Here is a 57,671-nt window from a genome sequence, read left to right as displayed (position 1 = left end):
AGGCTGAGGAAGGCGTCCTGGAACGGCTCGACGCCGATGTTGGCGCTGCCGTCCAGCGTGCGGCCGCCGCCATCGGAGTAGCCGCCGCCATTGACGGTGGCGGTGCCGCCATGGTTATTCGACTTGAGGATGATGTTGATCACGCCGGCAATCGCGTCGGAACCATACTGCGCGGCCGCGCCATCCTGCAGCACCTCGATATGGTCGATGGCGGATACCGGAATGTAGTTCAGGTCAGCCGCCGCGCCACCCTGGTAAGGGCCACCCAGAACGGCCAGGTTGGCGGTGCCGTGGCGGCGCTTGCCGTTGATGAGCACCAGCGTGTTGTTCGGGCTCAGACCGCGCAGGCGCGCCGACAGCGTCAGGTTGGCGGCGTCGCCGCCGAAGGCCTGCGCCGTGAAGGACGGCAGATTTTGCGCCAGCGCCTGGATCAGGTCCGGCTGGCCGGTGCGCGCCAGCGAGGCCGAATCGAGCACCTGAATCGGCGAGGCGCTGTTTTCAACCTTGATGCCGCTGGAGCGCGTCCCCGTCACGATCACCGCGCCGACGTTGGGCGTGGCCGCATCGGCCGGTGCGGCAACAGTATCGTCTTCAACCGCGTAGACGCTCAATGCCAGGGTGGACAACACGGCTGCGACGCCGATCTTCAGTGTGGCCTTATGCATATTTTAATTCCCCATTTTTGAATAAAAGCGAAAGTAAGACCCGAAACAAAACAGCTAATTTCTATTTTTTGGCGGCGACTACCTCGATCTCCACCAGCCAACCGGGATTGCTCAGGCCCGCCACCTGCACCACGGCGCGCGCCGGCAGGTTGAGCTGAGGGGATGGCTGGGCACTGGCGCCGAAATATTGGGTATAGGCTTCCATGAAGCCCTTGGTATCAGCCTTGCCGCCCTTGGCCGGATCGCCGACCAGGAACACCTGCATCTTCACCACGTCCGACATCTCCAGCTTCATCCCCTGCAGGATTTCCTTGATCTTCTTCAGCACCGACTCCGACTGCGCCTTGGTGTCGCCGAAGGCTTCCAGCGAATCGGCCGGCGCATCCTTGTTGACCACCGCCGGCACCTGGCCGCTGATGAAGTGGATGGTGGCGGTCGGCGGAATCGTCACCGCCAGCGCAATCGGGAAATCGGAATTGGGAATCTTGTGGCGCACGATGTCGGCCTTCGGCGCGGCGGCGTGCGCGCTGCCGAAAGCGGCGCAGATCAACAGGGAGGCGATGGTCTTTTTCATGAATGGCTCTTTCAGTGTTTGTTGGACATGGCGGAATTGCCAAACGGGTCGACGCCCAGCGTGGTGCGCAGCGACGCGACCTGCTCTGCGCTCAGGCCATCGGCCTTGTTGCCCCAGCTGGAGCGCACGAAGGTCAGCACGGTGGCGATGTCGGCGTCGCTCAATGAGTCGCTGAAGTCCGGCATGCCGCCGCGCCCTTTCAGCAGCACCGAGGCGACCTCGTTGCCCGGCCCTTGCGCGAACTTGCTGCCGGCCAGCGCCGGGAAGGCGCCGGGTATGCCCTTGCCGGTGGCCTGATGGCAGGCGGCGCAGTTCTTCAGGAACAGCGCCTTGCCGTCGCTGACGCTCGCTGCGTCCTGCGCCCGCGACGGCGACGATGCCGCCGCCACAATCGTCGCGATGATCGCCAGCGCGGCCTTGATCAGGGTCTCCTTCATGCGCTGGCCCTTTCGTGGATCTGGGCGATCTGCTGCCATGCCGATTCGATGGCGCCGGCCTGCCAGCCGGTCAGATAGCTCAGGTGCTCGCCGGCCAGCAGGATGCGGCCCTCGCCCGCCACCAGCGTCGGATAGGCGGCGGCGCGGGTCTTGTCGGTCCACTCGGCCCAGCCGCCCAGGTTGTACTGCACGCGGTGCCACGCCACCGAGAACGAGGTCTCGAAGTTCTCCGTGTATTGCGGGAAGATCTTCTGGCCGGCCGCCAGCGCAAACTCGGCGCGCTCCTTCGGCGACAGCGCGCTGGTTTCAATTGCGGCCGTCTGGTACTGGTAATAACCGAGCAGCACGCCCTTCTTCTTCTGGAAGCCGTACGACGGCACCGAAATCTGGTTGATGCCTTTGACGTCGGTCATGATGTGGCCACCGTAGATATGGTCGTCCTCTTCCCAGAAGCGGCGCTTCATCTGCAGGCCGATCTTGCCCACCGGCGCGTACGCCACGGTGGCGACGGCCTTCTTGAATTTGTCCGAAAAATCGGTATCGATCTGGCGCAGCACCGATAACGGGATGGCGCACAGGCAGTAGTCAGCGCTGATGGAGCTGACCTTGTTGGTGCCGGTGTCCTTGTAGGTCACCGTCACACCCTTGTCGTTCTGACGAATGGTTTGCACTTCCGACTTGTAGCGGATGTTTTTGCCGACACGTTTTTCAAACGCCTTGGCGATAGCGTCCATGCCGCCGACCGGCTGGAACATGGTGTTCTGCATCGGGAAATCCTGCACCGCGCTGTAGACGTTGCCCAGCTTGGACGCCAGCAGGTCCTTGAAACCCAGCGGATCGGACAGCGTGCCCGGACCGGGATTCAGGCCGGCGCCCGGATTGACCGCAAAGCCGCGGCCGCTGCGGCCCTTGTACTGCAGGTCGTTGGCGGTCAGCGCGCCTTCGTGCTGCAGGTAATCCAGCAGCAGGCGCTGGTCGTCGGGACTCAGTTCCTGATCCAGCTGATGGTTCTTGACCGACTTGGCCAGCAGCTCCGATACGTGGCCGCGCATATCGGCCTTGACTTCCTTCAGGCGCACGCGCTTGCCGGCGAACGGCCCGGCGTTTTCGGAATAGACATAGGCGTGGTCGTTTTCGTTGACCATCACTTCCAGCGGCACCTCGAACAGCCTGGTGTAGTGCAGCGTGGATTGATGGTGCAGCGGAATGCGCCATGGTCCGTGATTGATATAATGGCCGTCGTCAAACGCGCAAGTCTGTTTTTCGCCACCCAATTCGGTCAGGCTGAAACCCTTGCGCGCGGTCTGGCAACGACCGCCGGCGAAGGCGCGCGCCTCCAGGATCTGCACCTTGTAGCCCAGCTTCTCCAGTTCAAAAGCCGCCGTCATGCCGGCCAGTCCGGCGCCGAGAATCAGCACCTTCTTGCCCTTGCCGCTGCCACTCAGGGCCGGCGGCGCGGAGGCGGTGGACGCAATCCCCATGCCCCAGGCGTCCATGGTGGTCAACAGCAGTCCCGTGCCGCCGACAGCGGCGGCGCGATACAGGAAATCCCTCCTCGTAAATGAGCTAAACGATTTAAATTGTTTTACCGTTTTACTGTCCATCTGCTTCCTCACCGGTCTACTGAAAAAACCCTTGGGCGACTTGCTAACCCATAGTTCCTATCTAGCAAACGGCGTGCCACCACGTAGTCAAAAAATAAACATCTTTCGGCTAACAGGTTTTATTGCAGATAACTGGATAAACGATATAAAACAATGTTCAGACTTTATTCACGGCAAAAAAAATGCACTGCACCGTTACGATGCAGTGCACGATGGCTGTGGCGCAGATCAGCCGACCAGGCTGACGTATCCCTGCGTAGTGCTACGTAGCGCAGCTGCGGGCATGGCGGTCTGGGTGCGCGGCAACAGTGCAATTTCCGCCGTCGACAGATGCTGGTGCGCGCTGCCGGCATCGGCCAGGTGGCAGGCGTGGAACTGCATCGGCGCGGCTGCATCCAGCAAATAAACCATGTCCATATTGGCCGGATCGTACGCCACCCGCACCTGCCACGCTCCGCGCTGGCGCGCGCGCTCGAACCAGCGCTCGGTGACGGCGCGCGTGCAGGTGTACACGCTGTCATGCAGCGTGATGCCGTCCGCCGTCACCGTGGCTTGCGCCACCGGCATCAGGCTGCAGCGGATCAGATGCTCGGGGTAGATCTTCAAGCCGCCGCCGCGATGCTCCACGCCCCAGTCCCACAAACGGCGCGGCGTGGCGCCATCCGCGTGCGCCAGTTGCTGACGGTTGTTGTAGTACAGGATGCAATCGATGACGATGCGGGTGAACTGGTCCAGATCCAGCACGCCATCCAGCCGGCATGGTGCGCCGTGCAGGTTCGGCGCCAGCAGACGGAACCGCTTTTCCAGCACGCCGCGCCAGTCGTCCACGCCATGGTCGGCCGCCACGCAGCGCAGGTTGAAGTTGTTGAGCAGCGTGTCGCCGTTCCAGCCCAGCGTCAGCGCGGCGTTGGCGAACAGTGTTTCCGGCAGATGGCGACATGGCCACTGCGCGGCCTCGATGCGGCGGCCATGCTGCTGTGCATAGCGCTGCTTGTCGGCGCCGCAGTGGGCCAGCGCCAGCATGGCATGCGGCCACTGCACCTCGCCCATGCCGATGTAAATACCGCACACCATGCGGCTGAAGGCGTCCGTCACCACATACACCAGCGGCCGGCCGATGACCTGCTGGCGGTCGGCGCGCGACACCAGCTGTACCTCGGCGCGTACTGCGTCCAAGTAAAAGCCGGCGCCGGGACGGCCCTGCAGCGGCGCCGCCAGCGGCGGCGGCATGGCCTGCTCCTGCGCGCCGGCCGCCAGGTCGGACGGCTGGCGGCGCGCCACTTCCGGCGGCCGGTCGTCGTCGTGATCGAGCCAGTAATTGAACTGGCCGAAGGTCGGCACCTCCTGCTGCATCATTGCCGTGGCCTGCACCCGGCCCGAGTCGGCGTCGATGCGGCGTTCGATGAAGAAGTCGGCCAGCATCTGCTGGTAGGCGCCCAGCCGCGAGAACTTGGCGTTGGCGGCCGCATAGCGGGCCGTGGCGACGCGGAAGGTGCGGCGGATGTCCTCGTCCGCATTCAGGCCCGGACCGGCGTCTGCGCCGTTTTTACGCGGCCTGCCGCGCTTGACGCCGGCCGACGACTGCCGCACCTTGCCGCGGCCGCCGGAATTGCCGTAGTCGGGCAGCAGCGCATTGGGGGTCTGCCCGCGCTGCCAGTAGCGCCGCAGGTAACGGTAAATGGTGGGATGCGACACCTGGTGCTGCGCGGTGGCCTGGGCAATCAGCTGGCCGCGCTGGCGCGCTTCGTAGATGGCCGGCTCCTGCGCCACCAGCGCCTCGATGATCTCCCAGGCGCGGGCACGCAGTTGCAGGTGTTTGGGTGGCAGCAGCTCCTGGCTGACCACCATCAGGTAAGGGTCGGCCGGCAGCACGCTGACGTGGCCGGCCCGGAGGTCGGCGTGCAGCGCCGATAGCTGGATCATCTCCACGTCCGCCGAATGCGCCGCCACGTCGAATACGTAGACGTGGCTTTGCTCGGGAGAGATCCACAGGATGCGGACGGTGCGCGGCGACGGATGCGTATAGTGCAGCAAGTCGTTCCGCAGCAGCATTAGCGCTCCCGGAACGAAGAGCTGAACGGCCGGCTATCGACGTATATCGAATGCAGCCCTCCCGCAGTCGAATTCCGCATCGCCTGCGGCTTGATCGCGTCTACAAAGGTAGTCCACAGCTTCCTGAATGAAGTCATTTGCCACGCTCCCACGCTTAACGTCTCCAGGTTGAAGGCGCTGATGTTGCCGCCGCTTATCACGATTGTGCTATCACATATGCAATAAGTGGGCCAGCTGGGCTTGCTCTATGAGAGTGACGTAATCGCGATGGCGATAGGGATTCGGCAGGCTTGGTTTTGGTGCAATGCAGCACCAGCGTGGGGAATGAAAACGGGGCCTTGCGGCCCCGTGGTGATTAATACTTCTTCTTGGCTTTGGCGCCCGGCGCCGGCTTCTTCGGCGGCGTGTGCTTGACCGATTCCGGCGGCATGCGGTCGACCTGGCTGATCTTCAGCTGCGCACCGCCGACCCAGACCTTGCCCAGGCTGCGGAACATGTCTTCCGGCATGCCATCAGGCAATTCCAGCATGCTGTGGTCCTCAAAGATCTCGATGCGGCCGATGTACTTGGCTTCCAGGCCGGTCTCGTTGGCGATGGCGCCGACGATGTTGGCTGGCGTGATCTCGTTATTGCGGCCTACTTCCACGCGGAAAGCGCTCATCGGCACCGTCTGCTTGCCTGGCTTTTCCTTTTTCTTCTTGGCTGGCGCGTCCTCCACCAGCTCGTCGGCCGTCACGCGCGCGGCTTTTTCCAGCGGCGAACCGGTCGATGCCGGCGCCGGAGCAGCCACCGGCTTGGCGGCGCGCGACTTGGCCGGGGCCGGTGCAGCGGCTGGCGCCGGCGCGCCCTGGCCGTCGACGCTGATGCGCAGCGCCTGGCCGGCCACGCGGATACCACCCATCATTTCCAGCGATTCGCGGCTCAGCGTATCCGGCATATCCAGCACCGTGTAGTCGTCGAAGATCTCGATGCGGCCGATGTTCTTCGAATCGATGCCGCCTTCGTTGGCGATGGCGCCGACGATATTGCCCGGCTTGACGCCGTGCTGGTAGCCCACTTCAATACGGTAGGTGCGCATGCCCGGCTCGGAGTCGCGCGCAATGCGTTCCTTTTTCGGGAAACGCTCGCTGCGGTCGCCACGCTCGGCACGGTCGCCGAAACGGTCGCCGCGCTCAGGGCGGTCGAACGAGGCCGACGCCGGACGGGCCGGACGCTCTTCCCACTCGGTCTTCTGCTTCTTGTCCAGCAGCAGCGGCACATCGCCGCGCGCCAGCTTGGCCAGCGCGGCGGCGATTTCCACCGCCGGAATGTTGTACTCCTGCTCGTAGTCCTCGATCAGCGACTGGAACAGCTCCAGGCCGCCTTCAGCCAGCGTCTCGGTGATCTGCTGTTTGAACTTGGCGATACGCACATCGTTCACCGCCTGGATGGTCGGCAGTTCCAGCTGGTCGATCGGCTGACGGGTCGAGCGCTCGATCATCTTCAGCAAGCCTTTTTCGCGCGGCGTGATGAACAGGATCGCCTCGCCGCTACGGCCGGCGCGGCCGGTACGGCCGATACGGTGGGTGTAGCTTTCCGGATCGTGCGGCACGTCATAGTTGACCACGTGCGAAATGCGCTCCACGTCCAGGCCGCGGGCGGCGACGTCGGTCGCCACCAGGATATCGATTTTGCCGTCCTTGAGCATCTGCACGGTGCGCTCACGCTGCGCCTGCTGGATATCGCCGTTGATGGCGGCGGCCGAGAAACCGCGTGCCTGCAGCTTCTGCGCCAGTTCCTCGGTGCCCAGCTTGGTGCGCGAGAAAATAATCATGCCGTCGAAATTCTCGGCTTCCAGGATGCGGGTCAGCGCGTCCAGCTTGTGCATGCCGGACACCAGCCAGTAGCGCTGGCGGATGTTCTCGTTGGTGCCGGTCTTGGCGGCAACGGTCACTTCCTTCGGCTCATGCAGATAGGTATTGGCGATGCGGCGGATAGCCGACGGCATGGTGGCCGAGAACAGCGCGGTCTGGCGCGACTCCGGCGTCTCTTGCAGGATGCGCTCGACGTCGTCGATAAAGCCCATGCGCAGCATCTCGTCGGCTTCGTCCAGCACCAGCGTTTTCAGCTTGGACAGGTCGAGCGAACCCTTGTCCAGGTGATCGATCACACGGCCCGGTGTGCCAACCACCACGTGCACGCCGCGGCGCAGCGCCGACAGCTGTGGGCCGTAGCTCTGGCCGCCGTAGATCGGCAGCACGTGGAAGCCGGGAATATGCTTGGCGTAGGTCTGGAACGCCTCGGCGACCTGGATCGCCAGTTCGCGGGTTGGCGCCAGCACCAGCGCTTGCGGCGTGGTCTGTTTGATATCGATGCGCGCCAGGATCGGCAGCGCAAAAGCGGCGGTCTTGCCGGTGCCGGTCTGGGCCTGGCCCAGCACGTCGCGGTTGTCCAGCAACAGTGGGATGGTCGCGGCCTGGATCGGCGACGGCGACTCGTAACCGACGTCGTTCAACGCCTGCAGCAGCGGCGCGCCGAGGTTGAGTTCCGAGAAAAGGGTAATTGGGGATACTGGAGATGCAGACATGGCGTCACTCAAAAAATTGTTCGAATCGCCTAATTGCGAAAGAAATTGACGCGTAGTTTACTCTGTCTGGAGAGTACTCGCGGTTTTTTACATGAAATCGGCCTGAAAAGCCGTCTTTTCGCGCATTCCGGGCGTGCCGCCACGCTGTGGTGAGAATTCACGGATTTTCCCGACATGCGAACTGCTATCCTGATGCTAATTAACCAATAGCGGAGCAGAATTGTTTATCAGAATATTGGCCGGGATCGCCGCGCTAGTGACGGCCATCGTCGTTGGCGGAGTATCCGGTCTCACGTTTTATGTCTGGCCGACCGGTCTGCATGACCAGGAACTGGCCATCACACCCGAAGTCATACAGCATTTGCGCAGTTTGAAGTCAGAGCACAAATTCGGCCCCGATCCGGCCGCCTTCTATCCCGGGGCGATGCATGAAAGCGAACGGCTCATGGCCCAGGCGTCCGTAGACTCGACCATTGAGTCGCTGATTGCGGAACTGCCCGCGCGACCACAACGCTCCACCGTGCTGCGGACAATCAAGCACACCCTGGCCCGTCCCGGTACGTCCGAGTCCGAGGAGCGCGATCAGATTCTGTCGTACCTCACCAAAGTGATGGCTGTGTGCGGAGTAGACAGCTCCGATGAGCTATTCAACGTCTGGCGTTATGGCTTCCCCTATGGTTGGCTCATGTAAACAAGGTGAAATGATGGAAAAGCAGATGGCTGCTGAACTCATGCAAGAGGTGCTGAAGCTAACCGCGCAGCTGAACGTAATCATCCATAAGATTCATAAAGTCACTCCGGAATCCGACCGCCAGAGCCTGGACCGGCATATTTTGAGGCACTACCCTGAGTTGGATCCGCATCGGTGATGCGGACTCATTTCGGCCACTAGCTGACAGTCGCGCGCGAAAGAAAATATGACTGCTTTTTATAATTCGGATGTATCAGTAGCCCCAAGGGTATGGTCCAAAGATGAACGCAATTTTCAGGTCGCGTTTGTGGTTTTCTCTGGCCTCACCGTCCTGGCCGGCACTGTAGCGATCATCGGAACAGGCGGAGTAGCGAGCTTATGGCTACGTAATCCGGTGATGTGGTGCGTAACGGTCGCGCTATGCGCTGGAGTTCGTAAGCTCCGAATGCCGCCACCTTGGGTGGCGGCAACGATGATCGTCGCGCTTGCACTTAGCATATTGGTGGGGCCCAATCAGGCAGGCGTGCATCGCTGGCTCGCCGTTGGTTCTGTGCAACTGAATGTCGCTGCGCTCGTCATGCCCTCTGCAATCTTGCTTGCGGATCGCGGAATTCGAGTGAAGGGGCAGCCGGGATATGCGGTTGCCGTGCTGGGGATGGCCGCCACTCTAGCGTGGCAACCGGATATATCCCAGTTGATAGCCTTGATCGCTGCGGCCGTAATGTGGGCCGTTGCGCAGCGCAGTTTCATGTCACTGCGTTGGATCGTCCCAGTGGCATTAGTTACCTTGCTGATTTGCGCCGGCAGGCCAGATCCGCTCGATTCAGTGCCTCACGTCGAGGGTATTTTTCATTTGGCTGCAGAAGTTTCACCAATTCTCGCCTTCTGCGGCGGGGCTTGTTTATTACTCACATCCCTAAGCCCCTTGGTTCTTGCGAATGACGTGAACAAGCGTCCGGCAGCTGCGGGATTGGCGGCGTATTTTTTGGTGTCAGGGTTCGCCTATTTGTATGGCGCGTTTCCGGTGCCACTGGCAGGTTATGGCATCAGCTTAATTCTCGGCTGGCTAATCGGGGCTACAGCTCTGGTAATGAAGTAAGAGGTAGTGCCCGTAGATCGCTTCCGGCCAAAACCGGTCGCTCAAGTAATCACCCATTAAAACCTCACACCGATGATGCACCGCCCAGCTGATGCCGAAGTTGTTCTCCGTCTTGCGTCTACCAGATAGCAACCAAGATAAAGTTTTCACTGACAGGCAGTTCACTCCGGATGTTGCATTAGTTCTATAGTGTGGCCGTCAGGTCCTCGGGTGTAGACCATGATTGTTCCGCTAGGCGCAGTTTGCGGTTCGCCGGTTGCCGTCCATCCATAAGGGGCCATGCGATTTAGCATTGCGCGCAGATCGGCCACGGCAAACGTCAAATGAGCCGAACCGACGTCGCATGGACGTTGTTTCAAAACCACGCGGTCTTCCGGCGAATCGTACTCGATCAGCTCAACTCTATATCCATCGGGTCCCTCCAGGAGAGCGTTTCTTAAATAAGCCCCCGACACACCGACCACTTGTTCCATTGCGTACCCACCGCCAAGCTCTTTGCGGTACACGAGTTGAAAGCCGAGAACATCAGTCCAGAAATCAAGTACGCCATCGATCGACGCAACTGTTAGCCCAGTGTGCTCGGTGCGCAATACGGTGGAGGTTTGGTCGTTCATAGGTGCATCCTGTTAACAGTCGAGGCCGCAGATTTATGCGAGAGTTAAGAATACGTTCTGGACCTCCCCCATCACTTTAACAGATGACCGTTATGGGCTGATCAGTCCAGAGTGACAATCTGTGATTTTTGCATGTGGGCAAGCTGCTATCCTGTACGCCGTCGGCCGTGTTCGGCCAGCAGCAGACGGTGAGCTACTTAGGTTTTTAGACACGCGAAATGGACAGAATTCCTCGTGAGTGGTTGAAGCTCATTTATTACCGACCTCGACTAATACTTAACGGATTGCGACGCATCCAGCGTAGCGGCTTGTTAAATGATCTTCCATATAGGGTTGCAGCGCTTCGTACTCACAAACTGAAGCCATATTTGGAAGGCCGTCAAGCAGCTCTTTTTTGCCACGGCATTAGTACAAGGATCGGTCGCGAAGTGTCGTTCACTCTCTTCGAGTCGGCTGACTACGACATTGTCGCTAAATTTGAAGAGGGCGGCGTCACTAGAATGGTGCCTGTTCAATTAAAAGAACTGCCTCCTTCAACGGTCAACCCAACGATTGAGATACAAGACATATTGGACAAGCTTGGAGAAAAGCTTCCTGATTCTAAAAATCTCGTAATGGCTATTCACATCAATAGAGCGGTACAGGGATTGCGACCAGCGGAGTTGCGAATTCCGACAGGGCTTGGTGAAATCTGGCTGTATGGCGCAAAAGATGATACGCAGCAAGGTTGGTTTTTAATCGGAGATATGCTGAAGGATGCCAACCTTGTTAGCGAATTTCAGTATCCTTCAAATGTGATCTATTCGGCGGTTTGGCAGCAGAACATATTAGGAAATCGTAAAGGAAACATTACTTTATCTTTGGGATCACTTTCTATGTTCAATTGGAAACCATAAGTGACCGCAAATCTGAATGTCTGCAATGGGGCCAGGCTGTGTGAAAACTCCAAAACCCAAAAATTTCAAGGGTGGGGTGACCATTCCTCCCATCGAGAAAACCGCATAGCGAGCGTTTTAAGAAGCCGTTTTTTGTGGCTGCGAATTTTTCTGCGTTTTCACACAGCCTCGGGCGCAAGCTGTCGGTCACCGGGCTTAGTACTAATCTCTTTATTCTAGCGGGCGCTAGTCGTTGAGTCCTAACTCCGTCATCCTTCCGTAGTTCATCCCTTTTTTGCTGGAATATTTTCAACGCTATGCAAGATCGATTTCGCGCCGATGTACTGAAAAACTACAACAATCGCACTATCCTCGATCGCTGGGATGACCTGGCACTTGCTGATGGCTGGCTGGTTGCCGGTTGCTTGTTCCAGACGGTATGGAACCTTCAGACCAACCGTACGCCGGAGGTCGACATCAAGGACTACGACCTGTTTTATTTCGATGGTGACGCCCTCAGCCAGGATGCAGAGCAGAAAGTACAGGCGCGCGTGGACGAAATCCTCGCCGACCTGGGCGTGTCCGTTGAGGTGTCGAACCAGGCCCGCGTCCACACTTGGTATGAGTCGTACTTCGGCCATCCGTACCCGGCGTTGCGTAACACCCACGACGGCATAGACCGCTTCCTCATGCCAGCCACCTGCGTCGGCATTAGCCCGGAATCGGTCTATGCACCAAACGGTTTTGACATGCTGTATGAAGGAGTGCTCACCGCAAACCCGTTGACGCCATACAGCGATCTCTTCGAGACCAAGGCCGCGTCATATCGCAGCCGCTGGCCGTGGCTTCGTGTCGCTGAGCAGTCTGTATAAGGGTGTAGGCGATGGAGGCGTACAACTTGCTGCTGTCGCGATTATGGCCAGTGTCGGTGATCGAGAAACGGCCGTACCGCTACGCTTGTTTGGTTGGCGTGCCCGTCGGCTTAGTGAGTGCTATTATCGGCGCCAGTTTTGCCGGTCTGCTCTGGACAACTCTTCCGAGAGAAATCCTGGGGCCATCCGCTGCAGCAGATATGTCAAAGACCGGACAGTGGAACATGTTGCTGATGGGTGTCTTCTTGATGCCGTTTTGGGAGACGCTTATGGCCCAGCTATTACCATTAGAACTCGGGAAAATGGCACGCTTTAACGATGCTGCCTGCGTGGCGCTGGGAGCGGTTGTCTTCGGTGCCGGCCACTATCTCAACGGCGGCCTTGGTCATGGGATATGCTCAACAATCTCCGGCGCCCTCTTCTCTACGGGCTACATGGCCATGCGCGCATGCGGTTACTTGCCAGCGGTCTGGACGTCATATGTCGCTCACGCGATAAACAATTTTTTGCTGTTGTTCGTGGTTCCCTTTGTCATATCGAGTTCAGATCAATGAATATTATTCTCTTGCTGTCTTCAATTGCCCTGTGCATGGCCTCATCGCTTTGTAGCGCCGAGATTCCTACCTACAACGCTCAGCAACCGCAAAGGGATGGGGTCTTTCTTGTTGGCATGGAGTGCCATCACCGTAATCTCACACTTGAGATTGGCGTGTTCTTTCCTATCAATCCGCCGACTAAGCGCATGGATTTGTGGAATATTGCCGATCTGGTGAAGTTCAACCCAACGACGTATAACCTGGAAAAAGTGGAGACGGTAGAAAGACGATGCAACGTCGGGGCCAATCACTACAAGATTCAATTCCAAGGCATTCCAGGGGCAAGCAACGCGATGTGGATGTGTGGCGCAGCCACGGGCGTTCACGCCAGCGTCTGGCGCAACGATAAGCTGGTCTTTGATGAAGACCTGAACAAATGCAGCCGCGACGACTACATTCAGCAAGTACGTTTCAAAGACGGCGTTGATATACCGGAAGTAAACAGACACAGCTAAATTGAATCGATCAGAACCGCAACATTGGTCGAGTAGGTCGTGCCGTCAAATGCGAAACTGGCGCTGCTACGGAAAACATGACAACGGTAATGACAACGGCGATTCAAAAACATCAGGCACGAATGCAGCGGGTACTCGATTACATCGATGAGCATCTCCATGACGATCTGAATCTGGATTTGCTGTGCAGTGTTGCGGCCTACTCCAAATATCATTTCCACCGGCAGTTCACGGCGACCTTCGGGTTGTCCGTCCATCGCTATATTCTGCTTGCCCGCATGAAGCGCGCTTCATATAGGCTGGCGTATCGAGGTACGCAAAGCATCACGGATATCGCGATGGATGCCGGGTATGACGCGCCGGATGCCTTCGCCCGCTCTTTCCGGCAGCGGTTTAGACAATCGCCGTCGGCGTTCCGGAAGTCTCCCGATTGGGAACCGTGGCATTCCGCGTTTACACCTCTCGACGATGCAAGGAACAAACTCATGCAAAAGACTTTTACCACTGCTGACGTAACGATACGCGATGTCCCTCCCACGCCAGTCGCGATGCTGGAACATCGAGGTCATCCGGCAACACTCGGCGCCACCATCCAGCGTTTCATCGCGTGGCGCCGCGCATTTAATTTGCATCCCAAAACTAGCCCGACTTTCAATGTCTGGCGCTCCGAGCGGCGCCCCGAATCGCCGGCTGACTACAGCGTTGACCTTTGTGTCGGCGTGCCTCCGCTGTTCGAGGTCAGCGGCGGGGAGATGAAAGCAAGTCAGATTCCAGGCGGGCGGTGCGCAGTGCTGCGCGTCGTCGGCAATACCGACAATCTGGAGCATGCCGCGCTTTACCTTTATCGCGATTGGCTTCCCGCCAGCGGTGAAGAGGCGGGCGACTTTCCGCTTTACTGCCAACGGCTGAGCTTATTCCCGGAGGTGCCAGAACACGAAGCGGTTGCTGAGCTGTTCCTGCCACTGAAATAGCATCGTCGGACTGGCCTCGCCTTAGCGCGTCACGGCGACGTCAAGATTATCTGACGTACCGATCACCGGCTCGCACACCACCGGGAAGTTGAGCGAGTTGGCGATGAAGCACTGCTCGTGTGCGTCGTGATGCAGGCGAGCTGCCAGTTCAACATCGCCGCCGGCGCGGATGGTGACGCGCGGGCGCAGCACGATGCGGGTGAAGTGGCCTTGAGCGCCTTCCAGCATCGTACCTTCGGCGTGGTCTTCGTACGCCATCACGACAATCCCGGCCTCAGCGCACAGGTGTAGATACCACAGCTTGTGGCACGCCGACGTCGACGCCACCAGCAGATCCTCCGGATTCCAGCGCTTGCGGTCGCCTCGAAACGCCGGGTCGGCCGAACCGGCAATCGCGGGCTTGTCGCCAGCGCTGATGGTGTGGTCGCGCCCGTAAGCCTGGTAGCTCGACGTGCCGCTGCCCTGGTTGCCGGTCCATTCCACGGTCACGTGATAGGTATGTTGGCGTGTTGTCATTTCGACTGGTTCCTCATGTTGGCGGAGCTTCGATTATAGTAAGTGTTTTGCTTACCGGAGTTTCCCCCATGCGCATCCTGCTCACCGCTGCCCTGCTTGCCGGCTCGGCGTCCGCCGCTACTTACGGCCCGCAACTGGAAGGGTTTAACTACCCGCATCCGGTGCAGAAATACAGTTTCACGTCGCAGGGCGTCAAGCTGGAGATGGCGTATATGGATGTGGCGCCGACCGCTGCCGCCAACGGCAAGACCGCCGTCCTCCTGCACGGAAAAAATTTCTGCGGCGCGACCTGGGACCAGACCATCACCGAACTGACCAAGGCCGGCTATCGCGTGGTGGCACCGGACCAGGTCGGCTTTTGCGCGTCGAGCAAGCCGGAACATTATCAGTACACCTTCCAGCAACTGGCGGCCAACACCGATGCGCTGCTGAAGAATATCGGCATCAAGCAGGCGATCTTCATCGGCCACTCCACCGGCGGCATGCTGGCCACGCGCTATGCGCTGATGTATCCGGATGCGGTGGCGCGCCTGGTGCTGGTCAATCCGATCGGGCTGGAAGACTGGAAGGCGCTGGGCGTGCCCGGTCCGAGCGTCGATCAGTGGTATGCGCGTGAGCAGAAGCTGTCGGCCGACAGCGTGCGCGCCTACGAGCGCGCCACCTACTACGGCGGCACCTGGAAGCCGGAATACGAAAAATGGGTGGACATGCTGGCCGGCCTGAATGCGGGTCCGGGCCACAAGCTGGTGGCGTGGAATTCGGCGCTGATCTACGACATGATTTTCACGCAGCCGGTGGTGTACGAATTCCCGCTGCTGAAGGTGCCGACCACGCTGCTGATCGGTGACGCCGACACCACCGCCATCGCCAAGGACGTGGCGCCGCCGGAAGTAAAAGCGAAAATTGGCCACTACAACGTAGTGGGCAAGGAGACGGTGAAGAAGATTCCAGGCGCCCGGCTGGTGGAGTTCAAGGGCATGGGACACGCGCCACAGATGGAAGACCCGGTGGCCTTCCATCGCACGCTGTTGGACGAACTGAATCGCTAAACGCAGAAAAGACGGAGTTGGAATCCGTCTTCTCTCTTGCACCGCCCAGGCCCGATGGGTCCGGGGCGGTACGTCAAGCGCGAGGCTTAATTACTTGCTGGCGGCTGGCGCCGAAGCTGCCGGTGCCGAAGCTTCTGCCGAAGCAGCAGCTTTTTCTTTCTTGTGATGCTTGGCTTTCTTGGCGACTGGCGCCGAAGCGGCAGGAGCCGAGGCAGCCGGGGTCGAAGCTGCGGCGGTGGCCGAAGCGGCTGGCGCTGGCGTTTGAGCGAAAGCAGCGGAAGCGAACAGGCCGGCGATCAGGGTAGCGATTACTTTTTTCATGATTCAGTCCTCTTTAATTTATACGGTTTATATCGTTAATTAATTACTTGCTTGCTGCTGGTGCGGCTGCTGCAGCTGCTGGTGCTTCAGCCGTTTTGGATTCTTTAGCCTTGTGATGCACTTTTTTCTTGGCGACTGGCTTGACGTCGGTTTTTTCCACTTGCTTGGCTTCTGGAGCGGCGGCAGGAGTGGCAGGAGTGGCAGGAGCTTGTGCGAATGCTGCGGTTGCGAACAGGCCGGCGATCAGAGTAGCGATAACTTTGGACATGATTGATTTCCTTTTCGGAGTTTTCGGCATCAGGACAATTCCTGTGTCGCATGAGCAGAAAACGCGACGCAAGATCACCCAGTTGACGACCATTACAATTGCTTACAATCATGGTTTTACGTCGTCCTTCAACGCCGCCAGCGCCATCTTCTCCACCAGCCCCGGCGCGATCAATTTCAGCCACCGTCCCAGCTTGCCTTTGGCCGACATCACCACCTCGCGCTGACGCGATTGCATGCCGGCGATGATCAGCGCCGCGCACTCCTCCACCGACATGGCCTTGTCTTCTTTCAGGCTGCTGCTGCCCAGCTGACCGCCGGCTGCATTAAAGCCGCGGTGCCGGATCTGCGTCGCCACCACGCCGGGATAGGCAGTCGTTACGCTGACGCCGGCCGGCTTCAACTCCGCGCGCAGCGCCTCGAAGAAACCGCCCATGGCAAACTTGGTGGCGCTGTAGGCCGTGCGTCCCGGCACGCCGATCAGCCCCGCCAGCGACGACACCGCAACGATGCGTCCGCGCGACTGCGTCAGGTACGGCAGCGCCGCATGCGTGCACCACACGCTACCCCACAAATTAATCCGCATCAGTTCTTCATACCAGGCCAGGTCGGGCACCTCGGCAAACAGCGCGTGCGCCGAGCGGCCGGCGTTGTTGATCAACGCATCGATGCCGCCGAAGCGCGCCACGGTGGCGCCGATCAAGGCCACGCACTGCGCCTGCGCCGACACGTCGGTCGGCACCACCAGCGTCTGCGCGCCGGACTTCGCACACTGCGCCGCCACCTGCTCCAGTGCGGCGGCGTTGCGGGCCGCCAGCACCAGCGCCACGCCGGCGCCCTGCTTGCGCGCCAGTTGCCGGGCGATTTCCGCGCCGATGCCGTCCGAGGCGCCGGTGATGATGATGGTCTCCATAGGTCTCCTTGTTGTGATGGGATATACAGTAAGATTAACGCTTTCCGCATCAGACTATGGAGTAAACATGCGTCGTTCCCTGATCGCCCTGGCCGCCGGCCTGGCCCTGCAAGCCCACGCCCAGCAACCGGTTGTCGCCGAAGCGCCGCTGCGCGCGCACCTGTCCTTCCTGGCCGACGATTTGTTTGAAGGGCGCGGCACCGGCCAGCGCGGTGGCGATCTCGCCGTGCGCTATCTGGAGACGCAGGCCGCCGTCATCGGCCTCAAGCCGCTGGCCGACGGCACCTACCGTCAGTCCGTAAAAATGGAGGGCACCAAGCTGCTGCCGTCCAGCTTTGTGCGCTTCACCGCCGACAGTGGCAAGATCCTGACGCCGGCCAACGGCAGCGACATCGTCTACGGCACCTTCGGCGGCAAGGAAGAAGTCACCATCGATGCGCCGCTGGTGTTCGTCGGCTACGGCGCGGTCGCTCCGGAAGAAAAGTGGGACGACTACAAGGGCATCGACATGAAGGGCAAGATCCTGGTCATGATGGTCAACGATCCGCAGCCGACCGCCGAGGAACCCAACCGCTTCGCCGGCAAGGCTTACACCTACTACGGCCGCTGGCTGTACAAGTTTGAGGAAGCGGTGCGCCAGGGCGCGGCCGGCGCGCTGCTGATCCACACCACGCCGTCCGCCTCCTACGCGTGGAGCGTGCCGGCCACCAGCTTCAGTCACGAGCGTTTCCACCTGGCCGGCAGCGGCAACCCGATCGAAGGCTGGGTACAGGAAGACACGGCGCGCGCGCTGTTCGCCGCCGGCGGCTTTGACCTCGACAAGCTGCGCGCCGACGCCGAGCGCCGCGACTTCCGCCCGGTCGATCTTAAAATCAAGCTGCACGCGGATTTGAAGAGCAAGATCCGCCAGATCGAACAATTCAACGTGGTCGGCATCGTGCCCGGCGCCGACCCCAAGCTGAAATCGGAAGCGGTGGTCTACTCGGCCCACTGGGATCACCTGGGCATCGACGAAGCCGCCAAGGGCGACCATATCTGGAACGGCGCCATCGACAACGCCTCCGGCGTGGCCGCGCTGCTGGCCATGGCGCAGGAAGCCGTCAAGCATCCAGCCAAGCGCACCCAGGTGTTCCTGTGGCCGGCGGCCGAGGAAACCGGCCTGCTGGGCAGCGCCGCCTACGTCAGGCATCCGGCCTGGCCGCTGGACAAGACCACGGCCGACCTCAACCTCGACAGCATGAACTTCGTCGGCAAGACGCGTGACATCGGCGTCGCCGGCGCCGAGCGCAGCAGCCTGTACGAAGCGGCAGGCGTGGTGGCCAGGAAAATGGGGCTGACGCTGGCGCCGGCCATTCCGGACCTGTCGGGCGCCTACTTCCGCGCCGACCATTTCAATTTTGCCAAGGCCGGCATCCCGGCCTTCAACGTCGGTTCGGCGGTGTTCTCGGGTGACGGCTACTTCGACTTCGTCAAGGACCAGGACAAATCGCGCGCGCGCCTGGTGGCGTTCAAACAGGATTACCACCAGCCGTCGGATGAATACCACGCCGACTGGGATCTGTCCGGCATGGTGCAGCAGGCGCAGTTCACGCTGAACCTGGGCTACGAAGTGGCCAATACGCCCAAAATGCAAACCTGGAAGGCCGGGGACGCCTTCGCCAAGGTTAAACGTTAAAAAACTGCCACACGGAAACTCCTCGTGTCCGCCTATAATTCAGGCAGGATGGACAACCGGGGATATTCGTGTGGCTTAATGTTTTGATCATGTTGCGGCGCGGCCGCTGGGGTATGGCCGCTGCGGCCTTGCTGCTGGCCGGCGTCGCCTCGGCCGCCAACGTCAACTTCAACGGCAGCAACACCGTGCCGATCTGCCCGCTCACCGGCACCGTCTACAAATGCGCCGCGCTGCCGCTGGGCACGAATGATACGGCCGTCATCAGCAGCGGCTATACCGTGATCATCAGCGGCGACGTCTCGCTGGCCTACGCCCAAGGCCTGAGCATGAGCGGCAGCGCCGTGCTGCAATCGACCGGCAATATCGACCTCTCCGCCTCCAATGGCCTCAACGTCACGGGCGGCACGCTGGCCGCCGCCGGCAACTTCAAGCTGGGCGCCAGTGCGCAGAGCATCACCGCCAATGTCACCGCCGCCACGCTGACCACCGCCGGCGCCTCGACCTACATCGGCGGCACGGTCACCACCAGCGGCGACATCAACCTCGGCTCCAACACCACCATTACCGGGGCGGTCATCACCACCGGCACCGGTTCGCTGACCACCGGCTCCAGCACCACGCTGGGACCGGTGACGGTCAAGGGCAGCATCAACCTCAGCTCCAGCAACACCATCAACGGCGCGGTCAGCGCCACCAGCATCACCACCAATTCCAGCGTCACCATCAACGGCTCGCTCACACTGCCTAAAAACAGCAGCGGCGTGGCCGATCTCGGCTCGGGCATCAAGGTCAACGGCAGCATCAGCGCCTATACGGTGCAGACTAACTCGCCGGCCACGCTGAACGGCGACGTCAACGCCAGCAATTCGTTCACGCTCGGTTCGGGCAGTTCGGTCACAGGCAACATCACCTCGCCGGTGGTGACGCTGAATGCCTCCAACATCACGGTCAAGGGCGACATCACGGCCACCACCTCGCTCGACATGGGCAGCGGCACCGCCATCACCGGCAAGGTCGAGACCGGCGGGCTGACCATGCGCGCCTCCAACGCCGTCATCAACGGCAATACCACCGTCACCGGCGATGTCGACATGGGTTCGGGCACCACCATCAACGGCGACCTGTCGGCGCGCAACGTGGTCACCCGCTCCAGCAATGCCATCATCAACGGCAACGCGGCGGTCAATGCGATCTATATCGACTGGGGCAACAGTGTCAGCAAGACCATCACCTGCACCGGCCCCGGCGCCAAGGGTTGCAGCTGCGTGACCAAGGCAGATTCCAATTACCAGCCGACCTGCGGCGCCCCCGCTCCCAGCGGCCCCGACCATATCCAGATCACCCACGACGGCAAAGGCCTGACCTGCGAACCGGCCACGGTGAAATTGCGCGCCTGCGCCAACAGCGACTGCTCGATCGCCTACACCGGCAGCACCACCATCACGCTGACGCCGGGCGGCGGCCAGGTCACCATCAACGGCGACACCAATGCCACGGTCAGCCAGACGAGCGCCGGCACCACCACACTGTCGGCCGGCACCGGCACCAAGTGCGTCAACACCAGCGGCGGCAATTCCTGCGACATGACTTTCGCCGCCAGCGGCCTGACCATGAGCGCGCCGGACCACGTGTCGATGACCAGCGCGACGCTGTCGATTCAGATCAAGAAGGCCGGTCCCAACAACGCGTTCTGCGTGCCACTGGCCCAGGGCAGCGCCAAGCTCAATTTCAGCTGCAGCTATTCGGACCCGGTCAGAGGCACACAGCCGTTGACGCTTGGCAGCACGCCAACCGCGACCGCCTGTAACGGCGGCACGACGCCGGTCAACGTCAGCTTTGACGCCAATGGTCTGGCCAGCGTGCCGCTGCAATATCCGGACGTCGGACTGGTGAATGTGGCGGCCGCCTACAGCGCCAACAGCATCGACGTGGCCGGCAGCACCAGCTTTACCGCCGCGCCGGCGAAGTTCCAGATCGTCGCCGCCACCGATCCGGTGGTGACGCTGGGCGGCACCGTCGTCAATGGTTCCGCAGTCGCCTTCGCCCGCGCAGGCGATCCATTCCGCCTCACCGTGACGGCGTTCAACGCCGCCAACAAGGTCACGCCCAACTTCGGCAAAGAGAAGTCGGCGGAGTCGTTCACCATGAGTCCGATCGTGCTGAAGCTGCCGAGCGACGGCCGCAATCCCACCGCTACTATCGGCACCTTCGCGCCGATCGTCGACGGCGTCGGCGCCAGCACGGCCGGCAACAGCGGGCTGTGGATCTACAACGAAACCGGCGTCATCACGCTCAATGCCAAGCTGGCCAACAGCAGCAGCTATTACATGGGCAAGACTGCGCTCAACAGCTTCCGCACGGTCGGCACCGTCGACCTGCGCCTGGCGCCGCATCACTTTGACGTGGTGCTGCCGGCCGGGGCGCCGATGAGCTGCGCCAATGTCGGCGGCTACAGCAATCCCTGTGCGGACGGCAGCAGCGGTCGTCTGGTCTATTCCAAGCAGCCGTTCGCGGTGCAGGTCAAGGCCTACAAGGATGCCAGCAATGGCTCCGAGAACTATCGCCTCAAAACCACCGGCACCGTCGATGCGGAAGACGTGGCGCGTAGCATCACCCTGTCGCCCGCGCAGACGGCGAACGGCGCCGCCAGCAACAGCTTCAAGGTGATCGCGCCTTCCACCTTCCTGTTTGCCACCAATCCGAACACCGGCGTGGGGACCTTGGTTACCTCGCCGTTGCCGGCGCTGGAATTCGATCCCGCCCCACCGGCGCCGGCCGCGCCCTGCCCCACCGCCGCCACCTGCCCGCCGACCACCATCTACCTGCGCGTCACCGACACCGATGGCGCCAGCTCGTCGCGCCCCGGTTCGGCCGAACCGCCGCTTACCGTGGTCAGCGGCCGCCTGGCGCTGGCCAATGCCTTGGGCCTGCCCACCACCAACCTGCCGGTCGAAGCCAAGGCCATGTACTATTCCAGCGCTGCCAGCGCCTGGCTATTCAATCCGGCGTTTCCGTCGACGCAGCAGCCCTTCAGTGTGGCAGTGCAAGCCACCGACGGCGACTTCAAGACCTGCACCGGCACGCTCGATTGCACCGCCTTGCGGCTGGTGAGCACCCCGCTCACGCTCAAGAACGGCAAGGGGTTGCTGATGGTGGCCATGCCCAAGGCCTCCGGCACGGTCAAGCTCAGTCTGAAGGCTTCGCTGCAGGCCCTGTTCCCGTACTTGCCGCTGTACGATCCGCCCGCCAGCCTCACCTTCGGCAATTTCCGCTCCGGCCCGGTGATCTACACCCGCGAGGTGTATAACTGAGCGGCGCTGCAAGGCCGCGCAAAACGGGGTACGATGGCCGTTTTGTGAACCAGACCAAGCAAGGACATCATGGAAACCAATTCCCAGTGGATCGATATTGACACCGCCGACGGCAAGTTCGGCGCCTACCTGTCGCTGCCGCGCGGTGGCAAGGGCCCCGGCATCGTGCTGCTGCAGGAAATCTTCGGCGTCAACCAGCATATCCGCAACGTCGCCGACCAGTACGCCGCCGACGGCTACGTGGTGATCGCGCCGGACCTGTTCTGGCGCCAGGGCGCCCGCATCGAACTGGGCTACGACGAAACCAACTGGAACCGCGCAGTCGAACTGAAGCAGGCGACCGACACCGACACGGCGCTGCTGGACATCGCCGCCACGCTCAAAGTGCTGCGCGGCCTGGACGCTGTCGGCAGCGCCAAAGTGGCCTCGCTCGGGTTCTGCTTCGGCGGCCTGCTGTCCTACCATACCGCCGCCAACGGCCTGGTCGATGCGGCCGTGGCCTACTACGGCGGCGGCATCCAGAACGCGCTGGACCGCGCCCCGGAAATCAAGGTGCCGCTGCTGATGCACTTCGGCGCCGCCGACAGCCACATCCCGCAGGAAGCCGTGAAGAGCATCGCCGAAACCTTCGACAGCAACGAGCAGGTTGAGATCCACGTCTACGAAGGCGCCGAGCACGGCTTCAATTGCAATCACCGGGCGTCCTACCAGCAGCGCGCCAGCGCGCAGGCGCACGGCCACTCGCTGGTGTTCCTGGGCGAACTGCTGTAATCGTTTTAAGCCGCCGCCAGGCCGCTTGCGGCGCCCTTCTTCAGGCGCCGCAATTGCAGCACCACGCCAATCAGGAACAGCAGGAACATCACGCCGGTAACAGTCTTCAGTTCCGGCGCCTCCGCGCTCGACAGCAACGGCGCCCCCAACGGCAGCCGGGTGCTGGTTTCCGTCACCGCCGGTATCATATGGAATAAAAAGGTCAGCGAGTAGCTGACGGTGGACACGGCGGCCGACTTGGCGCCGAACTTGCGCTGGTCCGCCAGCCAGGCCAGGCCCAGCACCAGCAGGGTGAGAATGCCCAGCACATGCGGCTTGCCGAAGCCGCCATGCTGGAAGATGCCGAAGCCGGTCAGGCAGGTGAAGACGGTGGTCCAGATATAGGTCCGTCCCAGCGTGCTGTTGGCTACAATGCCTTTGTAGCGCACGAAGGAAATCAGCGCGGCAAACACCGCCACCAGGCTGATCAGGGTGTGAATGACACCGAGGTAAGTTAAACCGTAGATCATGGTGTGTCCCTTTCAAAGTTGACAACCCTGATCGTACACACAAATGCAGGCGCTCTCTTACCCCAAAAGGGTAATCGACTGGGCAAGAATCAGCGCCACACTCAAGGAAACACCGTCATGGCCCGCCTCAAACTGGATTTTCCAGACCACCTGTTTCTGTTCTCCACCCAGCTGACCGTGCGCGCCACCGACATCAACGGCGCCAACCACCTGGGCAACGATTCGATGATCTCGATGATTTCGGAAGCCCGCGCGCGCTTCCTGTTCGAGTACGGCGTGCAGGAGACCGGACCGGACGGCGTGGGCATCATCGTCACCGACCTGGCCACCACCTACAAGGCCGAGGCGCACGCGCGCGACCTGCTGGTGTTCGATGTCGGCGTGATGGATTTCAACCAGTACGGCGGCGACATCGTGTTCCGCGTCAGCCGGCCGCAGGACAGCAAGCTGGTGGCGCTGGCCAAGTACGGGTTTGTGTTCTTCAATTACCACAGCGGCCAGGTGACGCCGATGCCGCCGGCGTTCCTGTCCAAGTTTCCCAAGGTGAACCGGCTCGACTGAGCCGGCTTACTTCGCCGCCACCTTCGGCACGATCGCCTTGTTGAACCAGTCATCCAGCATCTGCTTCTCGTAACGCAGAGGATCGCTGTCGAAATAGCTGGAACGGCTCTGCTGGTAATTCATGTTGGCGATATTGTCGTCGCCGCTGCGCAGCACCTGGCCGTCCTTCTCCAGCGTATAGCGCAGGTGCATGCGCGGCCAGTCGGCGCCGCCGTTCAGCACACGGATCTCGTCGCCATTGCGGCGCGGGTACATGCGGCCGGCCAGGTCGATGTCCAGCACGTCGATCTTCAGATTTTCGCCGGCCGGCAGCTTCTTCTCCAGCGTGGCGAAATAATCGGTGAACTGCTTGAGCACGCGCTCGCGGTCATATTCGCCGCGCGCCAGATCGGTGTAGTCGTCCGGCTTGGTGTAAGTGACGGTCACTTCCGCCAGCGCGGCGCTCGAGGCCAGCAACGCCACGACAGCGGCCAGCACGGTTCGGGTCATTGGGCGCATTTGCCTCTCCTTGCATAGTTGATGCAGTCAATATAGACCTTTTCCCCGCCGCGCGCCCGCGCTGAATAAGTTTGTTACCAATCGCCGGCCATTCCGCCCCACGTATCGGCATGTATCGCTTTGTATCGCAATGTCACAGTCCTGTCATACCAAATCGTTAAGATTGCCGCCGTCGAAGCCCAGCCACTGCTTCGCATGATGCCAGCCAGGCACATGGATCGGCCTCCAAACTACAACAGGGTATTTACCATGACCGAGCAACTTGATTCCTCCCGCCGCAGCCTTCTCAAATTCCTGTCCGGCGCGCCATTGCTGCCGTTGGCGGGCGGCAGCGCCACCGCCGCCCTGCTGGCCGCCTGCGGTGGCGGCGACACCGCCGCGCCGGCGCCGCAACTGATGTCGGTCAGCTTCTCCGGCATGGCCGCGCCGACCCTGGCCGACGCGCCGAAAATGGCCACCACCACGGTCGCCTCGGCCATGCAGGCGCTGTACTCGGACGGCAAGACCGTACCGTACGGCCTGGCCTACCAGACCTTCTTCATCACCGGCGCGCAAGTGCCGAACGGCAGCGGCGGCACCACCCTGGCCGGCGGCTACTGGGACATCAACAACAAGCCGATCCTGGACAAGACCGATCCGAACTCGCGCCAGTTCTTCTCCGACGCGCCGGACGGCACCTCGCTGCTGAAGCTGGCCTCAACCACCGTCACCGGCATCAAGGGCAACGCCGTGTTCGCCGTGGTGCAGTTTGAATACACCACCCGCAACGTCAAGGGCGACTCGGTGTACGGCATGCTGCCATCGCCGATCGCCGTGCTGACGCTGGACCAGGACAAGGCCACCGGCGCGCTGACGCTGGTGAAATACCACAACGTCGACACCAGCCCGGCCAACGGCCTGTGGATCACCTGCGGCGCCAGCCGGTCGCCATGGAACACCCACCTGTCGAGCGAAGAGTACGAGCCGGATGCGACCACCATCGCCAGCAACACCCAGTTCGCCAACTTCAGCACCAACCTGTATGGCGACGCCACCAAGGCCAACCCCTACCACTACGGCCACCTGCCGGAAATCACCGTCAACCCGGACGGCACCGGCAGCTGCAAGAAGCACTACTGCCTGGGCCGCATCTCGCACGAACTGGTGCAGGTGATGCCGGACGAACGCACCACGCTGATGGGCGACGACGCCACCAACGGCGGCCTGTTCATGTTCGTGGCCGACAAGGCCAGGGACCTGTCGAGCGGCACGCTGTATGTCGCCAAGTGGAACCAGAAAACCACCGACAACGGCGGCTCGGCCACGCTGTCGTGGATCAAGCTGGGCAGCGCCACCTCGGCCGAGATCAAGGCCCTGGCCGACCAGCTGAAGGCCGCCGACATCATGGACGTGAAAACCGCCGATCCGGCGGACGCGTCGTACACCAAGATTCCGTTCAGCGGCAAATTCAACTGGGTCAAGATCGTGCCGGGCATGGAGAAGGCGGCCGCCTTCCTGGAAACCCACCGCTACGCCGCGCTCAAGGGCGGCAGCATGGGCTTCACCAAAATGGAAGGCACCACCGTCAACGCCAAGGACAAGATCGCCTACTCGGCGATTGCCGCGATCGGCTCGGCCATGACCAACGGTTCGGGCGGCATCTCGATCAAGGGCCCCAGCGCCGGCGCCGTCTACGCGCTGAATATGAAGGCCGGCCAGGTGGACAACACCGGCGCCGCCATCAACAGCGAATGGGTGCCGGTCGACATGGCGGCCGTGCCGGCGCTGCTGTCGGAAGACCTGAAAACCGCCGATGCGCTGGGCAACCTGGCTAATCCGGACAAAGTGGCCAACCCGGACAACATCAAGTTCTCCGAGAAGCTGCGCACGCTGTTCATCGGTGAAGACAGCGGCACCCACGTCAACAACTTCCTGTGGGCCTACAACGTCGACACCAAGGCGCTCACGCGCATCCTGTCGACGCCGTCGGGCGCCGAATCGACCGGCTTGCATGCGGTGGACGACATCAACGGCTTCGCCTACATCATGAGCAACTTCCAGCACGCCGGCGACTGGGAATCGGCGCTGCACGGCAAAGTGCAAGCCACGCTCGACCCGCTGATCCGCGCCAACTACCGCGACCGCTACGGCGCGGCAGTCGGCTACCTGACCGGCTTCCCGGGCCTGAGCTTCAGCTGATCCGTCCGGCGCTCGCGGCACCTGCGCAACCCGCACACCGCTGGCGCCAGGGTCTGACCCCGTACGGGGTCAGACCCTTCCGTTTTGGGGGCACCGCAAGCTACCGTGCGGCGCGCGCCGGCCGATGCGGCCGATAATGCGCAGACAGCTCGTCAACGGAGAACGATCATGTTGAAACACGCTTGCGCCGTCATCCTCGCATTCAACATCGCCGGCTGCGGCGGCAGTTCCGGTGCCGGCAGCACAACGACGCCGCTGCCGCCGACCACGCCGACCGCTCCCTCCGGCGGCCCCACCGTGCTGGCCACCGGCCTGCAAATCCCCTGGTCGATCGCCTTTAATGGCAGCACGCCGCTGATCAGCGAACGCGGCACGGCGCGCATCCAGGCGGTGGACGCGAATGGCGCGCTGACCGCCATCGCCACCCTCAGCGGCGTGAGCGGCACCGGCGAAGGCGGCCTGCTCGGCATCGCCGTGCGGGACGGCTACCTGTACGCCTACTTCACCGCCGGCGCCGAGAACCGTATCGCGCGCTATCCGCTGACCGGCTCCGGCGCCGCCACGCGCCTCGGCACGGCGCAACCGCTCCTGAGCGGCATCCCCGCCGGCAGCAACCACAATGGCGGACGCCTCGCCTTCGGCCCCGACGGCATGCTGTACGCCTCCACCGGCGATGCCGGCGCCACCAGCCGCTCACAGGATCTCAACTCACTCGGCGGCAAAATCCTGCGCCTGACGCCGGACGGCCGCGTGCCGGCCGACAACCCTTTTGTTGGCTCCTACGTGTACAGCTACGGCCACCGCAACGTGCAGGGACTGGCATGGGCCAGCGATGGCGCCATGTACGCATCCGAGTTCGGCCAGAACACCTGGGACGAACTGAATCTGATCAAAGCCGGAGGCAACTACGGCTGGCCTACGGTCGAAGGCAAGGCCGGCAACAGCCGGTACACCGATCCGCTCCAGCAATGGCCGACCGCCGAGGCCAGCCCGAGCGGCATCGCCATCAGTGGCGGCAACCTCTACATCGCCAACCTGCGCGGCGAACGGCTACGCAAAGTACCGCTCTCGGCACCCGGCACGTCATCGGAATTCTACGTCCAACAATACGGCCGCCTGCGCGACGTCACCGTCGCCCCCGACGGCAGGCTCTACATGATCACCAACAACACCGACGGCCGCGGCACACCGAAAGGCGGTGACGACCGCCTGCTAAGCGCTCCCATTCTTTAACGCGCAGCCCTTTGGGCGTTGCGCCGGGATGGCAGGCATACGGCCCAGGATCTCCTTATCGATCTTGCGCAAGTCGCGCCTGCGCCATGATGTCGGCACTACCTCCACCGCCCGCTGCGGCGATCGCAGCAGCAACAGCACGGCCACACCATGTATCAGTGCAGCAATACCCAACGGCCAAAGCGGCCGAGCCCGATGCCTCATGTAATGAATTCTTCAATGATATTGCGGCAACTATACACGTTGCGCGCGTCGCCGATTTGCTGGCTGGAGTAGCATGCCCCATAGGCCGCCAGCAAGGAGCAATCATGCCGACCAAAACCATAGACGGATACGAAATCGAATTCACCGCCGAACCACTGCCGGGTACCGACCACTGGGGCGCTTACGTGGCGATCCTGGCGCCGTCCGCCAACCCGATGCACATGGACGAGGTCTACCCCAAACAGCGCGTCATGGCCGACCTGCCCTGCACCTGCGAAGCGGACGCGCAAGCGCACGCGGAACAGGCCGCCGAGACCATCCTCGAGCAGCTGCGCGCCCCGCAGAAATCCGCCGCCGACTAGCATCCCCACCACACTTTGCAAAAATCTTTGTTTTTCGATAGCAATATTGTTAAAAACAAAGTATTGTTGAGTGTGAACTTCAGCGCAAAAAGGCGGTTGCGGTGTCCTTATGTATCGCAGCGTACAGTAACGCCGCCAAGGTGTTGTGCAGAGCAACAGGAATATTTATTGCCTGTTGTTAATGGCTGTGGGTCAGACTACAATCGGGTGTCATTCAGCTGAAACAATTTGCGGAATCTGTTCATATGTCTTTTCTGTCATCTGCCTCGCCCAAGTTAGCACCATGGAAAGTCCTGTTGGTAGACGACGAACCGGACATTCATGACATCACCAAACTGACGCTGAGCCGCTTCCGCCTCGACGGCCGCGCGCTGAGCTTCGTGCACGCCTACAGCGGCGCCGAAGCCAAGGAAGTGCTGGCGCGCGAGTCCGACATCGCGCTGGTGTTCCTCGACGTCGTGATGGAAAAGGAAGACAGCGGCCTGGAAGTGGCGCGCTGGATGCGCCAGGACCTGGACAACCAGTTCACCCGCATCGTGCTGCGCACCGGCCAGCCCGGCCAGGCGCCGGAAGAGCGCGTGATCGTCAACTACGACATCAACGACTACAAAGAAAAAACCGAGCTGGACCGCACCAAGCTGTTCACCACCACCTTCGCCGCGCTGCGCGCCTACCGCGACATCATGAAGGTGGAGGAAGCCCACCGCGCCCAGGTCAATTACCGCGAAGGCCTGGAGCGCGTGATCGCCGCCTCCTCGCACATCTTCCGCCAACGCAATCTGAAAGACTTCGCCAACGGCCTGCTGCAACAAGTCGTGGCGCTGCTGCGCCTGGAACACAGCATGCTGCTGCGCCTGCGCGGTGCTACCGCTATCAGCGGCGAGAACGATTACGAAATCCTGGCCAAGATCGGCGATGAAGACGGCACCCTGCTGTCGCCGGAAGTGCTGGCGCAGATCGACGCCGCCAAGAGCAACCAGATTTCGCGCGTCGAAGGCGACACCTACATCGGCTACTTCCCCAACGCCAGCGGCAAGGCGTCGCTGCTGGTGCTCAAGGGCGTGGCGGAAATTTCGGAAATCGACACCAAGCTGCTGGAAGTGTTCTGCTCGGGCGTCGCCATCGCCTTCGACAACATCCTGCTGAGCCAGGAGATCACCGACACCCAGGCCGAACTCATCATGCGTCTCGGCGACGTCGTCGAATCGCGCTCCAACGAGGCCGGCAACCACGTGCGCCGCATGGCCGAAGTGTGCCATCTGCTGGCGCAGGAAGCCGGCCTGCCGGAAGACGAAGTGGCGGTGCTGCGCCACGCCGCGCCGATGCACGACATCGGCAAGATCGCCACGCCGGACGCGGTGCTGCTCAAGCCGGGCAAGCTGGATGCGGCCGAGTGGGAAATCATGAAGCAGCACCCGGCCGTTGGCCTGTCGATCCTCGATGGGTCGCAGCGCCCGATCCTGAAGGCGGCTGCCGTCATCGCCCACCAGCACCACGAGAAATACGACGGCAGCGGCTATCCGCAAGGCCTGAAGGGCGAGAACATCCACCTGTACGCGCGCATTGTCGCCGTGGCCGACGTGTTCGACGCGCTGATGCACAAGCGTTGCTACAAGGAAGCCTGGCCGATCGAAAAAGTCATCGAGCACCTGCGCGAAGTGGCCGGCCATCACCTCGATCCAAAGTATGTCGATCTGCTGATCAAGAACATCGACCGCGCGCTGGCGATCAACGAGCGCCTGCCGGACTAACCGTCGGCGGCGCCCGGGTCGCTGTCCGCCGGCACCATCCCTTCTGACAACGGAGCGTATGAAACACTTCCTTCCTGCCCTCTGCCTGACGGCGGCGCTGACTGCGCCGGCCTTCGCCGCCAAAAACGCGCTGGTGCTGCAAACCGACTTCGGCACGTCGGACGGTGCGGTCTCTGCCATGCACGGCGTGGCCTACGGCGTCGACCCCAACCTGACGGTGGCCGACCTGACCCACAACATTCCCGACTACGACATCTGGGTCGGCGGCTACCGCCTGTTCCAGACCGCGAACTACTGGCCGCAAGGCACGGTGTTCGTCTCGGTCATCGATCCGGGCGTGGGCACGACGCGCAAGTCGGTGGTGTTGAAGACCCGGGAAGGCCGCTACTTCGTCGGTCCGGACAACGGCCAGTTCACGCTGATCGCCGAGCGCGACGGCGTGGCCGAGCTGCGCGAGATCGACGAGAAGGTCAACCGCCGCGCCGGTTCGGGCGAGTCCTACACCTTCCACGGCCGCGACGTCTACGCGTATGTGGGCGCGCGGCTGGCGTCGGGCACCATCAGCTATGAACAGGTGGGACCGGCGCTGCCAATCGAATCCGTCATCAAGATCCCGTACCAGAAAGCGGCCCTGAGCGACGGCAAGCTGCGCGGCATCATCCCGGTGCTGGACATCAAATACGGCAACGTCTGGACCAATGTGCCAAAGGCGCTGTTTGACCAGCTGGACGTCAAGGAGCACGAGCTGGTGCAGGTGCGCTTCTTCCACAACAAGAAGCTGGTCAACACCGTGGTGGCGCCATACGAGCACACATTTGGCGGCGTCGCCAAAGGCAAGCCGCTGGTCTACCTGAACAGCCTGCTGGACGTGGCGGTCGCGCTGAACCAGGGCAGCTATGCAGAGAAAAACAAAATCGAGTCTGGGGTTGACTGGGAGGTAGAGATTTCCAAGGCTAAGAAGTGAGCGCAGGCTCCGCCAAAAGTCTTGACTACCCGATTGATCAATTTATCTGCTGATTTCCTTGGTAGTATCGGCCATTTTCACCCCTGCCAAAAAGGAAACATCATGAAAAAATTGATCGCCCGTGCCACGATTGGCGCCGCCGCACTGGCTGGCGCGCTGGCCGTCCCAACCGCCTTCGCGGCGGACGCCAAACCGACCGTCGTGCTGGTGCACGGCGCCTTCGCCGACTCGTCGAGCTGGGATGGCGTGACCGCCAAGCTGGAAAAAGACGGCTACACCGTCATCGGCGCCGCCAATCCGCTGCGCAGCGTCAAGACCGACGCCGCCTCCGTGGCCTCGGTGCTGAAAAGCGTCAGCGGCCCGGTAGTGCTGGTCGGCCACTCGTACGGCGGCTCGGTGATCAGCGCCGCCGCCACCGGCGCCAGCAATGTCAAAGCGCTGGTCTACGTGGCGGCGTTTGCGCCGGACGCGGGTGAAACGGCAGTCGGCCTGTCGGGTAAATTCCCGGGCAGCACGCTGGGCCCGACGCTGGCGCCGCCGGTCGCGCTGGCCGATGGCGGCAAAGACCTGTACATCCAGCAAAGCAAATTCCACAACCAGTTCGCCGCCGACCTGCCGGAAGCCAAAGCGCGCCTGATGGCTGCGGGCCAGCGTCCGATCACCGACGCCGCGCTGAACGAAGCGTCGCCGGCGCCGGCGTGGAAAACCATCCCGTCGTGGTTCATCTACGGCAAGGCCGACAAGAACATTCCGGCCGCCTCGCACGACTTCATGGCCAAGCGCGCCAACTCGAAGAAAACCATCGTCATCGACGGCGCCTCGCACGTGGTCATGACCTCGCACCCGGCCGAAGTCGCCAAGCTGATCGAAGAAGCGGCCACAGGCAAGTAAGGGCTACGCCGCAGCGTATTGTGGATCGCGCAGGCGTTCGATATCGCGCTGCGGCGGCAAGCCGTACATGCGGCTGTAATCGCGGCTGAAGTGCGACGGACTCTGGTAGCCCACCTCATAGCCGGCCGTGCCGACATCGCGGTGCTCCAGCGCGATCAGGCGGCGCGCTTCGTGCAGGCGCAGCTGCTTTTGATACTGCATCGGCGTCATGCCGGTGATCGCCTTGAAATGCTGGTGCAACGATGACGCGCTCATGTTGGCCTGCGCCGCCAGCGTCTCCACCAGCAGCGGTTCGCGGAAGTTGGCGCGCAGCCAGCTGACGGCGGTGGCGACCTTGTTGCCGGGCGTGTCAGCCTGGGCGATATGCATCAGTTGCGGGCCGCACGGGCCGGTCAGCAGGTAATACAAAATCTCTTGCTCAATCAGCGGCGCCAGTGCCGGGATCGCTTCCGGCGTATCCAGCAGGCGCACCAGCCGCAGCACCGCGTCCAGCAGCGCATCGCTGGCGCGGTTGACGGTCACGCTCAAGCCACGCGCGGCAGCCAGCGCCGACGGCGGCATGCTGATGCGGCTCATCAGGTCCTTCAGCTTGGTGGTGTCGATGATGATGCCGACGCCCAGGTGCGGCTGCTCCGGCGTGGCCAGCGTAACGCAGGACGCCACCGGCACGTCCATCGCCACCAGCAGGAAGTCGCCGACGCCGTAGCGCATCACGTGCTCGCCGATAGTCAGCGTCTTCTCGCCCTGCGCCACCAGCGCAAAGCACGGCTGCTGCGACGTATGCACCGGCACCGTCCGGCCCGAGCGGCGGCCGAAGAACAGGGTATCGATGGCGCTCGGGCGCTGGCCGTCTTCAACGGCGTGGCGGGCAATCAGCGTGGCTAATTCGGCAAAGCGGTTCATTTGGAGGATTCGGCATCAGGCTAAGAGGATGGCGCTACCGGCAGCGGCGGCATTAGCCGTAGGATACAGCATCTCAACCACGCACGCAGAAAACCATGACGCTCGCTATCGAAATCACTACCTTCCAGCTCAACGGCTGCACCTGCGCGGAGTTTATCGCCGCCAATGCCGAACTCGACGTGTGGCTGGCGCGCCAGCCGGGCTTTCAGTCCCGCACCATGGCCGAACAAAAAGACGGCACCATCGTCGACATGCTGTTTTGGGATTCGGTGGCGCAAGGCACGGCGTCCATGCACCGCCTGATGGATGAGCTGCGCGACTCGCCGGTGCACGGCATGATCGATCAGGACACGGTGTCGTGGTCGATCGCGCCCGTGCGGCACCGGGTGTAAACCAGCTTACAGGTGGCCTTCCTGTTTCTTGACGATCTTTTCCAGCGTGGCGCGCAGCGATTTCAGATCGGCCGTCGCCCCTTCCACCAATTTGCTGTCTTGCGCGCCTTGCAGGTCGATGCTCACGCTGGGAATCTGCACCGCCTCGGCATCGGCCGAGGCCTGCTGCGCGGCGTAGGCGCTGCGGCCTTCGGCGTAGCCATCGTCGGCGGTAGCGGAGGAACCGCTGTCTTCCGCCGGCGTGGCTGCCACATCCGGCACACTGGTGTCACCTGGGGTACGCAACACGCCGGCCGCCTGTTTCAGCTGGCTGGCCAGCTGCTTCAGTTGCTGCAACATGGCCTTGGCGTCCTTGCTGCCAAACATCGCCAGCATCTTCTTCAGCATCTCGATCTGCTTCTTGATCTCGTCGATGCGCATCCGCGCGGCGGCCTTCTGGTCTAAGTCCGCCCGGCGTGACAAGCCGTCGATGGTGGCGGCGTTTTTCTTCGCCATCTCCAGCTTCTTTTGCAGCAGGTTCTGATAAGCGTCACTCCCAGCATCGAAGCTGGCAGAGGATCGGTAAGCGGATATGGCAAGCATGGCGGTTCTCACAAAGGGCTGTTCAAGTTACAAAGGCGACAAGAACAGCCGTTTCGTTAAACCGTCACTTGCGCTTGACCTTCGGGAAGCGCAACTTGTAGTGCAGCCCCATGCCCGGTGCGCTGACGACTTTGACTGTGCCGCCCAGCGCGCCGGTCACCAGGTTGTACAGGATATGCGCGCCAAGGCCGCTGCCGCCGGAGCCGCGCTTGGTGGTGAAGAACGGGTCGAACAGCTGCGCCAGCGTGGCGCTGTCCATGCCGACGCCATCATCGCTGTAGTCGAACTCGACGTTGTCACCCTCCACCTTGCCGGTGATCTTGATCTTGCCCGCCTGCCCTTCTTCAAAACCGTGCACCAGCGAATTGACCACCATATTGGTGACGATCTGCGAAATCGCGCCGGGGAAGCTGGCCATGTTGATCTGCTCGTCGCAATTGATCTCGATCTGGATCGGCTTGCCCTTCAGCTTGGGCTGCAGGGACAGCAGCACCTCGTCCAGGTACTTGCGCAGGTTGAAGCTGCGGATATCGTCCGACGACTGGTCCACCGCCACCTGCTTGAAGCTGCGCACCAGCGCCGCCGCCCGCTGGGTGTTGGTGGTCATGATTTTCAGCGACTGGTCGATGATGTCGAAGAACTGGTTCAGGCCGTCTTCATCCAGCACGCCGTTGGCCATGTCCTCGCGGGTCAGCTTCAGCTCTTCCACCAGATGGCTGGTGGCGGTGACGCAGATGCCAAGCGGCGTGTTGATCTCGTGCGCCACCCCGGCCACCAGGCGGCCCAGCGAAGCCAGCTTCTCCTGGCGCACCAGTTCGCCCTGCGCATCCTTCAGCGAGGTCAGCGCGTTTTCGAGCGCGGCGTTCTGCTGCTCCAGCGTTTCCTTGGCGTGGCGGATCTGGCGGTCGGCCTGCATGCGGGCAATCGCCACCGCGACGTGGCTGGCCATGAAGGCCAGAATGTCGAGGTCGTTCTGGGTGTACTGCACCTTGTCGTCGTAGCTCTGGACGATGATCACGCCATAGGCCTGGTCGCCCAGCAGCATCGGCGCGCCCATCCAGCTGGAGATCTCGACATTGCCGAGCGGATGCTCCATCTCGCCGCTATCGACCAGCGCCTGGAAGCCGGTGCGGTCCAGCAGCATCGCCTGCTTGCGCTGCAGGATGTACGAGGACATGCCGACGCCATAGTCAAAGCGCTTGACCGGCGCATGCTCATCCTTTTCATCGACAAAATACGGAATGCTGATTTCCTGCGTGTCCGGGTGATACAGCGCCATCAGGAAATTCTTGGCCGGCACCAGCTGGCTGATGATTTCATGCAACTGATGGTTGAGACGGCTGCCACCGGTGGCGGTGGCCGACAGGTTGGCCAGCTCATACAGCGCGCGCTGGATGTTTTCCGCGCGGCGGCGCTCGGCCACCTCGTGCTGCATCTGCACCGTGCGCTCCTGCACCGCGCGTTCCAGCCGGTCCATGCTTTGCAAGCCCTGCAAGGCGCTGGAGACATGGTTGGCGATCAGCTTGAACAGCGCCTGGTCTTCCTCGTTGAAGGTGTGTTGCTTGTCGTAGCTCTGGATCACCACCGCGCCCAGCACCTGGTGGTTCTGGTCCAGCAGCGGGCTGCCCATCCAGTGCTCGGCGATGGTGCCGATGCCGAAGCCGGCGTTGTCCTGGCGCTTGGAGACGTGCTCGGCCGCCGTCATCACGATCGGCTCGCGGCTCAGGATCACCGCCGCCGTCGGCGACTCGCCCGGCACCAGCTCGAACAGCTCGTCGCGGCTGGGCGCCTCGTCGACCTCGTCGACAAAATAGACGAAGCGCACCTGGTTGGCCGGCCCCTCGTGGTCGCTGAGCGCCACGAAGAAGTTGGCCGCATACATGATGCGGCCCAGCGCCGCATGGACCGCCTGCAGGAATTCACTGATATCGGTGCAGCTGCTGGACTTTTGTCCGATTTCCAGCAGCATGGTTTGAACGGCTTCCAGCCGGGTAAGACGACTTTCCATCAGGTTTCCTATGTTGGGTACATGCACATAGGAAATACTAGCAGGAGTGCCTGCTCCGGGCCAGCGCCATCGGCGCCGATCAGGGCTTTTTGTAGCCGTTTTCGATCCAGCCTGTCGCGCTGGCAACGCTGAGCTTGAAAGTCGGGGCGACGCGCACCCGCGCCAGCTCTTCGCCGTACTGGTCGAAGGCGGTCAGCGTGGCGTACGGATCGTCCTCGTCCGGGGTGATGTCCAGGCACACCTTGAACTGGCCGTCGTCGGTGTTGACGAACACGTTCTTGTGCAACTGGGCATGCAATTGCTGCTCGTGGCGGCGGATCACCTCGTTGGCGGTCTTGACCAGCGTGTTGAAGGCGTTGACGTCCAGCGGCTTGGGATTTTTCTTGTCGCGGCCCATGGTCCACGGACCGACCAGCGCCGGTTCCGGCTCGCCGTCCTTGATCATCGCCACCGCCCAGCCGTCGTCATCGTCGTTCTTGATCACGCGCGCGGTCCAGCCATTGCCTTGCCACAGGCGGTCTTGCTGTACCAGGGCGTCGTCGTCGGAATCGGGGAAATCATTAGGCATGGTCGGGCTCGGCGAAAAGAGATGGGGGCCGAATGATACAACAATAGGAAAGGCCCGCCGAGGCGGGCCGTTCAGATGTGCAAACGACAAGCTTAACAAGTGATGCAAGGCGCCCGTTCGGTGATCGGCGGCTTCGGCGGCGCGATGCGCGGATCGATGGCCGGTTCCGGCATGTGGTAGCTGAACGGGTTGATGATAATCGGCGGTATCGTGGGGGGAGCCGATGGCGGGCCTTTCGGGCCTCCGCCGGACAAACGCGGGGCGCTACGCTGGCGCCGTGTGCATCGGGTTGCGGAAGGGATCGATTGCCCTTCGCTCATTGCTAGCCAAGCCATGTTTCTGCCCTCCTTGTGCAAGTGAGAGGTTCAGTTTAGACCAACATATCTTTAAATCAAGGCGCAATTCCAGTTAACCGACCGCTCGGCGCCCCGCTCACGCGTTCCATCCCGTCAATTCGCCGGTCTGTCGCAATCCGATGGCCGGCGCGGGGCGGCGCCGGTACAGTTCAACCATGCCAAACGGCACTGAACAACATCAACAGATGAGGTACGCCATGAACACCAACGCTAAAAAACTGATCTTCGCCGCCGTGATCTTCCTGCTGGCCGTTGCGGCCTGCCAATCGATGTTTGGTGACGGCATGCATGTCAACATCGATGGCGACGAGATCGATGGTCCGCTGGGCGCGGTACTGGGGGTGTTCTTCGGCGGCGCCGGTCTGCTGCTGGCCGGCCTGATCATGACCTGCGTGGCGATCTTCCTGTGCCTGCTGTTTGCCGGTCTCGGCATCATGGCGGTGGTGGGAGTGGCGTTGGCGGCGGTGATCGTGGTGGCCTGTGTGTCGCCGCTGCTGCTGCCGCTGCTGGTGCCGCTCGGCCTGTACTGGCTGCTGGTCAGCCGGCCACGCAAACAGCGCCGCCTGGCGACCATGCAACAAGCGATCTGATTGAAGGCTGCGTGTTAGTCCAAGTTTAAACCGGAAGCGGCCGGGACCTGATGCCCCGGCCGATCCGCCTCACCATCCATCTGCTCTACCCGATTACGTCCAGCCCGCTTGGCCCGGTACAAAGCCTGGTCGGCACGGATCAAGGCCTGATCCCCTCCCGGCGCTTTCTCATCCATCGCAGCAATACCGATACTGACCGTGATGTTCAGCGTCACGCCGTCATCGAGCCGCATCGGCGTCTGTTCCACCCGCTGCCTTAGCCGCTCGGCAAACACCGTCGCTGCCGTCAGCTCGGTCCCCGGCAACAACAGCGCAAACTCCTCGCCGCCAATCCGCCCCAGCATATCGATTTTGCGCTGGCCTTCGCACATCAGATCGGCCAGTTGCCGCAGCACGGCGTCGCCGGCCGCGTGGCCGTATTCATCGTTGATGCGCTTGAAGTGGTCGATGTCCAGTAACAGCACCGCCGCGCTGGCGCCGATGTCGCGTTGCAGCCGGCCTTCCTCTTCCTGCAGGCGGCCCATGAATTCGCGCCGGTTCGGCAGGCCGGTCAGGAAATCGGTGGTGGCCAGCACGCGCAGCTCGTCGTCCATGCGGCGCCGCTCGGTGATGTCCAGCGTCGAGACAATCACGAAGTCGAGGCTGTGCGTATGGCCCGGCATCACCAGCAGCGTCAGTTCGTTCAGGCGCGCCACGCCGTCCAGCCGCTCGAAGCTGCCCTCGCAGGCGAAGAAGTGCTGGCCCTGCGCCAGCGCGGTCACGGCGCCGGCAAAATTCGGCATGGCGGCGGCGTCGAAATTCTGCGCCAGCGTCAGCGCGCCGATGTCCTTGCGGCCCGGCGGCGCCGCCACCTGTTCCAGCGCGGCCGCGTTGACGTCGAGGATGCGCACCAGCGACGCCAGCCGCCGCAACTGGCTGGGATTGGCCTGCAAATAGGCGGCCAGATCCTCGATACCCGACAGTTCCAGCTCGGCCAGCGCGCCGCGCACCGCCGACCAGTCCTGCTCCCACAGCGCCACCGGCGCGTGGTCGTACAGGCTGCGGAAGCGCGCCTCGCCGATGCGCAAGGCTTCCGCCGCCTGCGCCTGTTCGATGGCGATGCCGGCCAGCCGCGCACCTTGCTCGATCAGCGCGATATTGGCCAGGCTGGGCAGGCGCGCCTCGCGGTGGTAAATCGCAAACGTGCCCAGTACCGCGCCGCTGGTGCTGATGATGGGATCGGACCAGCACGAACCTAAATGCGCCTGCAAGGCCAGGTCGCGGTACTCGCCCCACGACGGCGCCAGGCGGATGTCTTCGACGATCACCCGGCTGCGCGTGCGTACCGCCAGCCCGCAGACGCCGATGCCGTCGCGGATCGCCATGCCGTGGATGGCGGCGTTGTAGAAGCCGGGCAGGCTGGGGGCGGCGCCGACCAGCAGATGCTCACCGCTGTCGTCCAGCTGCAGGATGCTGCACATCATGTCCTCGTTGTCCGCCTCCACGCCCAGCACCACGCTTTCCAGGATGGTTTGCAGCGGCGCGCCGGTGGCCAGCAGTTCCAGCACATGGCGGCGGGTCTGTTCACGGCGTTCGATCTGGGTGCGCTCGGTGATGTCGCGGAATGACCAGATGCGCGCCGGCTCGCTGCCCAGTTGCAGGCCGCGCGTATACTTCTCGATCACGCGGCCGTCCTTCAGGTGCAGCACTTCGTGTTCCTCTTCCAGTCCGGCGCCGCGCTGCACGCCGGGCAGCGTCAGTTGCTCCGGCTCGTCCAGCCGCAGGCCGCATTCCGGGTGGCGCAGCTGGCTGCACATATGCGCCATCAGCACCGCGCCGTCGTTCTGCCAGTCCAGGTGTTCCGGCACGTTCCACAATTCGCGGAAGCGGCGGTTGGAGTTGAGCACCGCGCCTTTCAGGTTGTCGACCAAAATGCCGTCGATGGTGGAGTCCAGAATGCTGCGCAACATGGCCTGGCTGCGTTGCGCGCTGTCAGCCAGCACCATCAGTGTGACCTGCCCCTCCTTCAACTCCTCGGCCAGCGCGCGGCTGCGCCGCATGCCTGCGCGGGCGTGCACGCGGCCGCGCGCCAGCAACCAGGTCAGGCAGGCCAACAGGGTGCTGAGCGCCACGCCCAGCGCGCCGATCACCTCGGCCTTGTCGGTGCGCGCCGTACCGCCGCCGGGCAGCGTGGCGATGCGCAGCGTCCAGCGGTGGTTGGCGATACTGATCTGCTGGCGCGTGACGCGCGCCGTGTCGTGCGCTTGCGGCACGCTGTCGTACATCAGCACCTCGGGCGTAATGACGCCGCCGTCGTAGATTTCCACATCCAGCGCGGCGGCGCGCGGGCCGCCCAGTCCCGCCATCAGATCGCCGACGCGGAACGGCGCAAACACCCAGCCGCTGATGGCGCTGCGGCGCTGCGCCAGGGTGGCGATCGGCTGCGGATGGTTATACACCGGCAGCACCACCAGAAAGCCCGACTGCGCCGGCGCGCCCACTTCCTGCACCAGCCGGATCTTGGCGCTCATGGCCGGCTGGCCGGAATCGCGCGCCTGTTCCAGCGCGGTGCGGCGGTGCGGCTCCGACCCGGCGTCGTAGCCGAAGGCGTGGCGGTTGCTGTCGTTGAACGGCTCCAGGTACACAATCGGCGCGTACCAGTCGCGCTCACCCGCCGGGAAAATGCGGTAATCGGGAAAGCCCTGGCGCCGCACCAGCGCCTCATGCGCCTCGCGCTGTCGCGGCCCGACCAGCCGCATGTAGCCAACACCGTGCACGCCGGGGAAGTGACGGTTCAGGTCCTGGCCGGAGAGATAGGTGCGAAATTCTTCGCGGTCGACATCCTGCGAACTGGCGAACAGCCCTTGCACGCCATACAGCGCCTGCACATAGGTTTGCATGTGCTGGTCCAGATTATTGACCAGCTCCCGCACGCGGCCGTCGAAGTCGGCCTGCGCATCCTGCTCGGCATCGGCCAGCGCGCCATGCGATAGCACGGCCGTCACGACCAGGCAACCGCTCAGCACCAGCGCAGGCAGGACGCTCGGCGAGAGCAGTCCCTGCAGCAGTCGGTGCAGCCTTGCCTGGGCGTCGGCCCGCATTTACACCTCGGCGCCCACGAACTGGTGATAGCCACGGGCGCGCAAGGCACACGCCGGGCAGGTGCCGCAGCCGTATCCCCAATCGTGCAGCGCGCCGCGCTCCCCCAGGTAGCAGGTGTGGGTGCCTTCACGGATCAGGTCCACCAGCGCCCGGCCGCCCAGTTCCTGGGCCAGTTCCCAGGTCTGCTTTTTATCGCGCCACATCAGCGGCGTTTCCAGCTTGATGCGGGTGTCCATGCCGAGGTTGAGCGCCACCTGCAGCGCCTTCATGGTGTCGTCGCGGCAGTCCGGATAGCCGGAGAAGTCGGTCTCGCACATGCCGCCCACCAGCACCGTCAGGCCGCGGCGATACGCCACGGTGGCGGCCACGGTCATGAACAGCAGGTTGCGGCCGGGGACAAAGGTGTTCGGCAGGCCGTTGGCCTGGGTTTCAATGGCGATATCGTGGGTCATCGCGGTTTGCGAAATGGCCGAGATCAGCGACAGGTCGATCATATGGTCTTCGCCCAGCCTGGCGTTCCAGTCGGCGGACTGTCGGCGCAGGCTTTGCAGCAGCGTTGGACGCACCGTCAGCTCGACGGCGTGGCGCTGGCCGTAGTCGAAACCGATGGTTTCAACGCGGGCGTAGTGTTTCAGGGCCCAGGCCAGACAGGTGGTGGAGTCTTGACCTCCGCTAAACAGGACCAGGGCGGAATCGGTAGGCAGCATAGTTCTTTCCAGATGAAGCAATCTTATAAGTACGCCATCTTTCAGGGCAATCCGGTAACATGCGCATAGACGCCAATCTTGGCGTACACCTTCATGGAGTCTCATGTTACCGGCATCGCCAGCAAAAAAACGGACAGGATCACGAATTTTGGCACAAGTTGTGGCAAAAGGGTCTGCCTGCCTCGGCGCCGCCCTGCTGTCCGTGGCGGCGCAGGCGGCCGAAGGCCTGAAATACGAGGTCCGCATCGACGCCCCCAGCGACGTGCGCGACCTGCTCGAACATAATCTGGACCTGGTGCGTTTTCGCGGCAACGACCGCATCGACCGCGAACAGCTGCAACGGCTGGTGCGGGTGGCGCCGGAACAGATCCGCACGCTGGTAGCAACCGATGGTTACTATTCGCCGGTGGTCAGCGCCACCATGGACCGCGAAGCGGCCGGCACGCCGGTGGTGCAGGTCAAGGTGGTGCCGGGCGAACCGGTGCGCGTGGGCGAGGTCGATCTGAGCCTGCAAGGTTTCGTCCCCAATCCCGACCAGCCGGCCGAGAAACAGTTCGACGTCAATTCGCTGAAGGCCAGCTGGCCACTGAAAAAAGGCATGGTGTTCCGCCAGGACGAATGGGAATCGGCCAAGCGGGCGATTTTGCGTTCCGTGGTGCAGACCCGCTACCCGCGCGCGCAACTGGTGGAGAGCCAGGCCACGGTGGACCCGGAGTCGCACCAGGCCAACCTGCGGGTGGCAATCGACAGCGGACCGGAACTGCGCTTCGGCGAATTGCGCATCGAAGGCCTGAAGCGCTATCCGGACAAGGTGGTGCGCAATCTGAATCAGATCCATCCCGGCGACTATTACAGCGAAGCGGCGCTGCAATCGTATCAATCGCGCTTGCAGGACACCGGCTATTTCGCCAGCGTGGAAGTCAGCGCCGACACCAGCGCCGTCCTGACCGAACAGCTCGACGCCGCCGCCATGACGCCGGAGCAGAACGCCAGCGCCGCCATGGCGCCATTGCCGCTGCTGGTGCGGGTGGTGGAGAATAAACGCAAGAACGTCAGCGCCGGTATCGGTTATTCGACCAACACCGGCAACCGCACCTCGCTGACCTACGACGATCTGGCGATCTTCGGCCTGCGCATGAAAAGCGCGCTGACGCTGGAGACCAAGAAGCAGACCGCCACCACCAATTTCTACTTCCCGGTCACGCCGGAAGGCTATAACGACAGCATCGGCGCCTCGTTTGAGCGCAGCGACATTTCGGGCGAGGTGACCAGCGTCTCCAGCATCGCCGGCAAGCGCACCTGGGGTACGCCGCTGCTGGAACGGTCGCTGACGCTGGAACTGCTGACCGAGACCAAAACCATTGGCGGCATCCCGTCGAGCCAGAGCAAGAGTTTGCCGCTGACGTATGGCGTCACCTGGCGCAAGCTGGACAACCTGCTGTTCCCGACCAAAGGCTATGCGCTCAACGCCCAGGTCGGCGGCGCGCTGCTGCCGATCCTGACCGACGAAGCGTTTGTGCGCGGCTACGCGCGCGGCGTGTTGTACATGCCGCTGAGCGTGAACACCAATGCGATCTTCCGTGGCGAGCTGGGTGCGCTGGGTTCGCGCGACAAGACCGGCGTGCCGGCGGTGTATCAGTTCCGCGCCGGCGGCGACCAATCTGTGCGCGGCTACGGCTATCAGGAGCTGGGCGTGCCGCTGGACGGCGCGGTGACCGGTGGCCGTTACCTGGCCACGGCCAGCGCGGAGTATCAATACTGGTTCAAGCCTCAGTATGGCGCGGCGGTGTTCTACGATGCGGGTAACGCGGGCGATACGCTCAGCGCCCTGCATCCAAAGTCCGGCTATGGCGTCGGTGCGCGCTGGAAGAGTCCCGTGGGGCCGATCAACGTCGATGTCGCGTATGGACACGCGGTTCATAAATATCGTTTGCACTTCTCGCTGGGATTCACTTTCTGATGGCTGACCAAGACAACCCTTCTCAAGACCACGCTACGCCGGCTGCCAAGCCACGCCGCTGGCCGCGCCGCGTGGCGATCGGCTTCGGCGTGCTGGTGCTGCTGCTGGTTGGCGCGTTCTGGCTGCTGGGACGCGAGTCGACCTTGCAGCAACTGGTGCAGCGGATTTCCGCCGCCAGCGGCGGGCAGATTACGGTGACCGGCGTGAGCGGCTCGCTATACCACCGCATGCATATCGACAAGCTGGTGTACCGCAGCAAAGGCAGCGTGGTGACGGCGGAGCAAATTGATATCAACTGGTCGCCGTTGCAGTATTTTTCGGAAGGGCTGACGATCAGTGAGCTGCATGCGCGCAGCCTTGTCGTACAAAGTAGCGGGCCTTCCGATCCCTCGACGATGCCGGAAACTTTGGCGTCGCCGATCAAGCTGAGTATCTCGGATGGGCGGCTCGACAAGCTGACGCTGAGCAGCGACACCGGCAGCAATGTGATCGACAACCTGCGCTTCCAGCTGGAGGGCGACAAGCAGTCATGGCGGCTGCAAAACGCTTCCGCGCACACGGCGTTCGGCGACATCAAGGCCGATGCAACCATCGCCGGCGCCAGGCCGTTCGCACTGCAAGGCAAGGCGACGCTGGTTTACGCCGGATCAGCGCCGGCCGCAAGGACAACGTCGGCGGTTGCGGCAGGCGCCGGCGGCACGACGGCGGCGAATGGCGCGGCCGCAACGGGCGGCATGCCGGCTGGCGGCGCGAAGCTGGCGGTGCAGGCCAGCGGCGATCTGACGCTGCTCCAGTTGAAGGTACAAGGCGCGGCCAACGGCGCGGGCGGCGAGGCGGCGCTGGCCTTGGCGCCGTTCGATCCCATCATCCTGCGCGCCATCGACCTGACCGGCCGCGATCTCGATCCCGCCGGCTTCAACGCCGAATGGCCGGAAGCGAAATTCAGCCTGAAACTGACCGCCGCCATCGCCAAGGACCAAAAACTTTCCGGCCAATTCGCCCTGCTCAACCAGGGCAAGGCCGCGCCGCTGGATCAGAAAGGCCTGCCGCTGCAAGCCTTCAGCGGCCGCCTGGACGGCACCCTGACTTCCTCCCTGCTGGACAACGTGCTGCTGGACCTCGGCGCTGCCGGCAAATTCACCGGCGGCGGCAAAGTGGACCGCAGCGGGCCGGACGCCGGCATCGACGCTGCCAACTTCAAGCTGCACACCGACCGCTTCGACCTGAAAGACATCCACACCAGCATCAAGCAAACCGCCATCGCCGGCGACATCGCCCTCACCAGCACACCGAAAAAGCAGGCGCTGACCGCCAATCTGGCCGACAAAGGCATGCGCCTGGACCTGCAAGCCTCGCTGGCCGACGCCCTGCTGCAAGTGCATCAAGTCCGCCTGCAAGCGAAGAAAGGCAGTATCAGCGCCACCGGCCAGGCCAGCCTGAAAGACAAACAACCGTTCAGCGCCAGGCTGACCGCCGACCACTTCGACCCGTCCGCCCTTGGCACCGGCTACCCGATCGCCGACCTCAATGCCGACATCAACGCCAAAGGCGAGCTGTCGCCGGCATGGCAAGTGGCGGCCGCATTCCAGATCAGGGCCAGCAAGTTGATGGGCCAGACGCTGACCGGTAACGGCAAACTGAATGCGGACGCTAAACACATCAGCGGTGTTGACGCGCATCTGGCAATGGCGCAGAACACGGCAGACGTCAGCGGCAATTTCGGCGCACCGGGCGAGCAGTTGAAATGGAAGATCGACGCGCGCCAGTTGTCTGCGGTAAGCAGCGATCTGCTGGGCGCCATCACCGCCAGCGGCGTGGTCACCGGCAGCATGGATGCGCCGCGCAGCAGCTTTGAAGCGGATGCCAAAGGTCTGGCCCTGGCGTCGGCCTCGGTCAAGCGGCCAAGCGACAGCCTGCTACACGCGGCCGGCGACGTGGCGGTGGTCAAAGGCACACCGGAGTTGAAACTGACCGGCACCGTGCAGCGTTTGAATCCGCTGTCGTTTGGCGCGGCGCAGGCGGGCTCCGTCAACGCGACGTTCAGCGGCGATGCGCGCCTGTCCAGCGACTGGCGCGCGGGTGTGAACCTGACCTTGCAGCCATCGACGTTTGCCAATGCGCCGTTGTCCGGCTATGCCAGGCTGACGGCGTCCAAGGGCAGCGTGAGCAACGCGGATATCGATTTGCATCTGGCGACCAACAGCTTGCAGGCCAAGGGCAGCTTTGGCAGCGCGCTCGATAAGCTGGAGTGGAAGCTCGATGCGCCGCAACTTGGCTCGCTCGGGCCGCAGTTCGGCGGCGTGCTGCATGCAAACGGCACGCTGTCCGGCACCGCCGCGCGGCCGGCGCTGGCGCTCACGCTGGACGGCAGCAACCTGCGCGCGCCCGGCCAGCAGCAAGTCGGCAGCATTCGCGGCAGCGCCACGCTGGGCAACACGATTGCGATGGCCAGCGGCAGCAGCCTTATAGCAGGCAACGGCAGCGCCGCTGGCAATGCGGCTCGCGCTGGCGTGCCGGCGCGCGGTACGACGGCGGGCGCGGCGCGGGCCAACGCGACACGCGGCACGGCGGCGGCAGAGGCCATGGCCGACGTGCCGCTGGTCAGCGACATCGAAATCACCCGCTACGTCTCGCCCGCCATCTCGCTCGACAAGGTGCGGCTGCAAACCAGCGGCACGCGCTCCGCCCACCTCATCCAGCTGAGCGCGGCCAACCCGGACTTCGACGCCGCCCTGCGCGTCAAAGGCAGCTGGGCCAACGACACCTGGACCGGCGCCATCGACACCCTGCAAAACAAAGGCCGCTTCGCCCTCACGCTGGCGGCACCGGCGCCGCTGAAACTCACCGCGCCGGCAGAAACCGGCGTCGCCGGCCTGCTCAAGCCGGAACAGATCGCGCTGACCGGCGCCACCATCAAACTCCCTGCCGGCACCATCCGCATCGATAACCTGGAGAAGGCCGGCAACACATGGCACAGCAAAGGCCAGGCGGCCGGCGTGCCGGTCAACTATCTCGCGCAGCTGTCCGACGCCTGGCGCGACAACGTCCGCAGCAACATGACCATCGGCGCCGAATGGGGCCTGGACCTGCAAGCGAGCAGCCGCACGCTGGCCGGCATGGTCCACGTCTACCGCGAACAGGGCGACCTGACCATCATCGGCGCCGACCTGCCGCAGGCGCTCGGCCTGCGCACGCTGGATGCCCGTGCCGATGTCAATGACGGCACGCTGCGCGTGCAGCTCAACGTTGACGGTACCCGCGCCGGCCAGGCCAGGCTGGATGGCAGCGCCCAACTGCGCGAAGGCCGCCTGGCCGACGACAGCATCTTCACCCTCGCCGGCAGCGCCAATATGGGCTCCCTCGCCTGGCTGGCGCCACTGGCCGGCCAGCCGGGCCTGGAAATCGACGGCACCTTCAAGATGGGCATCAACGGCAGCGGCACCCTCGGCGCGCCGCAGCTGAGCGGCGACATCACCGGCGACAAGCTGGTAGTTAACTGGCTCGATCAAGGCATCAAGCTGCGCAACGGCCAATTGCAGGCGCGCCTGACCGGCGACCAGCTGCAACTGCAAAAATTAGCCTTCGACGGTAACCAGGGCCGCGCGCAGGCGGATGGCTGGATACGCTACGCCGCCAACGAAGCCACCATGCAGCTCAAACTGACCGCAGACAAACTGGAAGTGCTGTCGCGTCCCGACCGCATTCTGGTGGTCAGTGGCACCAGCAACCTGACGCGCGACGCCAGGCGCTTCCAGCTGGACGGCAAATTCCGCGCCGACCGCGCCAACATCGAACTGGCCGGCGCCGACACGCCAACGCTGAGCGACGACGTGGTCATCGTCGGCAAGGGCGCGGCGCCAGTCAAGAAGGAACAAGGCTTGCCGCTGAATATTGACGTCGAAGCGGACCTCGGCGACGACTTCAATCTCAAAGGCAAAGGGCTGGAGGCGCAGCTGGCCGGATCGCTGCGCATCCGCGTGGCGGATCGCCGGCCGCCGCGTGTCACCGGCAGCATTCGCGTGGCCAACGGCACGTATGCGGCGTATGGACAAAAACTGGTGATCGATCGTGGCGTCATCAACTTCACCGGCGCGTACGACAATCCGGGCCTCAACATCCTCGCCGTGCGCCGTGGGCCGGAAGGCGAAGCGCTGAGCGAGACCAATGTGGAAGCCGGCGTGGAAGTGCGCGGCACGGCGCTGGCGCCGCAGGCCAAGCTGGTCTCCACGCCGTCGGTATCGGACAGCGACAAGCTGGCATGGCTGGTGCTGGGCCACGGCATCGACAGCACGCAGGGCAACGACATGGCGCTGCTCGGCACGGCCGCCGGCGCGCTGTTCGGCGGCGCCGGCCAGGGCAAGCTGGCCAAGTCGCTGGGCGTGGATGAACTGGGTGTGGGTCAGGCGGCCGGCAGCACGTCGGCCGGCGCGGCGACCGGCTTGCAGAACACCGTGGTCACCGTCGGCAAGCGCATCTCGTCGCGCGCCTACCTGAGTTTTGAACAGGGTGCGAGCACGGCGACCAGCCTGGTCAAGCTCAAATACAAACTCAACCCGCGCATCACGCTGCAATTCCAGACTGGCACCAACAACGCGCTGGACGTGCTGTACACCTGGGCGTTTGACTAAGTAGGATTGTGGTCGGGGACGGGATCGTCCTGCGGCACCGGATGCGGAGCATGCGGCGGCGCAGGATCGTCCACTGGTACGGGATCGGGGGCGCGGTGGAATAATTTCATGGTTGTCACTCCTGGCAAAAGAATATCCGCCCCATTCTACGCCGTTGCGTTTTTAACGTATTTCTCCAGCCAGGCATTGGTTTCGTACAGCATGTGCAGGATCGATTCGCGCGCGCGGTAGGCGTGCGATTCGTTTGGCAGCATCACCAGCCGCGCCGTGCCGCCCAGGCCTTTGATGGCCTGGAACATGCGCTCGCTCTGGATCGGGAAAGTGCCGGAATTGCTGTCCTCCGCGCCGTGAATCAACAACATCGCATCCTTGATCTTGTCGGCGCTGTTAAACGGCGACATGGCCTGATACACCGCCGGTACCTGCCAGTACGGCCTTTCCTCCGACTGAAAACCGAACGGCGTCAAGGTGCGGTTATACGCGCCGCTGCGCGCGATCCCGGCGCGGAACAGGCGCGTATGCGCCAGCAGGTTACCGGTCATGAAGGCGCCATATGAATGGCCGCCGACCGCAATCCGGTGCCGGTCCGCCACGCCGCGCCGCACCACTTCCTCCACCGCCGCTTCGGCCGACGCCACCAGTTGCGGCAAGTAGGTATCGTTCGGCTCCTCGTCGCCACTGCCCACAATCGGGAACGACGGATTATCCAGCACCGCATAGCCCATCGCCAGGAAAGCCGCCGGCCCCCAGTAGCTGACCGCATTGAAGCGGTACGGCGAACCGGTAGTCTGGCTGGCAGCGCCGGCCGACTTGAACTCCTGCGGATAGGCCCACATCAGCATCGGCAGCGGACCGTCGCGCGCCGCGTCGTACTCCGGCGGCAGCATCAGCGTCGCGGTCAGCTCCACGCCATCGGCGCGCGCGTAGCGGATCTGCTCCTTGTACACATCCTTCAGCTGCGGCGTCGGATGCGGATAGCTGGTCAGCGACGTCAGTTGCTCGCCTTCCGGCTTGGTCAGGTCGCGCAGATAATAATTCGGCCGCTCGGTTGGCGATTCGCGTGCGGTGAGCAGCAGCGTGCCGTCGTCATTCAGCACCGCTGCCACATTCTCAAAATACGGCGCGGCGCTCTGGAACAGGCGCTCCTTGTGGCGCGTGGTCAGGCTCAGACGATCGAGGAACGGCCGGTCGCCTTCCGGCGTGGCGCCGGCGCCGTCCAGCAGCACCGTGGTGCCGGGACCGATCAGCAAACGCGGGAAGCCATTCGCATCGGCGCGCATGACCGGCGAGCCGGGACTGTTGTAGCGGTCCTCGTAGGAGCCGGAATAAATCAGCTCCGGCGGTGTGGACAAATGCGCCGGCTCGATCATCCACTGCTTGTAGTCGCGCGTCTTGTGCCAGCGCTCATTTACCAGCGCCACATCGTCGCGTCCCCAGGCGATGCCGGCGTAGCGCATGGTCAGCCGCGCCAGCACCTTGGGCGGCTCGCGGAACGGCGCTGCCTGCAACAGCACCAGGTCGCGGATGCCATCCACCACCTCGCGCGCCGGATCGCCGCCATCCTGCGCCTCGGCCCACGCCAGGCTGGCCGGCGCATCGGCGCGCCACGACACATGCCGCACGCCATCGGACACCGCGTCGTTCCCCGGCGGCAGCCCCTCTTCCAGCGGCAGATTGGCCACCGTGTGCACCACATCGCCATGCAAGTCGCGCACTTCGATCCGCTCGCCGAAACTGGACACCGGCACGATGTACGAATACGGCCGCATGATGCTCTGTGTCAGAATGTACTCGCCGCTCGGAGACAGCGAGGTGCGCGAGAACTGGCCCGGCGCACCGACCAGCCGCGTCTTGCCATGCAAGTCGATGATCGCCATCTGCACCGTGACGTAATACTCGAACAGGCGCGCATCGTCCTCGCTCTTCAGCAGATCCTGATAGGTGCGCAGCTGGCGCACATGGCCGTCCGAGGTCGAGTCCTGCTCGATCGGCCCGGACGGAATGCCGTTGCCCACTGGCGCCTTGCCCACGCCGGCCGGACGCCAATGCACCAGCAGCCCGCTGCTGTCCGGCAGCCAGTTGAAGCCGCGCGTGAGCACCGCCGACAAAGGCTGCGGCGACAGCTTGCGCGCCTTGCCTTCGGCCAGATCCACCACCCACAGCTCCACCGCGCCGCGTTCGCCCTTCAGCGATACATGGGTGAACGCCAGGTGGCGCTGGTCCGGCGACCAGCTCAGGTCCGACACGCGCAAGCCGCGCGGCAGCCCGCGAATACGGCGCTCCTTGCGCGTGGCCACATCCAGCAAGGCCAGATCGGTGCCGAACGAAAACCGGGACGAAGCACAGGTGCGCGGATTAATCCGCAGGCCGGCCAGCTTCAACTCCGGCTGCGCCACTTCGGCGATGCCGGGCAGCGGCGGCGTTTGCACCACGGCGACGATGTCGCGTCGGGGACTGAGACTGAGGCCGGGCGAACGCGCGGCATCGACAATGGCTTGCAAGGCAGCAGGCGGCAAACGATAGCCCCCGGACTGCGCCCCCTCCTGAGCACCTGCCTGCGGCGAAGCGGCCATCAACCCCAGATTCAGCGGCAGCACGGATAACGGTTTGTTCATGGGCGTCCTTTCAGTCCAGTTTGCGTATGCTAGCCTTGATTGCCGATCCGTGCCGTACAATCACAGTTTTTCAGATTTTCGAATTCGGACAGATTATGGAAATGACCACAATCGTATTGCTGCTGCTGGTGCCGCTGGCGGTATGGCGTATTTATTCACGTCTCAAGATCGTCCTGGGCCGCACCAAGTCCGAACTGTGGCGCCATTACGCCACGCTGGCCGTCATGGTCGTGATGCTGCTGGCGGTCGCGGTGCAAATCTTCGGCAACTGGATCGCCATGGCGGCACTGCTGGCCGGCGCGCTGGTCGGCGCCTTCCTCGGCCAGCGCAACATGAAGTTGAGCCGTCTGGAAAATCGCCCCGACGGCTTTTTCTACACGCAGAACCGCAAACTCGCCCTGCTGGTCATTATGCTGTTCATCAGCCGATTGATCTACCGCTTATTTGAGGCCTATCTGCATATGCACAATGGCCTGCCGCTCGATCCCGACTTCCTGGGCAATCCGCTCACGGCCTGGTTGTTTGGCCTGCTGGGTGGCTTCTACGGCCTGTATGCATGGCGGCTGGTGGAATGGCGCCGCGCGCAAAAGCCGGTGCCACGCCCGATCGACATCTTCGACATCAAATAAAACAAAGGGCCGCGACATGGCGGCCCTTCTGAAACAACGTTCCTTCCCGGTCAAGCGGCTTTCGCTGCTTCCTCCTTACGGCGTTGCAGCACAAAGATCGGCTGCGCCCACTCGGTATCCTTTTTCTTCTTGCTCGTGATGAGCGTCAGTTCCGAAGGATCATAGACGTCGGTGTTGTGCGTCAGCGGGGTGGTCATCAGGTACTGGGCGTCGGTGTTCTTCAGGAACTCGCCGACCAGCTGGATGTTGCGGATATCCAGGTGGGCAAACGGTTCGTCGATGAACACGAAGCCGCCGGAGCCCTCTTCCGATTTCAGCAAGCCAATCAGTAGCACCAGCGATTTCATCACCTGCTGGCCGCCCGACGCTTCACCGTCGTTCATGCCGATCACGCCCTTGCCGTCAAACTTGAAGCGTACATGCAGGCCGGCCTGCGCCAGCTGCACGTCGTCGTTTTCCAGTCGCACCGGATCGGCGCTCACCTCGATGCCGGCCAGCTGGCCCAGCTCCTTGATGTTGGCCGCATAGGTCTTGACGGTGTAGCGCAACCGCTCGATGTAGGCGCCGCGCGCATTGCCGGTGGCCTCGATCGCGCGGTTGTTCTGGTAGCGGCGCTCCTCGGTTTCCGACTGTCGCGAATGCAGCTGGTCGTTGAGGCGCTGGTACTGGTCGATGACGGTGGCATCGAGCTCCCAGTCGCTGCGCGCCAGGCTGGATTCCAGACTGTGCACCCGCAGGTTGACCTGGTGCGCGTTCTGGTGTTCCTTGACCAGCGCGGCGCGGCGCGCGGGACGACGCCAGGCTTGCGGCAGATGGCGCCAGGCCTTGCGCAGCACCAGCAGCGCCTTGGCGTGTTCGGTGCGCTGCTCCAGCACGCGCTTGTGATTCAGGCGCATGCCGGCTTCCGACTCCGACAGGGCGAAGCGCGCGTTCTGCCAGGTGGTGTCGGCGCGGGTGCGCGTGACCACGGCGGTCTTGATCAGGTTTTGCAGTTCACCCAGACGCGCACCGACTTCGCTGCGCTCGGCGCGCAGCGGCACGGCGTTGCGCGCCGCTTCATCGAATTCCTCGGCGCGCGCAGCCAGTTCCTTGGCCGCGTCCACGCCGGCCAGGCGGGTTTTCAGCGAACTGATTTCAGTCGCCAGCTTGGACACTTGCAGCGTCAGCTGATCTTCCTGCGCCTCCAGCGCCGGCAGCGATTTCTGGATCGCTTCCATACGCTGCGTGCGGCCGGCGGAGCCGAAGCGGTAACGCGACACTTCCACGAACAGCGAGCGGCCGCCGCGGCGTTCGCGGTGGTATGCGTCCGGCGTGATCCACTCTTCATGGCTGCCCAGCTTTGCGCCGATGTCCACACTGTCCACACGGGTAATGCGCGAGAGCTGTTCCACCAGCCATGCCGGCACCTTGGCCGAGAACTTCACCACCGACATCAGCGTGTCGTCGTTCACCACCGGCGCATGCACCAGGTCCGGCACGATAAAGTGGCGATAGCGTTCCTTCTCCGCCAGGCGATACGCGGCGGCGGCGTCGGACGATTTATCCAGCAGCACCACGGAGGCATAGCCACCCAACACGCCTTCGATCGCGCCCTGCCACTTGGGATCGGTCACCTCGACGATGTCCGAAAGCATGACGTGGCTGATGCCGGCGTCGTTCAGCGCGCGGCGCATGGTGCGCTGCACTTCCGGCTCCGGCATCGCGGTCTTGCCTTGCAGCGCCGAGATGGTCGACAGTTCGCCGGCGATCTTCGACGCTACCGCATCGCGCGCGGTGCGCTGGCGCGCCAGTTCGATCTCTTTCTCTTGCAGCGTCTTGGCCACTTCGGCCAGGTCCGAACCGGAGTCCGACGCCAGCTTTTCCAGGCGCGCCTTCTGTTCCAGCAGGCTTTCCAGCGGCTTCAGTTTGCCGTTGATGTGCGTCAGGCGGGTTTGCAGCGAGGTCGATTCCTGCTCCAGCACCGTCTCGTGGCTTTGCGCATCCGACAGCGCCTTGGCTTGCGCGGCCAGCAGGTTGCGCTTGTCGGCCAGCTGCGAGTCGGCCTGCAGCAGCGGCTTGCGCGCTTCGCGCAGCTGGCGGCTCAGGTTAGCGTGTTTCTCGCGCGCTTCGTGATACTCCAGCGACGGCAGCACTTCCTCTTGCAGGTTGCGGCGTTCCTTGTTCAGGTCTTCCCACTGGTGGTAATTGGCCACGCGCAGGCGCAGGCCTTCCAGGTTGGTGCGGGAAGCTTCCAGCTCCGCTTCGAAGCGTTTCAGCTCCGTCTCGGTGTCGCGCTGGTGACGCTTGGCTTCATCGTAGGCGTCCAGCACTTCCTTGTCGCCGAACACCTGGAACACCAGGTCCAGCAACTGGCGCGGTGCGTATTCGCACAGCTTGTCGGTTTCGCCCTGCTCAAGCGCCAGCACTTTGGCCATGGCCGGCGACAGGCCCGCTGCGGCCAGGCGCTTGCGGTAGTTTTCCACGCCGAGCCAGTCGCTGCCTGGCTCGCCGATGTCTTCGATCTGCACATTACCGGGACGCATAAGGTACTGGCGCTTCCAGTCGCCGCCGTTTTTCTGGATCTGGCAGAACAGCGTGACTTCGTCGTCGCTGAAGAAGCCGGAGCTGCGGAACGGACGGTTGGACAGCTGGCGGCCCATCGGCTTGTTGTCCACCACGGCGCGCAGCCAGGCGGTCTGCTGGCCGCTGTGGCGCGCGTAGTGCTTATAGGTGCGGCCCATCGAACAGTCAAGGCCGAACAGCGTGCGCAGTGCATCCAGCAAGGTGGTCTTGCCGGAACCGTTCTGGCCCGCGATGGTGATGATCTTGGCGTCCAGCGGGATGTTCTTGATGCGTTGCCAGTAATCCCAGTGGACCAGTTCTAGCGATTTGATATGAAACATGCTTAGTCCTTGGCTGGAGTGTCGTCTTCGATCGGCGCAAGCGGCGCGGGAGGAGGCGGCGGCGCTTCGAAGGCGGGAAGAATCTCTTCTTCGATGATGTCGTCGGCGGTCTCGATCTCGATCGGTGGCGCGCTGCGCGGCACCGGAATGATCTGCGGCGGCGAACGTTTGAACACGTCGGCCAGCGCGCCGTTGACGATGCGCTCTTTCAGCACGTCGGTATCCATCAGCAGGTCCAGCAGCGGGCCTTCGACGATGACGTCGCCGCGGCGTTCGATGAAGCCCAGCTTCGACAGGATGCCGAGGTTCATGTCCAGGCGCGTCTTCTTGCCCAGCTTATCGCCAAAGTCGGCCAGCAGCGCCTTGTAGGCGATGCCGATCGAGGTGTCTTCCGCGCGCGGCAGCGGCTTCTCGGTGCCGAACATATCGTTCTGGTCATCTTCCGCGTGCTGGTGGGTCTCCTGACGTTCGCGCTTGGGCAGGATGATCTGCGCCCACAGCACCACCAGCAACGCCACGCCATCGCGCGACAAGCCGAAGTTATTGTTTTGCCAGACATCCTTGGCGCCGAAAATCTTCGGCTCCATATTGCGGTGCAGGGCCAGCGTCACATGGTCGGCATACACGTTGTCGAGCAGCTTGAGGCCGACCGCCAGCAGGCGGCCGTCGACCTCTTTGCGGAACTGTTCATCCGACAGCACGCGCTTGACCAGTTTATCGTCGCGGCGCAGGGTCTGGTGCGACAGCAGGCGCGCGATCAGGATTTGGGAATCGTCATTCATCAGACTTGTCGCCTTCCGGATTCAAAGACAGTGAGAGGGAGGCAAGGGAAATCGCTGCAACTTCCAGGTCGGGCAGCTGGACCATTTCATCTTGGGGCGAGAACGTCACCGGCAGGCGCGCCAGCGCCGCCGTGGCCCCTTGCAGGCGGGCCTCGTCGGCGTCGCCCAGCAGCGGCAGCAGCGAGGCGCGGTAGGAGGCCACGGCGAACGACGCCGGCAGCAGCGACTCGTGCGCCTGGATGGCTTTCGGCGACTCTTCGGCGATGCTGGGGAAATTGCCCAGCGCCGCAAAGTCGGACAGGCGCGCCAGCCAGTCGTCCAGCTCCTGCTGCATGGCGGGACCGTCGCTGACGGTGGTCGGAGCGTCCTCGCCGGACGGAAGGCCGTTGGATACGGTGGTGTTGATACGGTCGGCCATTAATTCAGTTTCTGCTACGTCGATCATTTCTGCGGGCGTGATGAACAGCGGGACCACCGGCTGGTCGATGGCGTCGATGGCCAGCGAGGCCAGGTCGTCATGCAGCAGCAGCCAGCGCTTGATGTCGGTGGTGGACAGGCCGGACTGGCCCAGGTGCACCCGCTGGCGCTCGATCTGGTTGAGGGCGCGCGAGAACATGCCCTGCATGTTCAGCAGCGCCGATTGCGCGCGGCCGATGGCCTGCGCGGCTTTGTGGGTGGCGCTGTCGGCGTTTTCGTCAGTGAGGATGGCGCGCAGGATCTCCGAGCCCTTCTCCACCCAGTCGCACGCCATGTGCCACTTGGCCTGCGAGGCGCGCAGGCGGAATTCGGACCCCGACGCAATCGCGTCCGAGAATTCCTCGGTCAGCTCCATCAGGCGGCCCAGCAGATGGTTCAGCTGGTCGACGGTGACGCCGCCCATCACCTGGGCGCCGGCCACCTGCGACAGCAGGAAGCCCATTTCGGCGTTGTCGTCTTCTTCCTTGCCCAGGGCGAGCAAGGCGTCGATGGCCGACAGCACATTGCGCGCCATCGGCGTCACGCGGTACACGCCCTGTTGCGCGTCCCACGCCAGCAGCTGGTTGGTGCGCAGGCGCATCAGCACCGTCTCCAGCGATTCGGGCAGCAGGTAGGCCAGGCGGGTGTTGATGTCGGCGCGGGTGAAGCTGGTGGACGCGGTATCGGCGGCCAGCTCGCGCAGCACCAGCAGGCGCACCAGCACGCCATCGAAACCGCCATGGAACAGCGCCGTAAACACCTGCAGCAGCGGCTGCGCGCGTTTCAGGTGGTAGACCTGCTCAATCTCGTCGGCGGAAATGTGCGGCTGGAAGTGGGCCTGCAAGCTGTCTTGCACTTGCGGGTCCGATGCGGCTTCACTAGTTGTAGGTTCGATCATTCTTTGCCATTCTGTGCACCCCGCCATTGTATTTTTTACAAATAAACCTCATTGTCGCGGGGGCGTCAGTATAGCAGGAGCCTACTTCTTCACGACCTTTTCCAGAGTCTGGTCGACGAAGTCGCCATCATTGTCGTTAAAGCGCACCCGCACCGGATACCAGTCCATCGACGGCGCCAGCCACAGGTCGACCTGCTGGCCCTTGGCATCCGGCGGCGGCGCCTTCACCAGGTGGACCGCGCTGACGTCGCCGGCGCCGGTCTGCACGTTTTCGGTGCCGACCACCTTGAAGCTCCACTGCTCGGCGTCGCGGCGGCCGGCCACGAACATGTGCCATTCGCTGCCGGCTTTGAATTTGTCCGGCGCGGCGCGGCCCAGCGCGGCCAGCTGCCATTGCGCGCTGCTGCGATCCTGCTCGCCCCCGAGTATCGGATAGGTGACGTCGCTTTCAGTAAATGCAATAGCCTTGGCGTCGCGCTTGAAACTGGTGGTGTACGGCTCCTTGCGCATGCGCTTCTCGTAGAAGCTGACCGGCGCCAGGCCGTAATCGTCGATGCCGCCTTCGCTGCGGTTCTCGACCACCTTGCCGAAGATGGCGGCGCGGCTCTCGGTGCTGATCGAGTATTTGCCGTCGCCGGCGCGCCACTGCACGGTGGCGGTGCCGTTCAGCGCCAGGCCGCTCTGCCTGACCTTCAGGTTGTAGCTCAGGTCCGCCGACGGCGGCATGCTGGTCGGGCGCTTGACGCTCGGGTGTTCGCCGCTGGTTTCTGCTGCCTGCGCGGCAGGCGCCAGGTATGCCAGCAACAGCGCGGCGCAAAGGGTCGTGATCTTTTTCATACTATTTACCTGCCTGTGTCATCTTGATGTCGGAAACGGTCTGCGTGTTCACAGCGCCGTTGCCCTCGGTTACGCGAATCTGCATCGGATACCAGTTGACGCCCGGCGCCAGCCAGATTTCCAGCCTGGACGAATACGAGCCGGGTTTCGCCGGCCGGCTCAAATGCCAAGTCACGATCTTGCCGGTTTTGGTATCCAGTTCTTCTTCGCCCACCAGCTGGAAGCGGTTGATGGTGGCGTCTTTGGAATCGGCGACCTGGATATCGATATCGCTGCCAAACTGGTTGACGTCGGCCCGGCCGATGCCGCCCAGCTGGAACGGCACCGTGACCTGGTCCTGCGCCCCTACCATCAGCGGGAAGCTCGCTTCCGACGCCGAAAACGTGATGGTGCCGGCGTCGCGGTTGAAGTGGGTCGCGGTTTCGGCGCGGCGCGCGCGCTTCTCCGTCAACTTGAGCGGGGCGATGCCGTAATCATCGATCTCGCCCTCGCTGCGCGACGTCAGCAAATTCAGGCGCGTGATCAGCAGGCTCAAACCCGCCTGCACCGATACCTGATAGTGGCTGCCGTCAGTATGCCACGTCATCGTCGCGGAGCCCGTCCATTTGGTGCCGTCCGGGTCCACCCGGTCCAGCGACATTTCAAACACCGCCGGCGGCGGCAGGTTGACCTTGTAGCGCCGCATGCCCAGGCGCGGCGCCGCCTCCGGCCTGGCCTCGGCCGGCGTGTCGCCCGGCGCCACCGCGGGCGGC

Annotated in this window: 49 protein-coding genes (1 of these 49 running past the window's edge); 24 read left to right on the top strand and 25 right to left on the bottom strand. The window is 63.0% G+C overall.

Annotated elements, in window-relative coordinates:
• From GTP55_RS19410 to GTP55_RS19385, 6 genes are all read right to left on the bottom strand, one after another.
• On the bottom strand, positions 1-665 hold the beginning of the coding sequence (locus tag GTP55_RS19410) for a TonB-dependent receptor plug domain-containing protein (protein ID WP_161046513.1). It extends 1,786 nt beyond the left edge of the window; 665 of the gene's 2,451 nt are visible here — the first part of the coding sequence; the start codon lies at positions 663-665; its stop codon lies beyond the left edge, outside the window.
• A gap of 61 nt (positions 666-726) precedes the next feature.
• Positions 727-1,239: a RidA family protein gene (locus GTP55_RS19405; protein WP_161046512.1), complete on the bottom strand. Its 513-nt coding sequence runs from the start codon at positions 1,237-1,239 to the stop codon at positions 727-729.
• 11 nt (positions 1,240-1,250) lie between these two features.
• Complete coding sequence (locus GTP55_RS19400) at positions 1,251-1,676, bottom strand: c-type cytochrome (protein WP_161046511.1); 426 nt, start codon at positions 1,674-1,676, stop codon at positions 1,251-1,253.
• Entirely contained in the window at positions 1,673-3,172 is a 1,500-nt protein-coding gene (locus GTP55_RS19395; protein WP_229258068.1) for a flavin monoamine oxidase family protein, read from the bottom strand. The genes GTP55_RS19400 and GTP55_RS19395 overlap by 4 nt, the downstream gene beginning before the upstream one ends.
• A 336-nt stretch (positions 3,173-3,508) precedes the next feature.
• Positions 3,509-5,332, bottom strand: a complete 1,824-nt coding sequence (locus GTP55_RS19390; RefSeq protein ID WP_161046509.1) for a TnsB C-terminal domain-containing protein — start codon at positions 5,330-5,332, stop codon at positions 3,509-3,511.
• Between the two features lie 355 nt (positions 5,333-5,687).
• Complete coding sequence (locus GTP55_RS19385; RefSeq protein ID WP_161046508.1) at positions 5,688-7,898, bottom strand: DEAD/DEAH box helicase; 2,211 nt, start codon at positions 7,896-7,898, stop codon at positions 5,688-5,690.
• A gap of 220 nt (positions 7,899-8,118) precedes the next feature.
• On the opposite strand from GTP55_RS19385, the gene GTP55_RS19380 reads away from it, so the two are divergent.
• From GTP55_RS19380 to GTP55_RS19370, 3 genes are read left to right on the top strand one after another with little or no spacing between them, the layout of a single operon-like run.
• The gene (locus GTP55_RS19380; RefSeq protein ID WP_161046507.1) at positions 8,119-8,589 is read left to right on the top strand and encodes a DUF4844 domain-containing protein; all 471 of its coding nucleotides are present in this window, start codon (positions 8,119-8,121) and stop codon (positions 8,587-8,589) included.
• A 13-nt stretch (positions 8,590-8,602) separates the two neighbouring features.
• Positions 8,603-8,767, top strand: coding sequence for a hypothetical protein (locus tag GTP55_RS19375; RefSeq protein WP_161046506.1), 165 nt, complete (start codon positions 8,603-8,605; stop codon positions 8,765-8,767).
• A gap of 48 nt (positions 8,768-8,815) precedes the next feature.
• Complete coding sequence (locus GTP55_RS19370) at positions 8,816-9,688, top strand: hypothetical protein (protein ID WP_161046505.1); 873 nt, start codon at positions 8,816-8,818, stop codon at positions 9,686-9,688.
• Positions 9,689-9,849: 161 nt separating this feature from the next.
• Here GTP55_RS19370 and GTP55_RS19365 read toward each other — a convergent pair whose 3' ends face one another.
• Positions 9,850-10,302 carry a VOC family protein gene (locus tag GTP55_RS19365; protein WP_161046504.1) on the bottom strand — a complete coding sequence of 151 codons (453 nt, stop codon included), beginning with the start codon at positions 10,300-10,302 and terminating at the stop codon, positions 9,850-9,852.
• Positions 10,303-10,670: 368 nt separating this feature from the next.
• Between GTP55_RS19365 and GTP55_RS19360 the strand changes: the two genes are divergently transcribed.
• From GTP55_RS19360 to GTP55_RS19340, 5 genes are all read left to right on the top strand, one after another.
• Positions 10,671-11,198 carry a hypothetical protein gene (locus GTP55_RS19360; protein ID WP_161046503.1) on the top strand — a complete coding sequence of 176 codons (528 nt, stop codon included), beginning with the start codon at positions 10,671-10,673 and terminating at the stop codon, positions 11,196-11,198.
• Between the two features lie 296 nt (positions 11,199-11,494).
• Positions 11,495-12,049, top strand: a complete 555-nt coding sequence (locus GTP55_RS19355) for a nucleotidyltransferase family protein (protein WP_161046502.1) — start codon at positions 11,495-11,497, stop codon at positions 12,047-12,049.
• A gap of 11 nt (positions 12,050-12,060) precedes the next feature.
• Positions 12,061-12,603 carry a CPBP family glutamic-type intramembrane protease gene (locus tag GTP55_RS19350; RefSeq protein ID WP_161046501.1) on the top strand — a complete coding sequence of 181 codons (543 nt, stop codon included), beginning with the start codon at positions 12,061-12,063 and terminating at the stop codon, positions 12,601-12,603.
• On the top strand, positions 12,600-13,100 hold the full coding sequence (locus GTP55_RS19345) for a hypothetical protein (protein ID WP_161046500.1): 501 nt from the start codon (positions 12,600-12,602) through the stop codon (positions 13,098-13,100). Before GTP55_RS19350 ends, GTP55_RS19345 begins: the two co-directional genes overlap by 4 nt.
• Positions 13,101-13,189: 89 nt before the next feature.
• A complete protein-coding gene (locus GTP55_RS19340; protein WP_161046499.1) occupies positions 13,190-14,071 on the top strand; it encodes an AraC family transcriptional regulator in 882 nt (293 codons plus the stop codon).
• A gap of 21 nt (positions 14,072-14,092) precedes the next feature.
• Here GTP55_RS19340 and GTP55_RS19335 read toward each other — a convergent pair whose 3' ends face one another.
• Positions 14,093-14,587, bottom strand: coding sequence for an OsmC family protein (locus tag GTP55_RS19335; protein WP_161046498.1), 495 nt, complete (start codon positions 14,585-14,587; stop codon positions 14,093-14,095).
• Between the two features lie 68 nt (positions 14,588-14,655).
• On the opposite strand from GTP55_RS19335, the gene GTP55_RS19330 reads away from it, so the two are divergent.
• Positions 14,656-15,636, top strand: a complete 981-nt coding sequence (locus tag GTP55_RS19330) for an alpha/beta fold hydrolase (RefSeq protein WP_161046497.1) — start codon at positions 14,656-14,658, stop codon at positions 15,634-15,636.
• Positions 15,637-15,726: 90 nt separating this feature from the next.
• Here the strand turns inward: GTP55_RS19330 and GTP55_RS19325 are convergent, their stop codons facing one another.
• From GTP55_RS19325 to GTP55_RS19315, 3 genes are all read right to left on the bottom strand, one after another.
• A complete protein-coding gene (locus GTP55_RS19325) occupies positions 15,727-15,957 on the bottom strand; it encodes a hypothetical protein (RefSeq protein ID WP_161046496.1) in 231 nt (76 codons plus the stop codon).
• 43 nt (positions 15,958-16,000) lie between these two features.
• Positions 16,001-16,225, bottom strand: a complete 225-nt coding sequence (locus tag GTP55_RS19320; RefSeq protein ID WP_161046495.1) for a hypothetical protein — start codon at positions 16,223-16,225, stop codon at positions 16,001-16,003.
• A 108-nt stretch (positions 16,226-16,333) separates the two neighbouring features.
• Positions 16,334-17,137 carry an SDR family oxidoreductase gene (locus GTP55_RS19315; protein WP_161046494.1) on the bottom strand — a complete coding sequence of 268 codons (804 nt, stop codon included), beginning with the start codon at positions 17,135-17,137 and terminating at the stop codon, positions 16,334-16,336.
• A 67-nt stretch (positions 17,138-17,204) separates the two neighbouring features.
• On the opposite strand from GTP55_RS19315, the gene GTP55_RS19310 reads away from it, so the two are divergent.
• From GTP55_RS19310 to GTP55_RS19300, 3 genes are all read left to right on the top strand, one after another.
• The gene (locus tag GTP55_RS19310; protein WP_161046493.1) at positions 17,205-18,812 is read left to right on the top strand and encodes a M28 family peptidase; all 1,608 of its coding nucleotides are present in this window, start codon (positions 17,205-17,207) and stop codon (positions 18,810-18,812) included.
• Between the two features lie 68 nt (positions 18,813-18,880).
• Positions 18,881-22,123, top strand: coding sequence for a DUF6701 domain-containing protein (locus GTP55_RS19305; RefSeq protein ID WP_161046492.1), 3,243 nt, complete (start codon positions 18,881-18,883; stop codon positions 22,121-22,123).
• A gap of 69 nt (positions 22,124-22,192) precedes the next feature.
• Entirely contained in the window at positions 22,193-22,894 is a 702-nt protein-coding gene (locus GTP55_RS19300; protein ID WP_161046491.1) for a dienelactone hydrolase family protein, read from the top strand.
• 5 nt (positions 22,895-22,899) lie between these two features.
• Here the strand turns inward: GTP55_RS19300 and GTP55_RS19295 are convergent, their stop codons facing one another.
• Complete coding sequence (locus GTP55_RS19295) at positions 22,900-23,403, bottom strand: DUF2306 domain-containing protein (RefSeq protein ID WP_161046490.1); 504 nt, start codon at positions 23,401-23,403, stop codon at positions 22,900-22,902.
• A 117-nt stretch (positions 23,404-23,520) separates the two neighbouring features.
• Between GTP55_RS19295 and GTP55_RS19290 the strand changes: the two genes are divergently transcribed.
• Complete coding sequence (locus tag GTP55_RS19290) at positions 23,521-23,964, top strand: thioesterase family protein (protein WP_161046489.1); 444 nt, start codon at positions 23,521-23,523, stop codon at positions 23,962-23,964.
• A 6-nt stretch (positions 23,965-23,970) separates the two neighbouring features.
• Here GTP55_RS19290 and GTP55_RS19285 read toward each other — a convergent pair whose 3' ends face one another.
• Positions 23,971-24,462 carry a DUF3016 domain-containing protein gene (locus tag GTP55_RS19285; RefSeq protein ID WP_161046488.1) on the bottom strand — a complete coding sequence of 164 codons (492 nt, stop codon included), beginning with the start codon at positions 24,460-24,462 and terminating at the stop codon, positions 23,971-23,973.
• Between the two features lie 249 nt (positions 24,463-24,711).
• Between GTP55_RS19285 and GTP55_RS19280 the strand changes: the two genes are divergently transcribed.
• The 6 genes from GTP55_RS19280 (at position 24,712) to GTP55_RS19255 (ending at position 32,045) form a co-directional block, all read left to right on the top strand.
• Positions 24,712-26,640 (top strand): PhoX family protein, encoded by a 1,929-nt coding sequence (locus GTP55_RS19280; protein ID WP_161046487.1) that lies wholly within the window; start codon positions 24,712-24,714, stop codon positions 26,638-26,640.
• A 168-nt stretch (positions 26,641-26,808) separates the two neighbouring features.
• Positions 26,809-27,873, top strand: coding sequence for a PQQ-dependent sugar dehydrogenase (locus tag GTP55_RS19275; RefSeq protein WP_161046486.1), 1,065 nt, complete (start codon positions 26,809-26,811; stop codon positions 27,871-27,873).
• A 308-nt stretch (positions 27,874-28,181) separates the two neighbouring features.
• Entirely contained in the window at positions 28,182-28,439 is a 258-nt protein-coding gene (locus GTP55_RS19270; protein ID WP_161046485.1) for a hypothetical protein, read from the top strand.
• 245 nt (positions 28,440-28,684) lie between these two features.
• Positions 28,685-30,190 (top strand): HD domain-containing phosphohydrolase, encoded by a 1,506-nt coding sequence (locus GTP55_RS19265; protein WP_161046484.1) that lies wholly within the window; start codon positions 28,685-28,687, stop codon positions 30,188-30,190.
• Positions 30,191-30,248: 58 nt separating this feature from the next.
• The gene (locus GTP55_RS19260) at positions 30,249-31,154 is read left to right on the top strand and encodes an SAM hydrolase/SAM-dependent halogenase family protein (RefSeq protein ID WP_161046483.1); all 906 of its coding nucleotides are present in this window, start codon (positions 30,249-30,251) and stop codon (positions 31,152-31,154) included.
• A 102-nt stretch (positions 31,155-31,256) separates the two neighbouring features.
• Entirely contained in the window at positions 31,257-32,045 is a 789-nt protein-coding gene (locus tag GTP55_RS19255) for an alpha/beta fold hydrolase (protein WP_161046482.1), read from the top strand.
• A gap of 3 nt (positions 32,046-32,048) precedes the next feature.
• Here GTP55_RS19255 and GTP55_RS19250 read toward each other — a convergent pair whose 3' ends face one another.
• A complete protein-coding gene (locus GTP55_RS19250; RefSeq protein ID WP_161046481.1) occupies positions 32,049-32,948 on the bottom strand; it encodes an AraC family transcriptional regulator in 900 nt (299 codons plus the stop codon).
• Positions 32,949-33,043: 95 nt separating this feature from the next.
• Between GTP55_RS19250 and GTP55_RS19245 the strand changes: the two genes are divergently transcribed.
• Complete coding sequence (locus GTP55_RS19245) at positions 33,044-33,340, top strand: hypothetical protein (RefSeq protein WP_161046480.1); 297 nt, start codon at positions 33,044-33,046, stop codon at positions 33,338-33,340.
• Between the two features lie 6 nt (positions 33,341-33,346).
• Here the strand turns inward: GTP55_RS19245 and GTP55_RS19240 are convergent, their stop codons facing one another.
• The 3 genes from GTP55_RS19240 to GTP55_RS19230 all read right to left on the bottom strand — a co-directional run bounded on the left by GTP55_RS19240 (position 33,347) and on the right by GTP55_RS19230 (position 36,498).
• Positions 33,347-33,922 (bottom strand): hypothetical protein, encoded by a 576-nt coding sequence (locus GTP55_RS19240; protein WP_161046479.1) that lies wholly within the window; start codon positions 33,920-33,922, stop codon positions 33,347-33,349.
• Between the two features lie 64 nt (positions 33,923-33,986).
• Positions 33,987-35,930: a GAF domain-containing sensor histidine kinase gene (locus GTP55_RS19235; protein ID WP_161046478.1), complete on the bottom strand. Its 1,944-nt coding sequence runs from the start codon at positions 35,928-35,930 to the stop codon at positions 33,987-33,989.
• A 79-nt stretch (positions 35,931-36,009) separates the two neighbouring features.
• Positions 36,010-36,498: a hypothetical protein gene (locus GTP55_RS19230; RefSeq protein WP_161046477.1), complete on the bottom strand. Its 489-nt coding sequence runs from the start codon at positions 36,496-36,498 to the stop codon at positions 36,010-36,012.
• Positions 36,499-37,051: 553 nt separating this feature from the next.
• Here GTP55_RS19230 and GTP55_RS19225 point away from each other — a divergent pair.
• Positions 37,052-37,444 (top strand): hypothetical protein, encoded by a 393-nt coding sequence (locus GTP55_RS19225; RefSeq protein ID WP_161046476.1) that lies wholly within the window; start codon positions 37,052-37,054, stop codon positions 37,442-37,444.
• 14 nt (positions 37,445-37,458) lie between these two features.
• On the opposite strand, the gene GTP55_RS19220 is transcribed toward GTP55_RS19225, so the two are convergent.
• Positions 37,459-40,524 (bottom strand): CHASE domain-containing protein, encoded by a 3,066-nt coding sequence (locus tag GTP55_RS19220; protein WP_161046475.1) that lies wholly within the window; start codon positions 40,522-40,524, stop codon positions 37,459-37,461.
• The gene (queC, locus tag GTP55_RS19215) at positions 40,525-41,232 is read right to left on the bottom strand and encodes a 7-cyano-7-deazaguanine synthase QueC (RefSeq protein WP_161046474.1); all 708 of its coding nucleotides are present in this window, start codon (positions 41,230-41,232) and stop codon (positions 40,525-40,527) included.
• 103 nt (positions 41,233-41,335) lie between these two features.
• Between queC and GTP55_RS19210 the strand changes: the two genes are divergently transcribed.
• On the top strand, positions 41,336-43,192 hold the full coding sequence (locus GTP55_RS19210) for an autotransporter assembly complex protein TamA (protein ID WP_161046473.1): 1,857 nt from the start codon (positions 41,336-41,338) through the stop codon (positions 43,190-43,192).
• Positions 43,192-47,820: a translocation/assembly module TamB domain-containing protein gene (locus GTP55_RS19205; protein ID WP_161046472.1), complete on the top strand. Its 4,629-nt coding sequence runs from the start codon at positions 43,192-43,194 to the stop codon at positions 47,818-47,820. The genes GTP55_RS19210 and GTP55_RS19205 overlap by 1 nt, the downstream gene beginning before the upstream one ends.
• 146 nt (positions 47,821-47,966) lie before the next feature.
• Here GTP55_RS19205 and GTP55_RS19200 read toward each other — a convergent pair whose 3' ends face one another.
• Positions 47,967-50,435, bottom strand: a complete 2,469-nt coding sequence (locus GTP55_RS19200; RefSeq protein ID WP_161046471.1) for a S9 family peptidase — start codon at positions 50,433-50,435, stop codon at positions 47,967-47,969.
• A gap of 101 nt (positions 50,436-50,536) precedes the next feature.
• Here GTP55_RS19200 and GTP55_RS19195 point away from each other — a divergent pair, with 101 nt between their 5' ends.
• Entirely contained in the window at positions 50,537-51,064 is a 528-nt protein-coding gene (locus GTP55_RS19195) for a CcdC protein domain-containing protein (RefSeq protein ID WP_229258056.1), read from the top strand.
• Positions 51,065-51,114: 50 nt separating this feature from the next.
• Here GTP55_RS19195 and GTP55_RS19190 read toward each other — a convergent pair whose 3' ends face one another.
• From GTP55_RS19190 to GTP55_RS19170, 5 genes are all read right to left on the bottom strand, one after another.
• Positions 51,115-53,946 (bottom strand): ATP-binding protein, encoded by a 2,832-nt coding sequence (locus tag GTP55_RS19190; protein ID WP_161046469.1) that lies wholly within the window; start codon positions 53,944-53,946, stop codon positions 51,115-51,117.
• Positions 53,947-53,948: 2 nt separating this feature from the next.
• Positions 53,949-54,728: a hypothetical protein gene (locus GTP55_RS19185; RefSeq protein ID WP_229258055.1), complete on the bottom strand. Its 780-nt coding sequence runs from the start codon at positions 54,726-54,728 to the stop codon at positions 53,949-53,951.
• Complete coding sequence (locus GTP55_RS19180; RefSeq protein ID WP_161046468.1) at positions 54,721-56,082, bottom strand: hypothetical protein; 1,362 nt, start codon at positions 56,080-56,082, stop codon at positions 54,721-54,723. The genes GTP55_RS19185 and GTP55_RS19180 overlap by 8 nt, the downstream gene beginning before the upstream one ends.
• 81 nt (positions 56,083-56,163) lie before the next feature.
• The gene (locus tag GTP55_RS19175) at positions 56,164-56,919 is read right to left on the bottom strand and encodes a DUF3108 domain-containing protein (protein ID WP_161046467.1); all 756 of its coding nucleotides are present in this window, start codon (positions 56,917-56,919) and stop codon (positions 56,164-56,166) included.
• A 1-nt stretch (position 56,920) separates the two neighbouring features.
• Positions 56,921-57,671: DUF3108 domain-containing protein (locus GTP55_RS19170; protein WP_161046466.1), on the bottom strand; the 751-nt coding region annotated here is incomplete at its 5' end.

Origin of the sequence: Duganella margarita (genome assembly GCF_009857535.1) — a bacterium.
GTDB classification, from domain to species: domain Bacteria; phylum Pseudomonadota; class Gammaproteobacteria; order Burkholderiales; family Burkholderiaceae_D; genus Rugamonas; species Rugamonas margarita.
Note: the sequence above shows the minus strand (reverse complement) of the source record. Positions and strands in the feature narration are given on the sequence as shown.

Bases quoted from the DNA above. Each gene is read 5' to 3' on its own strand.
- GTP55_RS19405 (WP_161046512.1), bottom strand. From the start codon at position 1,239: ATGAAAAAGACCATCGCCTCCCTGTTGATCTGCGCCGCTTTCGGCAGC.
- GTP55_RS19400 (WP_161046511.1), bottom strand. From the start codon at position 1,676: ATGAAGGAGACCCTGATCAAGGCCGCGCTGGCGATCATCGCGACGATT.
- GTP55_RS19395 (WP_229258068.1), bottom strand. From the start codon at position 3,172: ATGGACGCCTGGGGCATGGGGATTGCGTCCACCGCCTCCGCGCCGCCG.
- GTP55_RS19390 (WP_161046509.1), bottom strand. From the start codon at position 5,332: ATGCTGCTGCGGAACGACTTGCTGCACTATACGCATCCGTCGCCGCGC.
- GTP55_RS19385 (WP_161046508.1), bottom strand. From the start codon at position 7,898: ATGTCTGCATCTCCAGTATCCCCAATTACCCTTTTCTCGGAACTCAAC.
- GTP55_RS19375 (WP_161046506.1), top strand. From the start codon at position 8,603: ATGGAAAAGCAGATGGCTGCTGAACTCATGCAAGAGGTGCTGAAGCTA.
- GTP55_RS19370 (WP_161046505.1), top strand. From the start codon at position 8,816: ATGACTGCTTTTTATAATTCGGATGTATCAGTAGCCCCAAGGGTATGG.
- GTP55_RS19365 (WP_161046504.1), bottom strand. From the start codon at position 10,302: ATGAACGACCAAACCTCCACCGTATTGCGCACCGAGCACACTGGGCTA.
- GTP55_RS19355 (WP_161046502.1), top strand. From the start codon at position 11,495: ATGCAAGATCGATTTCGCGCCGATGTACTGAAAAACTACAACAATCGC.
- GTP55_RS19350 (WP_161046501.1), top strand. From the start codon at position 12,061: ATGGAGGCGTACAACTTGCTGCTGTCGCGATTATGGCCAGTGTCGGTG.
- GTP55_RS19345 (WP_161046500.1), top strand. From the start codon at position 12,600: ATGAATATTATTCTCTTGCTGTCTTCAATTGCCCTGTGCATGGCCTCA.
- GTP55_RS19340 (WP_161046499.1), top strand. From the start codon at position 13,190: ATGACAACGGCGATTCAAAAACATCAGGCACGAATGCAGCGGGTACTC.
- GTP55_RS19335 (WP_161046498.1), bottom strand. From the start codon at position 14,587: ATGACAACACGCCAACATACCTATCACGTGACCGTGGAATGGACCGGC.
- GTP55_RS19330 (WP_161046497.1), top strand. From the start codon at position 14,656: ATGCGCATCCTGCTCACCGCTGCCCTGCTTGCCGGCTCGGCGTCCGCC.
- GTP55_RS19325 (WP_161046496.1), bottom strand. From the start codon at position 15,957: ATGAAAAAAGTAATCGCTACCCTGATCGCCGGCCTGTTCGCTTCCGCT.
- GTP55_RS19320 (WP_161046495.1), bottom strand. From the start codon at position 16,225: ATGTCCAAAGTTATCGCTACTCTGATCGCCGGCCTGTTCGCAACCGCA.
- GTP55_RS19315 (WP_161046494.1), bottom strand. From the start codon at position 17,137: ATGGAGACCATCATCATCACCGGCGCCTCGGACGGCATCGGCGCGGAA.
- GTP55_RS19310 (WP_161046493.1), top strand. From the start codon at position 17,205: ATGCGTCGTTCCCTGATCGCCCTGGCCGCCGGCCTGGCCCTGCAAGCC.
- GTP55_RS19300 (WP_161046491.1), top strand. From the start codon at position 22,193: ATGGAAACCAATTCCCAGTGGATCGATATTGACACCGCCGACGGCAAG.
- GTP55_RS19295 (WP_161046490.1), bottom strand. From the start codon at position 23,403: ATGATCTACGGTTTAACTTACCTCGGTGTCATTCACACCCTGATCAGC.
- GTP55_RS19290 (WP_161046489.1), top strand. From the start codon at position 23,521: ATGGCCCGCCTCAAACTGGATTTTCCAGACCACCTGTTTCTGTTCTCC.
- GTP55_RS19285 (WP_161046488.1), bottom strand. From the start codon at position 24,462: ATGCGCCCAATGACCCGAACCGTGCTGGCCGCTGTCGTGGCGTTGCTG.
- GTP55_RS19280 (WP_161046487.1), top strand. From the start codon at position 24,712: ATGACCGAGCAACTTGATTCCTCCCGCCGCAGCCTTCTCAAATTCCTG.
- GTP55_RS19275 (WP_161046486.1), top strand. From the start codon at position 26,809: ATGTTGAAACACGCTTGCGCCGTCATCCTCGCATTCAACATCGCCGGC.
- GTP55_RS19270 (WP_161046485.1), top strand. From the start codon at position 28,182: ATGCCGACCAAAACCATAGACGGATACGAAATCGAATTCACCGCCGAA.
- GTP55_RS19265 (WP_161046484.1), top strand. From the start codon at position 28,685: ATGTCTTTTCTGTCATCTGCCTCGCCCAAGTTAGCACCATGGAAAGTC.
- GTP55_RS19260 (WP_161046483.1), top strand. From the start codon at position 30,249: ATGAAACACTTCCTTCCTGCCCTCTGCCTGACGGCGGCGCTGACTGCG.
- GTP55_RS19255 (WP_161046482.1), top strand. From the start codon at position 31,257: ATGAAAAAATTGATCGCCCGTGCCACGATTGGCGCCGCCGCACTGGCT.
- GTP55_RS19250 (WP_161046481.1), bottom strand. From the start codon at position 32,948: ATGAACCGCTTTGCCGAATTAGCCACGCTGATTGCCCGCCACGCCGTT.
- GTP55_RS19245 (WP_161046480.1), top strand. From the start codon at position 33,044: ATGACGCTCGCTATCGAAATCACTACCTTCCAGCTCAACGGCTGCACC.
- GTP55_RS19240 (WP_161046479.1), bottom strand. From the start codon at position 33,922: ATGCTTGCCATATCCGCTTACCGATCCTCTGCCAGCTTCGATGCTGGG.
- GTP55_RS19235 (WP_161046478.1), bottom strand. From the start codon at position 35,930: ATGGAAAGTCGTCTTACCCGGCTGGAAGCCGTTCAAACCATGCTGCTG.
- GTP55_RS19230 (WP_161046477.1), bottom strand. From the start codon at position 36,498: ATGCCTAATGATTTCCCCGATTCCGACGACGACGCCCTGGTACAGCAA.
- GTP55_RS19225 (WP_161046476.1), top strand. From the start codon at position 37,052: ATGAACACCAACGCTAAAAAACTGATCTTCGCCGCCGTGATCTTCCTG.
- GTP55_RS19220 (WP_161046475.1), bottom strand. From the start codon at position 40,524: ATGCGGGCCGACGCCCAGGCAAGGCTGCACCGACTGCTGCAGGGACTG.
- queC (WP_161046474.1), bottom strand. From the start codon at position 41,232: ATGCTGCCTACCGATTCCGCCCTGGTCCTGTTTAGCGGAGGTCAAGAC.
- GTP55_RS19210 (WP_161046473.1), top strand. From the start codon at position 41,336: ATGTTACCGGCATCGCCAGCAAAAAAACGGACAGGATCACGAATTTTG.
- GTP55_RS19205 (WP_161046472.1), top strand. From the start codon at position 43,192: ATGGCTGACCAAGACAACCCTTCTCAAGACCACGCTACGCCGGCTGCC.
- GTP55_RS19200 (WP_161046471.1), bottom strand. From the start codon at position 50,435: ATGAACAAACCGTTATCCGTGCTGCCGCTGAATCTGGGGTTGATGGCC.
- GTP55_RS19195 (WP_229258056.1), top strand. From the start codon at position 50,537: ATGACCACAATCGTATTGCTGCTGCTGGTGCCGCTGGCGGTATGGCGT.
- GTP55_RS19190 (WP_161046469.1), bottom strand. From the start codon at position 53,946: ATGTTTCATATCAAATCGCTAGAACTGGTCCACTGGGATTACTGGCAA.
- GTP55_RS19185 (WP_229258055.1), bottom strand. From the start codon at position 54,728: ATGAATGACGATTCCCAAATCCTGATCGCGCGCCTGCTGTCGCACCAG.
- GTP55_RS19180 (WP_161046468.1), bottom strand. From the start codon at position 56,082: ATGATCGAACCTACAACTAGTGAAGCCGCATCGGACCCGCAAGTGCAA.
- GTP55_RS19175 (WP_161046467.1), bottom strand. From the start codon at position 56,919: ATGAAAAAGATCACGACCCTTTGCGCCGCGCTGTTGCTGGCATACCTG.